The 57,671-nt window shown below is 65.5% G+C and carries 40 protein-coding genes and 2 pseudogenes (2 of these 42 cut by a window edge); 24 read left to right on the top strand and 18 right to left on the bottom strand.

The window, feature by feature from the left end; translation table 11 throughout:
• The 8 genes from ACIA47_RS17565 to ACIA47_RS17530 all read right to left on the bottom strand — a co-directional run.
• A protein-coding gene (locus ACIA47_RS17565; protein WP_396709065.1) for a transposase family protein crosses the window boundary here: on the bottom strand, positions 1-13 show its beginning. 536 nt of this gene lie to the left of the window's left edge; the window shows 13 of its 549 coding nt (coding positions 1-13); its start codon is at positions 11-13; its stop codon lies off the left edge, out of view.
• 138 nt (positions 14-151) lie between these two features.
• Positions 152-931: a transposase family protein gene (locus tag ACIA47_RS17560; RefSeq protein ID WP_396709354.1), complete on the bottom strand. Its 780-nt coding sequence runs from the start codon at positions 929-931 to the stop codon at positions 152-154.
• Positions 932-1,176: 245 nt separating this feature from the next.
• A complete protein-coding gene (leuD, locus tag ACIA47_RS17555) occupies positions 1,177-1,761 on the bottom strand; it encodes a 3-isopropylmalate dehydratase small subunit (protein WP_396709063.1) in 585 nt (194 codons plus the stop codon).
• Between the two features lie 9 nt (positions 1,762-1,770).
• Entirely contained in the window at positions 1,771-3,171 is a 1,401-nt protein-coding gene (gene leuC / locus ACIA47_RS17550) for a 3-isopropylmalate dehydratase large subunit (RefSeq protein ID WP_396709061.1), read from the bottom strand.
• A gap of 187 nt (positions 3,172-3,358) precedes the next feature.
• The gene (locus ACIA47_RS17545; RefSeq protein WP_396709059.1) at positions 3,359-4,366 is read right to left on the bottom strand and encodes a TauD/TfdA family dioxygenase; all 1,008 of its coding nucleotides are present in this window, start codon (positions 4,364-4,366) and stop codon (positions 3,359-3,361) included.
• Positions 4,367-4,417: 51 nt separating this feature from the next.
• The gene (locus tag ACIA47_RS17540; protein WP_396709057.1) at positions 4,418-5,608 is read right to left on the bottom strand and encodes a LeuA family protein; all 1,191 of its coding nucleotides are present in this window, start codon (positions 5,606-5,608) and stop codon (positions 4,418-4,420) included.
• 263 nt (positions 5,609-5,871) lie between these two features.
• Positions 5,872-7,083, bottom strand: a complete 1,212-nt coding sequence (locus tag ACIA47_RS17535) for a cytochrome P450 (protein ID WP_396709352.1) — start codon at positions 7,081-7,083, stop codon at positions 5,872-5,874.
• On the bottom strand, positions 7,083-8,816 hold the full coding sequence (locus ACIA47_RS17530; RefSeq protein ID WP_396709350.1) for a non-ribosomal peptide synthetase: 1,734 nt from the start codon (positions 8,814-8,816) through the stop codon (positions 7,083-7,085). The genes ACIA47_RS17535 and ACIA47_RS17530 overlap by 1 nt, the downstream gene beginning before the upstream one ends.
• 760 nt (positions 8,817-9,576) lie before the next feature.
• Here ACIA47_RS17530 and ACIA47_RS17525 point away from each other — a divergent pair.
• The 5 genes from ACIA47_RS17525 to ACIA47_RS17505 are packed head-to-tail and all read left to right on the top strand — an operon-like array spanning position 9,577 to position 21,668.
• Positions 9,577-14,802, top strand: a complete 5,226-nt coding sequence (locus ACIA47_RS17525; protein WP_396709055.1) for an amino acid adenylation domain-containing protein — start codon at positions 9,577-9,579, stop codon at positions 14,800-14,802.
• On the top strand, positions 14,799-18,887 hold the full coding sequence (locus ACIA47_RS17520; protein WP_396709053.1) for an amino acid adenylation domain-containing protein: 4,089 nt from the start codon (positions 14,799-14,801) through the stop codon (positions 18,885-18,887). Before ACIA47_RS17525 ends, ACIA47_RS17520 begins: the two co-directional genes overlap by 4 nt.
• Entirely contained in the window at positions 18,880-19,266 is a 387-nt protein-coding gene (locus ACIA47_RS17515; RefSeq protein ID WP_396709051.1) for a hypothetical protein, read from the top strand. The genes ACIA47_RS17520 and ACIA47_RS17515 overlap by 8 nt, the downstream gene beginning before the upstream one ends.
• A 44-nt stretch (positions 19,267-19,310) precedes the next feature.
• Entirely contained in the window at positions 19,311-20,132 is an 822-nt protein-coding gene (locus tag ACIA47_RS17510; protein ID WP_396709049.1) for a hypothetical protein, read from the top strand.
• A 3-nt stretch (positions 20,133-20,135) separates the two neighbouring features.
• Complete coding sequence (locus ACIA47_RS17505; protein ID WP_396709047.1) at positions 20,136-21,668, top strand: amino acid adenylation domain-containing protein; 1,533 nt, start codon at positions 20,136-20,138, stop codon at positions 21,666-21,668.
• A 51-nt stretch (positions 21,669-21,719) separates the two neighbouring features.
• Here the strand turns inward: ACIA47_RS17505 and ACIA47_RS17500 are convergent, their stop codons facing one another.
• Positions 21,720-22,877 carry a pyridoxal phosphate-dependent aminotransferase gene (locus tag ACIA47_RS17500; RefSeq protein WP_396709045.1) on the bottom strand — a complete coding sequence of 386 codons (1,158 nt, stop codon included), beginning with the start codon at positions 22,875-22,877 and terminating at the stop codon, positions 21,720-21,722.
• Positions 22,874-23,896: an SAM-dependent methyltransferase gene (locus ACIA47_RS17495; protein ID WP_396709043.1), complete on the bottom strand. Its 1,023-nt coding sequence runs from the start codon at positions 23,894-23,896 to the stop codon at positions 22,874-22,876. Before ACIA47_RS17495 ends, ACIA47_RS17500 begins: the two co-directional genes overlap by 4 nt.
• Positions 23,897-24,673: 777 nt before the next feature.
• Here ACIA47_RS17495 and ACIA47_RS17490 point away from each other — a divergent pair.
• The 11 genes from ACIA47_RS17490 to ilvE all read left to right on the top strand — a co-directional run bounded on the left by ACIA47_RS17490 (position 24,674) and on the right by ilvE (position 37,878).
• The gene (locus ACIA47_RS17490; RefSeq protein ID WP_396709041.1) at positions 24,674-26,041 is read left to right on the top strand and encodes a phosphotransferase; all 1,368 of its coding nucleotides are present in this window, start codon (positions 24,674-24,676) and stop codon (positions 26,039-26,041) included.
• A gap of 180 nt (positions 26,042-26,221) precedes the next feature.
• Positions 26,222-27,937, top strand: coding sequence for an ABC transporter ATP-binding protein (locus ACIA47_RS17485; RefSeq protein WP_396709039.1), 1,716 nt, complete (start codon positions 26,222-26,224; stop codon positions 27,935-27,937).
• A complete protein-coding gene (locus ACIA47_RS17480; RefSeq protein WP_396709037.1) occupies positions 27,934-29,679 on the top strand; it encodes an ATP-binding cassette domain-containing protein in 1,746 nt (581 codons plus the stop codon). The genes ACIA47_RS17485 and ACIA47_RS17480 overlap by 4 nt, the downstream gene beginning before the upstream one ends.
• Positions 29,676-30,686, top strand: a complete 1,011-nt coding sequence (locus ACIA47_RS17475; RefSeq protein WP_396709035.1) for a TauD/TfdA family dioxygenase — start codon at positions 29,676-29,678, stop codon at positions 30,684-30,686. The genes ACIA47_RS17480 and ACIA47_RS17475 overlap by 4 nt, the downstream gene beginning before the upstream one ends.
• Positions 30,687-30,721: 35 nt before the next feature.
• Positions 30,722-31,771: an N-acetylneuraminate synthase family protein gene (locus ACIA47_RS17470; protein ID WP_396709033.1), complete on the top strand. Its 1,050-nt coding sequence runs from the start codon at positions 30,722-30,724 to the stop codon at positions 31,769-31,771.
• A 20-nt stretch (positions 31,772-31,791) separates the two neighbouring features.
• Entirely contained in the window at positions 31,792-32,583 is a 792-nt protein-coding gene (locus ACIA47_RS17465; RefSeq protein ID WP_396709031.1) for an SDR family oxidoreductase, read from the top strand.
• Entirely contained in the window at positions 32,574-34,577 is a 2,004-nt protein-coding gene (locus ACIA47_RS17460) for a transketolase C-terminal domain-containing protein (RefSeq protein ID WP_396709029.1), read from the top strand. Before ACIA47_RS17465 ends, ACIA47_RS17460 begins: the two co-directional genes overlap by 10 nt.
• Before the next feature lie 10 nt (positions 34,578-34,587).
• Positions 34,588-35,262: an RraA family protein gene (locus ACIA47_RS17455; RefSeq protein WP_396709027.1), complete on the top strand. Its 675-nt coding sequence runs from the start codon at positions 34,588-34,590 to the stop codon at positions 35,260-35,262.
• 14 nt (positions 35,263-35,276) lie between these two features.
• On the top strand, positions 35,277-36,194 hold the full coding sequence (rfbD, locus tag ACIA47_RS17450; protein WP_396709026.1) for a dTDP-4-dehydrorhamnose reductase: 918 nt from the start codon (positions 35,277-35,279) through the stop codon (positions 36,192-36,194).
• On the top strand, positions 36,191-36,871 hold the full coding sequence (locus ACIA47_RS17445; RefSeq protein ID WP_396709024.1) for an HAD family hydrolase: 681 nt from the start codon (positions 36,191-36,193) through the stop codon (positions 36,869-36,871). Before rfbD ends, ACIA47_RS17445 begins: the two co-directional genes overlap by 4 nt.
• A 14-nt stretch (positions 36,872-36,885) precedes the next feature.
• Positions 36,886-37,878 carry a branched-chain-amino-acid transaminase gene (gene ilvE / locus ACIA47_RS17440; RefSeq protein WP_396709022.1) on the top strand — a complete coding sequence of 331 codons (993 nt, stop codon included), beginning with the start codon at positions 36,886-36,888 and terminating at the stop codon, positions 37,876-37,878.
• A gap of 67 nt (positions 37,879-37,945) precedes the next feature.
• Here ilvE and rocD read toward each other — a convergent pair whose 3' ends face one another.
• A complete protein-coding gene (gene rocD, locus ACIA47_RS17435; RefSeq protein ID WP_396709020.1) occupies positions 37,946-39,160 on the bottom strand; it encodes an ornithine--oxo-acid transaminase in 1,215 nt (404 codons plus the stop codon).
• A 342-nt stretch (positions 39,161-39,502) separates the two neighbouring features.
• Between rocD and lat the strand changes: the two genes are divergently transcribed.
• Genes lat through ACIA47_RS17420 form a run of 3 tightly spaced genes read left to right on the top strand, consistent with a single transcriptional unit; the run spans position 39,503 to position 42,871 of the window.
• A complete protein-coding gene (gene lat / locus ACIA47_RS17430; RefSeq protein WP_396709018.1) occupies positions 39,503-40,831 on the top strand; it encodes an L-lysine 6-transaminase in 1,329 nt (442 codons plus the stop codon).
• Complete coding sequence (locus tag ACIA47_RS17425) at positions 40,821-41,915, top strand: sulfotransferase family protein (RefSeq protein ID WP_396709016.1); 1,095 nt, start codon at positions 40,821-40,823, stop codon at positions 41,913-41,915. The genes lat and ACIA47_RS17425 overlap by 11 nt, the downstream gene beginning before the upstream one ends.
• A complete protein-coding gene (locus ACIA47_RS17420; protein WP_396709014.1) occupies positions 41,903-42,871 on the top strand; it encodes a quinone oxidoreductase family protein in 969 nt (322 codons plus the stop codon). The genes ACIA47_RS17425 and ACIA47_RS17420 overlap by 13 nt, the downstream gene beginning before the upstream one ends.
• Positions 42,872-42,934: 63 nt before the next feature.
• Here ACIA47_RS17420 and ACIA47_RS17415 read toward each other — a convergent pair whose 3' ends face one another.
• Positions 42,935-43,426 carry an MbtH family protein gene (locus tag ACIA47_RS17415; RefSeq protein WP_396709012.1) on the bottom strand — a complete coding sequence of 164 codons (492 nt, stop codon included), beginning with the start codon at positions 43,424-43,426 and terminating at the stop codon, positions 42,935-42,937.
• A gap of 973 nt (positions 43,427-44,399) precedes the next feature.
• Here ACIA47_RS17415 and ACIA47_RS17410 point away from each other — a divergent pair.
• Positions 44,400-45,871: pseudogene (locus ACIA47_RS17410) on the top strand (NF041680 family putative transposase).
• Positions 45,872-45,874: 3 nt separating this feature from the next.
• Here the strand turns inward: ACIA47_RS17410 and ACIA47_RS17405 are convergent.
• Together ACIA47_RS17405 and ACIA47_RS17400 are read right to left on the bottom strand one after the other, a co-directional pair.
• Positions 45,875-46,081 (bottom strand): annotated as a pseudogene (locus tag ACIA47_RS17405) (transposase domain-containing protein); the annotation flags it as partial.
• Positions 46,082-47,040: 959 nt separating this feature from the next.
• The gene (locus ACIA47_RS17400) at positions 47,041-48,255 is read right to left on the bottom strand and encodes an acetyl-CoA carboxylase biotin carboxylase subunit family protein (protein ID WP_396709010.1); all 1,215 of its coding nucleotides are present in this window, start codon (positions 48,253-48,255) and stop codon (positions 47,041-47,043) included.
• Positions 48,256-48,942: 687 nt separating this feature from the next.
• Here ACIA47_RS17400 and ACIA47_RS17395 point away from each other — a divergent pair.
• Both ACIA47_RS17395 and ACIA47_RS17390 read left to right on the top strand, forming a co-directional pair.
• The gene (locus ACIA47_RS17395; RefSeq protein ID WP_396709348.1) at positions 48,943-49,344 is read left to right on the top strand and encodes a cobalamin B12-binding domain-containing protein; all 402 of its coding nucleotides are present in this window, start codon (positions 48,943-48,945) and stop codon (positions 49,342-49,344) included.
• Between the two features lie 7 nt (positions 49,345-49,351).
• On the top strand, positions 49,352-50,677 hold the full coding sequence (locus tag ACIA47_RS17390) for a methylaspartate mutase (protein WP_396709346.1): 1,326 nt from the start codon (positions 49,352-49,354) through the stop codon (positions 50,675-50,677).
• 1,251 nt (positions 50,678-51,928) lie between these two features.
• Here the strand turns inward: ACIA47_RS17390 and ACIA47_RS17385 are convergent.
• Both ACIA47_RS17385 and ACIA47_RS17380 read right to left on the bottom strand, forming a co-directional pair.
• The gene (locus ACIA47_RS17385) at positions 51,929-52,852 is read right to left on the bottom strand and encodes a hypothetical protein (RefSeq protein WP_396709008.1); all 924 of its coding nucleotides are present in this window, start codon (positions 52,850-52,852) and stop codon (positions 51,929-51,931) included.
• A gap of 515 nt (positions 52,853-53,367) precedes the next feature.
• Positions 53,368-54,810, bottom strand: coding sequence for a hypothetical protein (locus tag ACIA47_RS17380; RefSeq protein WP_396709006.1), 1,443 nt, complete (start codon positions 54,808-54,810; stop codon positions 53,368-53,370).
• Positions 54,811-55,098: 288 nt separating this feature from the next.
• On the opposite strand from ACIA47_RS17380, the gene ACIA47_RS17375 reads away from it, so the two are divergent.
• Positions 55,099-55,512, top strand: a complete 414-nt coding sequence (locus ACIA47_RS17375; RefSeq protein ID WP_319617296.1) for a hypothetical protein — start codon at positions 55,099-55,101, stop codon at positions 55,510-55,512.
• Between the two features lie 141 nt (positions 55,513-55,653).
• On the top strand, positions 55,654-55,815 hold the full coding sequence (locus ACIA47_RS17370; protein ID WP_396709003.1) for a hypothetical protein: 162 nt from the start codon (positions 55,654-55,656) through the stop codon (positions 55,813-55,815).
• A gap of 455 nt (positions 55,816-56,270) precedes the next feature.
• Here the strand turns inward: ACIA47_RS17370 and ACIA47_RS17365 are convergent, their stop codons facing one another.
• Positions 56,271-56,543 (bottom strand): hypothetical protein, encoded by a 273-nt coding sequence (locus tag ACIA47_RS17365; RefSeq protein ID WP_319617294.1) that lies wholly within the window; start codon positions 56,541-56,543, stop codon positions 56,271-56,273.
• Between the two features lie 506 nt (positions 56,544-57,049).
• Positions 57,050-57,671 carry the end of a restriction endonuclease gene (locus ACIA47_RS17360; RefSeq protein ID WP_396709001.1) on the bottom strand. The gene runs 1,736 nt beyond the window's last position, so the window shows 622 of its 2,358 coding nt (coding positions 1,737-2,358); the start codon falls outside the window, past its right edge; it ends in the stop codon at positions 57,050-57,052.

The raw sequence follows: 57,671 nt of genomic DNA, 5'->3' as shown, positions 1-57,671 counted from the left end.
ACAGACCTGTCATCCGAGGATTCATCATGATCGCAGCACCAACCATGATGCCAACAACGATCATCGATGCTCAAGGACTCGCAACCGTGCACGAGGTCGTAAGGGATGTCTCGTAACTGGTTGAAGGCGTTGCCCGGGACCGGGCCGGTGGTCAGCCGGCGAGGATGATGTTGTGGAGGTTGCCGATGCCGGAAGCGGCATCGGCCAATGTGTGGCCGGCGCGGCGGTAGTCGCGCAGGATCTTCCAGTTCTTCATCCTGGCCAGGGCGTGTTCGACCCCTGCTCGAACCGTGCGGTGCTCGACGTTGAGGGTTTGCTTCCAGTCCGGCAGGGAGCTGCCGTCGGAGGGCTTGCGGTACGGCATGATCACCTCCGGGTTGCCCCAGTAGCCGCCGTCGGCCATCACCGGCCGCCCGTCCAACGTCTCGGCGATGCCCGAGGTGCGGTAGACGTTGGTGTCGTTGCGGTTGCCCGGCTGCGGATCGCCGACGGCGATGACCAGGCGGGTGGAGGCGTCAATGGCGACCTGCACGTTCGTCGAGTACCGGTAGTTCTTCCTCCGGGCGGCCAGGCGGTGATCGCGGGTCGGGACCAGCGTCCCGTCGACGATCGCGATCTGCTCGACCGGCCGCTTACGCACCGGCGCCAGGGCCAACAGCGGCGCGAGGGTATCGATGACCCGGTGCGCCGCGGAGTGCGACACCCCGAACAGCGGACCGATCTGGCGCATCGTCAGGTTCGTACGCCAGTACGCGGCGATCAGCAACACCCGATCGGCGAGGTCAAGAGCCCACTGCCGGCCCGGCCGGCCGTCGGCGATGCCGTCACCACCACGCTCAGCGACCAGGCGGACCAGCGTGCGGAACTGAGCCGGCTGCAGCCCGGTGAACGGGAAGATCCACTCCGGGTCAGCTGCCGTAATTACCTGCACCCCCGGCATCCTGCCGGAACGTCCTTAACAGACAGACGTCAGGGTTACGAGACATCCCTTACCAAGCAACCATCACATCAACCTCTTGACTACACCGATCAGACCCTAACTTCACGGTGCCGGGCTTTAGCCTGAGGCATGCTCGAAAGCCGCAGCCGGACGCGCGCTCAACCGCCCCGGGCTCGCTGAAGGCGTCGCCAGGTGACCAATGAGTGGTGGGCCCAGGCTGAATCCAAGTTCGGTCTTTAACCGGTCTTGGGTAGTGTTGGGCGTCGCAGACTCTCATACTTCACGATGTCTTCGACGTGGCGCAGCGTGTCGGCGATCATGTCTACACCGCCTAACATTCGGTGTTTCGCCTGTGGATCGAGGTCGAACGCGACATTGAACCCCCCGTACCGAACTTCACCCTGTTCGATGTCGATTGTTATGCGAAGGTCTGAATCCTGCTCGATGAGTTCCCACAGGGACTCCACTACAGCGGCTGGCAACTCGATCGCGGCAAGGCGCCGCATGAACGCGTTACTGCGGAAGATGTCGCCGAAACTCGGTGCGATGACGGCGATGAACCCGCTCTTCTGTATCGCCCAGACGGCGGATTCACGTGAGGACCCGGTGCCGAACCTCCTGCCGGCGACGAGAATGGTTGCGCCTTGGTACTGGGGGAGGTTGAGAACGAAGTCGGGTTCGGCACGCCAGTCGGCGAAGAGCGCGTTCGTGTGCCCGGTCCAGCTAAAGTAAGGCACGAAGCGGGCTGGGATGATCTGGTCGGTGTCGACGTCGCTGCGGCGCATCGGTACCGCGGTCCCGGTATGAACGGTGAAGGTCATAGGTGCCTACTAGATATCGGTGATAGCGGCCAGCCGGCCGGCCACCGCCGAGGCAGCGGCCACCGCTGGTGAGACAAGGTGAGTTCGTGCTCCTCGCCCTTGACGTCCCTCGAAGTTGCGGTTGCTCGTGGAAGCGGCTCGCTGGCCCGGGCGCAGGCGGTCCTCGTTCAGGGCGGCGCACATGGAGCATCCGGCGGCCGGCCGGAAGTCGACGCCTGCCGATGCAAAGATCTCATCGATCCCTTCTCTGACCGCCTGTTCGCGGACGGCTGCGGAACCGGGGACGACCAACATCTGGACGCCTCCGGCGATCCGGCGTCCTTGGAGAACCTCGGCCGCCGCGCGGAGATCCTCGATGCGGCCGTTTGTGCATGATCCGACAAACACGGTGTCGATGGCGATGTCCTGCATGTGCATGCCTGGCCTGAGACCCATGTAGTTAAGTGCCCGAATAGCCGCCGCCCTTTCGGCGGCGTCGAGCATGTCGTCCGGGTCCGGTACGGCCCCACTCAGCGGGACGCTCTGCGCCGGGTTCGTTCCCCACGACACGTACGGCTCGACCGTGTTCGCGGCGATCGACACTTCCTTGTGGAATCGGGCGTCCGGGTCTGAGTACAGGTTTGCCCAGTAGGCGACCTCCTCCTCCCATGCCGCCCCCTGCGGCATACCGGGTCGGCAGCGCAAGTAGTCGAAGGCGATCTGATCGGGCGCCACCATGCCGGCCCGCGACCCAGCCTCGACGGACATGTTGCAGAGCGTCATCCGCCCCTCCATCGACAACGCGGAGACGGCTTCGCCCCGGTACTCGATGACGTGGCCCTGGCCGCCACCGGTGCCGATCCTGGCGAGCAGGGCCAGCGCTAGGTCCTTCGCTGTGACTCCCTCGGGCAAAGTGCCGTCGATGGTGACCCTCATGTCGAGCGGTCGCGCAAGTCGAAGGGTCTGCGTGGCCAGGACGTGCTCGACCTGCGCGGTGCCGATGCCCATCGCGAGGGTGCCGAACGCACCCAGAGTGGTCGTGTGCGAGTCGCAACAGACGATCATCATACCGGGCCGGACGAGCCCGAGTTCCGGGCCGATCACGTGGACGATGCCCTGTCGAGGATCACCCAGTCGATGCAACGGGATCCCGAAATCCTGGCAGTTCCGGCGGAGAAGCGTCGTTTGACGCCGTCCTGCGGGGTCTCGGATCAGTTTCTCGACGGAGACCGTCGGCGTATTGTGGTCCTCGGTGGCCAGGGTCAGGTCAGGACGACGGACGGCCCGGCCGGCTGCTCGGAGGTCGTCGAACGCCTGCGGGGTGTTGACTTCGTGCAACAGTTGAAGATCGACGTACAGGAGGTCCTCCGCGCCGCCCATCGCCCGCACAACGTGATCCACCCAGATCTTCTCCGCGAGTGTTCTGCCCATCGATTTCGGCACCCCCCTCATCCGGATCTTCCCGGTAACCCATGCCGCTCCGAAGCCCCGCTCGCATCCGGCGCGACTGATACACGGCCGAGTCTGGCATCGCCCCCAGGACCGACTCCGAAAGACGGCTCCGGCCACTGGCCAGCAAACTTCACGGACGATCGTCGGCTGCCGCCCGACATGCCTCTCAGTCGTCCACGAGCCCTTCCACTCCGGTCACCCATCGACTTGAGTGGCACGCCGCGCCGGCCCGGTCGCGGAAGGCGTACGTCTTGAGGAGCCAGCGGCCACGGGCACGCTCGGGGCTCCTGACGTCGATCTTTTCCCGATTATGTAGGCCGTCCTGATTAGCGAAGCTGAAGAGATCGCCGGTGAGGATGCGGTGACGGGTCTTTTCGGCGCGAGCCAGGGCGTTCTTGAACGCGAGCAGTGCGTCTTTGGCTTCCGGCGGGCACTGCGGGGCCACCGTCGTGTGCGTGTCGAGGTAGCGCAGGCTGTATTCGTTCTCGAGAATGGAGTGCGTTTCGGATACGATCAGGCCCTTGTTGTTGTCCTTGGACAACACGTCGAAGGGGGTCACGAACCACGGTTGACGTAGGGCGGTCTGTTCCGCGGCCGAGAGGTGAGCCAGGATCGTTCGGCCGTCGACGAAACCGGTGTAGACGAGGTCCTCATCCGGGCAGACCATGCCGAGCAAAGTGATGAAGTCCGCCCGGACCGAATGCGCCGTCCGGTCGTTGTGGTAGACGAGTTCACCGTCGCTGAAGCCCGTCTGTTTTCCGCTGTACCGGTTGATTGCCACGACGTCCGTATAGAAGTCCCCGTTGAAGCGCCTGGCGTAGGCCAGCAACGGCGTCTTTACCAACTGCGCGAACAGTTCCAGCAGTGCTTCGCCGATGAACGTCTTCTTCCGTGCGCGTTTGTCGCTGACGGGATCGTCGTGGTCGAGCGTGGGCAGGTCAGAGTCGACCGGGCAGTTTCGGATGACGTGGGCGAGGGATTGGCCGGACTCTCGTTCGGCCCGGATCGCAGCGCAGGCCTCACCGAATGCCGTCGGGAGCTGGCCTCCGGCGATGAGGGCTGCCACCGAGCGGGAGAAGGTCGCGCGGTCGCGATAGGGGTCGCCCTTGACCTCACCGAGGGCTGAATGCAGGGCCGCGCTGTCCTCGGCGGAGAGATGGTGCATCGGTTTCATGAAAAATTCTCCTGAAGGGCTGTGGCGATTCGCCGGCGACGAAAGGTGCGGTCAGGCGGGGGTCCTGGTGGTCGTGCCCGAACTCAGCAGCTCGCCTTGGAGCCGCCGCCGTACGGCAGCCAGATCTTCGCTGTCACTGCCGACCCGATCGGCGATGTGCCGCTGGTAGAGCGCGTTGAGCTGCTCCTCATCGACCTCGACACCGATTTCCTGCAGGAGGTGACGCAGGATCGCCCTCCCCGAGTGCCGGCCGACGAGAAGGGACCGCTGCCGGCCGAAGCGTGCGGGCTCGACGAATTCGTAGGTCGCTGGATTGCTCAGCATGCCCTGCTGGTGAATTCCGGCGGCGGTGCCGAACGCGTACCTGCCAAAAATCGGTTTGTTGCGGGGCTCCTCAAGATTGATCATCTTCCGGAGAACCGTGTACGTCTCGTACATCGACGTCAGCTCGATGGTAGTGCGGAGACAGAGGGTTTCACCCTTGTAGGCGAGGAGCGCGGCCAGCTCCTCCAGAGGCGTGTTTCCCGCGCGTTCCCCGATGCCGCCCAGTGTCACCTGTACCTCGTCGGCTCCGGCCAACAAACCAGCGAGGGCGTTGGCCAGGGAAAGGCCGAAGTCGTCGTGGCAGTGCGTGGAGACTCGGACGGGTGGCGGCGCCCAGCGGCGCACCTTGGCCACCAACTCGCCGTACTCGTCCGGTGTCATGCATCCGGTCGTGTCGGCCAAGATGATGCAGTCCGCGCCCGCCTCCAACGCGGACTCGGTGAGTGCATGCAGCAGATCGTCCTCGCCGCGGCTGGCGTCTTCGATGCCCACCGAGATGTGATGGATTCCTAGGGCGGAGGCGTGGGCAACAGTGTCCGTCACCTCTGCGATCGCCTGCTGGCGGCCAATGCCGCGCTTGTGCCGCAGGTGGATGTCGCTGCCCGTGGCCACCATCTGTACCTCGTGGTTGTTCACGCCGCCTGCTTCCACGGCAACGTCCACGTCCTGCCTGCTTGTGCGGGAGAAGGTCGCGAACCGTGCTCGGCTGAGGTTTCGCGAGATGTGGCGGGTGGCTTCGAAGTCGCTTGGCGATGACGCGGGAAATCCCGCCTCGACACAGTCGACGCCCAGCGCCTCCAGCCGCAGGGCCATGTGCAGCTTCTGGTCCGGCGTCATGGCATTGCCGGGGGCCTGTTCACCGTCACGGAGTGTGGTGTCGAAGAACCTGACTCGTCGTACAGTGGTCACTGGCTCCATCTGTTTCCTCCTTGCCATAGCCGGATGCCGCCAGCTGCCGAATTGAAACCGGCAGCTGTGGTCCGGCAGGCGGGCGGCTTGATTTGTCACTCGGTAACCGGGGTTCTCGCCAGTGGCTGGCTCCAGATCCCATTGGCCTTGATCTGACCGTCGGTCAAACCCGGTAGCGCAGGGTGGTCGGTCTCACTTGCTGCGGCCCGTTTCGCTCGACGCGAATCGCCTGTGATGTATCGACCAGTAGCGATGATCCTCGCTCCGATCGACTAGACGATCTTAATCGGCAGGCGCGTGATGCCGAGGATGAAGTTGGACCGGAGCCGGCGTAGCGGACCGGCGAGTTCCAACCGGACTCCCGCGGCCAAGAGCCGCCGGAAGAGGTGTGACATCTCGATTTGCGCCACCGGAGCGCCCATGCAACGGTGGATTCCGACTCCGTAGGTGACGTGCCGGTTTGGGTTCCGGCCCACGTCGAAGAGCTCCGCATCGGGGAACTGGTTCTCGTCCCGGTTGGCCGACACGTTCCAGAGCGTTACGGAGTCTCCGGAGCCGATTACGACGCCGTTGCGTATGACGTCTCGGGTAGCCACACGTTGGACATAGCTGTTGGTCGAACTCCATCGGAGGATCTCGTTCAGCGCACTGTCCAGTAAATCGGCGTTGGCCGCAAGGCGGTCGAACTGGTCGGGGTTCTCGATTAGCGCGACGAGGCCGGAACAGACTGTGTAGGAAGACGTTTCGTTTCCGCCCACCGCGACGTTGAGGCAGTTGTAAAAGACCTCTTCCTCGCTGAGGGGTCTATTGTTGACCTTTCCGCCGAGGAGTAGGCTGACGAGGTCGTCTCCCGGGTTCCGCCGCCGAGCGGCGGCGACGTTGGCGAAGAAGTCGAAGATCTCGGCCTGCAACCAGGCGAGGCGTAGAGAGCCGTCGGTTCCCGTGTCGACGAACTGTTCGTCGCGGTACCCCATCATGCGGCGGGTAAGGGAAATGAGGGCGTGCGCATCGTCGTATCCGATACCAAACACTGCCATGAGCGCCCCGGCGGGCAGCTCGGCGGCGACCTCGGTAGCAAAGTCGCCCCCGCCTTCGGCGAGCAGCTTATCTACCGCCCGGTCGATGAGCAACGACACCTGGACCGAGACACGGTGCAGCGCAGCCGCTGAGAAGGCGGGAAGGATCTGTTGTTTCAACAGACGGTGCCGGGGCAGGTCCGCAGCAACCAGCATGCTCCCTGCAGCCGTGTCGTCCCGGCTGCGGAAGGAACCTCCGACGATGGCGCCACGGGCGGAGCTGAACAGCTCGTGGTTGCGGTAGGCCCAGACCACGTCGTCATACGTGGTCAACGCCCAGAAGTTGTTGCCATCCGCGCCCTCGTTCCAGTAAATCGGGCTCGAGCGGCGCATTTCCGCGAACGTGCGGTGGTGTTCGTTGCGGACGAAGAGTTCGACGTCCGTGAGATCGGGACCGGAGTTGGTCATCACGGCCGGTTCTCTCGCAACCCGTCAACGACGGACGCCAGGCTGGCGAGACGGATGTTGCTGAGCAGGACCGGGAACGGAACCTTGGTGCGCAGGTCTTGCTGAATGCGTCGCTGCATCCGGAACGCCAGCATGGAGTGGCCACCCATCTGGAAGAAGTCGTCGGTGCGGCTGATGTCTTCGACGCCGAGCAGGTCCTCCCACAGCGCCACCAGATAGCGCTCCGTGTCGGTGCGGGCAGGGGCATGCCGATTCCGGCGCTCCCGCTCGACCGCGAGGAGTTCCCGCAGAGCGCCGAGGTCCCGCTTGCCGTGATGGCTGGCCGGGATCTTTCGTACGGTGACGATCTGGCTAGGGACCATGAAGTCCGGTAGTTGGGACTCGATGTCCCTCCGCAGCTGAGCCATGGTTAGTTCGCCGTCGAGCACCACGAAGGCCACGAGACGTCGATCTTGGCTGTCGCCGTCCGGCAGCACCACAGCGTCGTGGACGCCTGGATGACGGCGCAGGGCACGCTCGACTTCGCCCGGCTCGACCCGATAGCCACGGATCTTCACCTGGCTGTCCACTCGGCCAACGAACTCCAGTACTCCGTCGGGTCTGCACCGTGCGAGGTCACCGGTGCGGTATACCCTGGTGGGGGCACCCGCGCCGGGGAGGGTCAACGTCAGGAACCGTTCGGCGGTGAGTTCCGGCTGGTCCTGATATCCCCGTGCCACTCCCGGTCCGGCGAGGAACATCTCTCCTACCTCGCCGACCGGAACCGGCACGAGCTCAGGCGAGAGCACGTGGACGGTCACGCCAACGAGCGGCCGACCGATTGGAACCGAGCCCTCCAGGGTGTCCGCTAGGGACACCGGGTGCACGGTGCACGCCGTAGTGGCCTCAGCGGGACCATACAGGTTGTAGAGTCCGCCTCGGAATTCGCCGTTCAGAACCTCCCGGCAGGTGGAGGGCAGGATGACGTCACCGCCAACCTGTAGGATCCTTAGCTCGGCAAATGCGTCACGGTCCTCGCGTACGACGTGGTTCACCACCATCGTGGGCACGAGCATGGCTGTGATGCCGTAGCGCTTCATCTGCCGCCGGAAGTCGGCAGCCAGCAGTTCGCGCACGGGAGGAAGGATGACGACCTGGGCACCGTGCGCCAGCGCGGTCCAAATCTCAAAATGAAAGGCGTCGAACGAGATGCTGGAGATCTGGCCGACCCGATCCTCTGGCATCAGTGCCGGAATCGCGCTGTTGCAGGCGAAGGACACCAGGTTTCGGTGTTCGAGGACGATCGCCTTCGGGCCGCGGGTCGAGCCGGAGGTGAACAGGACGCACGCTGCCGTGGAGGGGGCGATGCGTGTCGTTGTCGCTTCCCTCTCGGGTGCCGCCCTTGCCAGGTCGCCGAGAGTGACCAGCTCGGTGGGTAGCCCGGCCAGACGCCCGGCCCAGGTGGGCTCGGTGATGATGGTCTTCGCGCGGCTGTCCTGGATCATCAGGTCGCGGCGGGCGTCGGGATACCGTGCGTCGATCGCGACATAGCTGGCCCCGGCCTTGACGACGCCGAGAATGCCTACGAACAGGTCCACGCCGCGTTCCAGGTACACCCCCACCCGATCCTCGAGCTCCACCCCGCGCTGGCGGAGATGACTCGCGACCGCGTCGGAGCGTTTATCGAGCTCCCCATATGTCAGAGTGCGTACGTCGTCGCTGACCGCTGGCCGGTCCGGTTGTCTCCCAACCATTTCTTGAAAGAGTTTGACGAGATTTTTCGGAGTCGAATGCCCGCCGCTATCCAACAGATACGCCCCCGCGCTCGTGGCTGCCACATCGTTTCTATTGAGAACATGAGGTACTGCGACCGGGTGTCAGGGTCGCTACGACGCCGTTGTTCATGGCATCTGCAGAATGATTGTTCGCAAGAACAAGACTTCTATGGACAATCATAGAACCAAATTTGCATGTAAACCGCCGTCGATGACCGGTGCTCCAACTTGGCAGGCACGCTACCACGACTGACGGTAGCGTGCCAGCCCCGTCCCTGTCTCCTGAAGTCACCTCTCCCGCCACTTGTCGGCGACGGCTTCCAAGCCGTCTAATAGGGATGCCTGGATGGCGCCGGTCTTGCAGAGGTCTCGCTCGAGCGCCTAGTATGCGTGACCAAGATTGCGGCCATGGCTAATGCAGCGACGGGGGTTGCGATGACTGGCATTGGCGGTTTAAGATGTAGAAGTTTCTTTCTGGCCATTTATGCCGGACCTAGTCATCGCCGACTGAAGCGAGGAATGATTGGATTCGGATCCCGGCCTCCGTCGGCAATGATTCCGTGCTGAGGCCCCAGGCGTCCGTTCCGATGTCCAGAGTGGTGATTCCCTCGCCATTCATCGGTCGCTCGTTGATGGCTTCCGCTCTCCTGCCCTGGCCCGATGCGTGCGGCCTCGACAAGTTGAGAGCGAGTGGGATCTGCTCGCTTTTGGAGCGCTCAGATGGCACGGAGGGATACGCATGATATCGGATGGCAGGAGTTCGAGCCCGCACTCCCTCTCGCCGGCCCAGTTGCAATTATGGCTGCATGATCGACTACAGCCGGGCAATGCCGTGTACAACGTGCCGATCGCCCTGCGGCTGCGGGGCGCACTCGACGTCACAGCCCTCCGGGCTGCGCTGCGCGAGCTGATCCGGCGGCACGACGTTCTTCGCACCAGCTATCCAGAGCGGGACGGTGTGCCGATCCAGCTCGTCTCACCCGCAGACGACGTAGCTCTCGTGCCTGTCGACCTTGCCCATCTCACGGCCGCCGACCGGGAGACCGAACTCCGACGATGGCTGTACGACGAGGCTAACCATCCCTTCGACCTGCTGACTGGGCCGGTGCTGCGGGTGTCTCTGCTGCGGATGGCCCTGGACGACCACGTCCTTGTCGTCTGCATACACCACATCGCCTTCGACGGGGCGTCCCAGGCGATTCTTCTCGGCGAGATGCAGGCGTTGTACCGCGACTTCCTGGAGCGTCGTCAGCCAAGTCTGCCGCGTCTTCCGCTCCAGTACACCGATTTCGCGCGCGAGCAGCTGAGCGGGACGTGGAAACCGGGGCTTGAGTACTGGCAGGCGCAGCTCGCGGACTTGGGGCACGGCCTGCAACTGCCCACCGACCGGCCCCGCCCCGGTGCACCGACGACGTGCGGCGGTCACGTCCGATTCAGCATCGACGATGCTCTTGTCGACGGGTTGTCCGCCCTGGCCAGGCAGAGTCAGGCCACGCTCTTCGCGGTGATGATGACCGCGTTTCAGGCCCTGCTGTCCCATTACAGCAACCAGCGGGACTTCGTCGTCGGCGTACCCGTGCTGGCTCGTCCGGCTGCGGAGCTGGACCCGTTGATTGGCCTGTTCGTGAACACGCTGTCCATCCGGGCGGACTTGACCGGTGAGCCCACCATCCGCGAGCTGCTCAGCCGGGTGCAGCACACCATGCTGGGTGCCTTCGAACATATGGATGTGCCCTTCCACGAGGTAGTCAAGGCCGTCGCCCCCGAGCGCGAATCCACGTACACGCCGCTGGTGGACGTGACGCTGAGCCTGCTGAGCGAGGACCTGACCGGCGCGATCGATCTCCCCGGGCTCTCTGTGGAGCAGCTCCACGTGGAACGCGATACGACCAAGTTCCCGTTGAGCCTCGACATCGTGCAGACAGCGGGTAGATTCCACGGCGAGTTCGAGTACAGCCTCGACCTGTTCGACGAGGAGACGATCCAGCGTTTCGCGGGGCACTTCGTAAGCGTGCTGACGGCGATGGTTGCCGATCCGGACGTCCCCGTTTCCTCCATCGACGTCCTCACCGACGCCGAGCGGCACCGGGTTCTTGACGAGTGGAATGACACGACGGTGCCCGGCCTCGACCGGCACGTGCTTGTCGACCTGTTTGAGGATCAGGTCCGGCGTACCCCGAACGCGGTCGCGGTGGTCCTGGGTGACGAGCGCGTCACCTTCCACGCGCTGGAGTGCTACAGCAACAAGCTGGCCCACGCGATCCGCCGCCGGCTGACCGGTGCCGACACGCGGGTGGGCATCTGCCTCGAGCGGTCGATCGACTCCGTTGTGGCGCTGCTCGCCGCACTGAAGGCGGGTTCATGTTTCGTGGCGCTCGACCCGCACTACCCGCCGGACCGGCTGGCGTACATGCTTGCCGACTCCGAATGCTCCCTGCTCATCACTCGATCCTTGAGTGTTGGCGCGGTGCCTCCGCACGGCATCGCCCAACTCGTGATTGACACGGACCCGACGATCGAGGAAGAGCCGGACACCCCTCCCGAACGCAGCATCACTCCCGACCACATCGCCTGCATGATCTACACTTCGGGGTCCACCGGCGCGCCGAAGTGCGCCATGCTCACGCACGCCAACTTCGCCAACTACTTCAACCACTTCGACCGGGCCTACGATCTCCGAAACACACTGCGAGCACATCTGCAGATGGCGAGCTTCGCCTTTGACCTTTTTATCGCGGACCTCATGCGTGCCCTCTTCACCGGAGGAACCCTCGTTCTCTGTCCTCGCGAGGTCGCGCTGTCGCCGAGACGCCTGGCCGAGTTGATTGACCGGGAGGGCGTCACGAGCGCGGAGTTCATCCCCCCGCTGCTCAGCGTTTTGCTGGACCATCTCGAGGAAACCGGCGAGTCGCTGTCGTCGATGAATCTTCTGATGGCCGGTGGAGACGCCTGGACGGTACGGGACTACCTCAGGGCGAGGTCGCTGTGTCCGCCGTCGACGCGCCTGGTCGGCACGTACGGCCTCACCGAGGCCGCCATTGACAACTCCAACTTCACCAGCGGAGACGTCGGCGACGACGTCAACGGTGTGGTGCCGATCGGACGTCCCCTCGCCAACACCCGGCTGTACATCTTGAACCCCGCCATGCGGCCCGTCCCGGTCGGAGTGCCCGGCGAGCTGTTCATCGCGGGCCTCGGCGTGGGGCTCGGATACTACGGTAAGCCCGCAATCACCGCGGAACGGTTCGTACCCGACCCCTTCAGCCCCACGCCGGGGACGCGGATGTATCGGACCGGCGATCTGACCTGCTACCGCCCGGACGGTACTATCGAGATCCTCGGGCGTATCGACAACCAGGTGAAGGTCCGCGGCTTCCGGATCGAGCTCGGTGAGGTCGAGTCTGCCCTGCGTGGCCACGCGGACGTCGATGACGCGGTGGTCGTGGCGACGGGCGCCCAAGGCGGCGAGAGGCAGTTGGCCGCGTACGTCTCCATGCATGGGGAATCGGTGGACGCCGTCCGGCTGGTCGCCGAACTGCGGGCGCACCTCGCGGCCCGCCTCCCTAGGTTCATGGTGCCCGCCAGCGTGGCCGTGCTCGACTCGATGCCGCTCAACGCCAACGGCAAGGTGGACCGTGCCCGGCTCCCCGCCCCAGCGCCCGTCGCGGAGGTCATGCCCGCTCTGTCCGGGGCCACTCCGGTCGAGGAAATCATCTCCGGCATCTGGGCCAACCTGCTGCACCGCTCCGACATCGGGCTGCACGACGACTTCTTCCAGGTGGGTGGCCACTCTCTGCTGGCAACCCGAGTGTCCATGCGGATCCAGTCGGCCCTCCACGTCGAGGTCCCCGTCCGGAGCGTATACGACCACCAGACCGTCGCCGCGCTGGCCAAATATGTCGAGGCGATCGTGCGCGAGCAAACCGGGCACGCGTCGACGCCGATCGACGCGGTGCCCCGGGACGGAACGCCGCTGCCGCTCTCGTTCGCTCAGGAGCGTCTCTGGTTCCTGCAGCAGGTAGATCCTGAGAGCGCGGTGTACAACGTCCTCGACGTGCTGCACCTGGCGGGTGCCCTGCACGTGGAGGCACTCGAGCGAAGCTTCCTTGCCCTCATCGCGCGGCACGAGGTTCTCCGAACCGCCTTGGTGTCGATGGACGGAGAGCCTCGGCAGGTGGTGCAGCCAGCGCCAACGAGGTGGACCATCCAGGTGCGCGACCTCTCCGCACTACCGCCCGAAAGGCGTTCAGCCGAGGTGACCAGGTGCATCGGATCGGCAGAGCGGACTCCGTTCGACCTAGCCACCGGCCCGATGCTGCGAGCCACCCTGCTTCGGCTGGCCGCCCGCGAGCACGTCCTTTTGCTCGCGCAGCACCACATCGTCACCGACGCTTGGTCCGAGGCGATCCTCGCCGACGAATTATGGCACTGTTACCGGGCCTACCTGCGACATGCCGAACCGGATCTTCCAGCGTTGACCGTGCAGTACGCCGACTACGCACAATGGCAGCGCCAGGTGCTGCGGGGTGGGCTCCTGGAACGGCAGTCGGCATACTGGCGTACGCAACTCGCCGACCTGCCATTCGAACCCGATGTCCCGCTCGACCGTCCCCGGCGACGGGGCCGGGAGGCCGAGGGAAGGACGGTTTCGTTCGCAGTACCTTCCGAGTTGGTACAGCAGTTGAAATCGTTGGCGGGGGCGGAAAGCTCAACATTGTTCATGACGCTGCTCGCGGCGTTCCAGGTCCTGCTGTCGCGGGTCTCCGGCCGCGACGACGTTGTGGTCGGCACACCCGTCAACAACCGCAGCCATCCGGACACCGAGCGTCTCCTCGGCTTCTTCGTTAACACCCTCGTCATCCGAACCCGCGTCAATGACGACCCCGCCTTCCGCGCTGTCCTCCGCCAGGTACGTGACACGACACTGAAGGCGTACGACAACCAGGAGCTGCCGTTCGAGAAAGTGGTGGAGCTGGTCCGACCGGACCGTCAGGGAGCGGCCGCGCAGCTGTTCCAGAGTCTGTTCGTGCTGGAGCGGCGTGCAGAGGAGCAGGCCGACGCGCCGGGTCTGAGGGTGAAGCGCCTGCCGTTCGATAGCACCACCTCCAAGTTTGACCTGAGCCTCGTGGTCGCCGAACGGGAGACAGGTTTCGAGGCGACTATGTGGTACCGGAGCGAGTTCTTCCTGCCGACAACAGCCGAGCGCCTGCTCCGGCAGTGGCTGACCCTTCTGAAGGAGATCGTGTCGCAACCGGACGTGCCGGTCGCGGCGCTCCCGCTATATCACCCGGAGGAAACGAGGGGTTCTTCCCTGGTGGCGACAATGCTGCCTGTCGAGCAGTTCGCTGTGTACGTGGACCGGTTACTCCCAGGGCTGAGGAAGGACCATGCTCTGCCTTCCGTTCTCCCAACGTACGTCCTCGACAGGGCGCTGCGGCCGGTGCCGGTTGGCGTGGCGGGGGAGCTCTATTTGGGCGGTCTTGTGCTCGGCGTCGACCACGCGTCGGCGGACGCCTTGACACCGGATCCGTTCGCGGACGATCCCCGAGCACTGCTGCTCCGCACTGGGCGGATGGCTCGACGGACGGAGACCGGCCTCAACATCCAGGGGATCCACGACCTCGAGCCGGGATCGGCGCCTGGCGGGTCCGCCCCGGAGGACGAGCCCGCCGATCTCACTGCCGTTGCGGAGGTGCTTGCTGCGATCTGGTGCGACGTGCTGGAGTTGACCGAGGTGGGCCCGGACGACGATTTCTTCGAACTCGGTGGTTTCTCCCTGCTGACCATGCGGGTCAGATCGCGGATCGAAGCGCTGCTGGGCGTACGCCTGCCGGTCACGGTCCTGTTGGAAGCCGCCACCCTGACGCAATTGTCGAAAGAGGTCGAGCAGCTCATGACGGATGCGGACCGGGACCGGCTGCGGCAGGTGCTCGCGAGCCTCGAACAAGAGCTTCCGGTCGCATGACGGCCGTGAACCGACGGACGGCGGCCCAGCGTCGGCGACTACTCCTCAACCGGCTCCAGGCAGTCGACAACAGTGGGGGTGCGGCTACCGGTGCGGGTGAAATCTACCGGACTGCCTATCCGTTGACCTGTGGCCAGCAGGGGCTGTGGTTCATCGAGCGACTTCAGCCCGGCAGCCCGCTGTACCTGATCTGCGTTGCGTACCGACTCTGCGGCCAGCTGGACGTTCCCGCGTTACGGCGTGCGCTGACCATCCTGATCGAACGCCATGAGGCGTTCCGAACGACCTTCCACGAGAGTGAAGGCGGGCCCGTGCAGCGCGTGGCGCCGGGGGCTCGGGTAGTGATGGAGGTTGAGGACCTCAGCGCGCTCACCGAGCAGGCCCGGGCCGAGACGGTGGACCGCCGCCTGCGCGAGGAGACCGGCCGCGGCATCGACCTGGCCCGCGGTCCGATGCTGGCGACCCACCTGTTCAAACTGGGTGGGACCGAGCACGTGATCCTCCTGAAGACCCATCACATCGTGATCGACGGCTGGTCTGTCGACCTACTCCTGCGCGAACTGTCGCTGGTCTACAGCGCCGAGCTGGCCGGCCAGCCGGCGGTGCTGCCGGCGCTGCGGTTGCAGTACGGCGACCACGCCGTCCGGCAGCAGCGCTGGTTGACGAGCGACGAGTATCGACGCCAACTCGACTACTGGCGACGCCATCTCGACGGCGTACCTGAGGTGCTCAACCTCCCGATCGCCCGTCCCCGGCGAGCCACGACGAGCCATCGGGGCAAACACGTCACGTTGTCCTGGCCTGCTTCCCTCATGGCAGATGTACATCGGGTCAGCCGCCAGGAACGAGTCACCCCCTTTATGTTCATCCTGGCCGCCTTTCAGTCCCTGATCTCTCGGTACAGCGGGCAGGACGACATCGTCGTGGGTACCGTTGTCGCCGGCCGTTCAAGCCTGGACACGGAGGGGCTCATCGGGTACTTCGTGAACACCCTCGTGATGAGGGTCGACACCGGGGGAAACCCATCTTTCCGGGAGATGCTCGGCAGAGTCCGCTCGGTGGCACTGGGAGCGCTTGAGCACCAAGATGTGCCCTTCGAACGTGTAGTTGACATGGTGCGCCCCGAGCGCGCAGCACACCACAACCCGATATTCCAGGTCGGGTTCAGCATGGCGGTCAACGCCCAGGAATACCTACGGTTGCCCGGCATCGACGTCACGGAGATCCCGCTGCGGGACACAACCGAAAAGTTTGATCTGGGTCTCACCGTCGCCGACTATCCGACCGGCCTGCAGGTGGAACTGGGGTATCGCACCGACCTGTTCGACGCGGACAGCATCGAACGCATGGGGGGCCATCTGACCCGGCTGTTGCGGGCTGCCGTGGATCGGCCGGAGCTGCGGATCAAGGAGCTGCCGTTGTTGGGGCCGGATGAGCGAACGGAACTGGTGACCCAGCGCAACGGTCCTGAACGACCTGTGGTCCGCAAGTGCCTGCACGAGTTGTTCGTGGACCAGGCCTGCCGTACCCCCGAAATCACCGCGATCCAATGGGGGGAGCGGCGGTTCACCTACGCCGAGCTGAACTCGCGATCGGACCTGCTGGCCCGCCACCTGTGGGCACTTGGTGTGCGGAGGGGCGATCGAGTGGGTATCTACCTTGATCGGTCGGCGGAACTTGTGGTGTCGATCCTGGCGGTCATGAAGGCGGGCGCGGCGTACGTGCCCATCGACACCATGCATCCGCAGGACCGCATCCGGGTCATCGTCGAACATGCGGGGCTCTCGGTTGTGCTGACACAGCGTCGGCTGGCTGCACTGCTTCCTGACGGGGTACGCCAGATTGATGTCAAGGACCGTGCAACCTGGTCGCCGGCCGGGGACAGCAGGGACCTGCCCTGTATTGATTCGCGAGAGTGCGCATACGTTATCTACACCTCGGGCTCGACCGGGCGCCCGAAAGGGGTCCTCGGTACGCACCGGGGCACGGTCAGCCTGATGATGGACGTCCAACGACGCGCCCCGGTGGGGGTGGGAACAACCGGCAGTCTCTGGAGCAGCATCGGCTTCGACGCGTCGGTCTACGAGACTTTCTCCCTACTGCTTTTCGGTGGCACGCTGCACTTGGTTCCCGAGGAGACGCGGACGGACGGCGAGGCCTTCGTGAGCTGGCTCCAACAGGAGCGGATTAAGGTGACGATCGTCCCGGTCTTTATCCTTTCGGTGCTAGCGGACCGGCTGCGAGCAGGCGAGCCCCTGGAACTGGAGCGGATTTCGGTAGGGGGTGAGGCGGCACCGGCGCGTCTCCTGCACGAGGTCAGGAACCATCTGAAGGACCTCTCGCTGCTCTACGTGTACGGGCCGACGGAAACGGCGATCTTTTCGACCGTGTACCTCATTCCTCCAGAGCCGAGGGAGGACGGACACGCGCCTATCGGTCGGCCGGTCGACAACAACACCCTGTATCTCCTGGACGGCAACCTCGAGCCGGTGCCGGACGGGGTCGTGGGTGAGGTCTTCATCGGCGGCATCGGCATCGCCCACGGATACCTCCACGCCCCGCGCCTCACCGCCGAACGTTTCCTGCCGGACCCCTTTAGCGAGACGCCGGGAAATCGGATGTTCCGCACCGGTGACATGGCGAGATATCTGCCGGACGGCAACCTGCTCTTCGCCGGCCGGCGCGACAACCAAGTCAAGATTCGTGGCGTGCGTGTCGAGCTGGAAGAGGTAGAGGTGGCGCTGCGGCGCCACCCATCTGTGCGCGAGGCCAGTGTCGCGGCGGAGGGCGAGGGCCGGGAGCGACACCTGGCCGCGTACGTCGTCGCCGACGAGCGAACACCGGTAACCGGGCAGCAGTTGCGCATGTTCCTGCGCGGCGTGCTGCCGCACTACCTGGTGCCGTCGACGTTTGCATTCCTCGCCGCGCTTCCGCTGTCGCCGCACGGCAAGGTGAGCCGGCGTGACCTGGCTTCGACTCCCCGTCTGGACGTCGCAGTGGACCAGGTGGCGGTGACGCCACGCGACCCGCTGGAGCTGAGGTTGGCCGCAATGTTCGAGGGGCTGTTGGACGTTCCGACAGTCAGCGTCTGGGACGACTTCTTCGCCCTCGGCGGGGGAAGTTTGCTCGCGGTGCAACTCCTCGCGCAGATCGACAGGGAACTGGAGGTCCGGCTGCCCCTGGCGACTCTCTTCGAGAGTGCCACAGTGGAGAGCCTCGCCCGCTGCGTCCGCGAGCAGTCCGTACAGACTCCGTGGTCGCCGCTGGTGACGTTGCGGCAGGGCAGCTCCGCTGGACCGCCGCTCTTTCTCGTGCATCCGGTCGGTGGGCATCTGCTCGGCTACGTCGAACTCCTCCGTTATCTGCCTGCCGAACAGGCCGTCTATGGCCTGCAGGCGCAGGGGACCGCTGCTGGCCAGACACCACTCGCCTCCATCGAGGAGATGGCCGGGCGGTACGTCGAGGCTGTGCTGGCGGTGTGCGGCGGCGAGCCCTTGGTGCTCGGCGGGTGGTCGATGGGCGGGGTGGTCGCCGTGGAGATGGCACGACGCATGCGGCTCCTCGGACACCGGGTCGACGGCCTGGTTCTGGTCGACGCAGACGCATCAGACTTCGACGCGCCTGCAACGGTCCTCGAGAGCCTTCAAGGCTGGTTCTACGACCTCACCCAGCAGGAGCTTGCAGTTGACGGACTGGTCGATCTCGATCCGGCAGAACAGTTGCGCGCCGTCTTCGCCAGTGTGCACCGGCAGCTCGAGATCATGAGCGGGGCTCAGGACGAGTTCGAGCGAATGTTCCGGGTCTACGACAGCAATATGAAGGCCGGCTCGTCCTACGACGGCAAGCCATACCCGGGCAGCGCCGTGCTCCTGCTCGGCGACCAGCACGACAGCGGGCAGACGGCGCGGATGGGCAGCTCCATCTCCTCGCTGGTCCACGGGCCGCTTCGGATCGAATCGGTGCCGGGTGACCACTATTCGGTGCTACGAGAACCCGGTGTATGTCATGTAGCGGCCGTCCTTCGGGACGCGCTGGACGCGGGCCGAGCCGGACACCGTCAAGCCCCAGGAGAAGATCATGGATGACCTCGTGACCCGCCTCTCCAACGGAGAGCACCAGGTTCGCATCGGCGGGCCCGATCCGGCGCTTTCCGAGCTACGCCGTCGGATCGACGAGGTGGGCTTGGTCTTCATCGCCTTTTCCGGGCCGCATGGTGCGACCGAACTTGGCGTCGTCGTCGACCGTGAAGCCACGGACGTCAGCGACGCGGACTGGGGCTGCGGCACCGGCCAGGTGCACATCGAAGGAAATCTGACTCTGAACCGGGTGCCGATCCGATGCGTCGCCGACATCGATCTGTCGCTGCTCACCGGCGTCGGCAGGGTCGTCCCTCGCCGGGTTGGCGCTGATGGGCCAGGGCCCGTGACGAGCGCCTGCGCGGCATCTCTCCTCGAGCGAAGGTAGGCCATTGCATGTTGTCCACAGACACCCCTGTCCCGCTCGGTCCCGTGACGGGATGGCAGGGACCGAGCGACTACTTCCGTTTTGTGGAGAGAGAAGCATTTGACCCGAGCGTGGTAGAGGACGTGCTCCGCGGACGCCGCCTCGGCGTCGTCTTCCGTGACGTGGTCCCGGCCGAGGCGCTCAACCGCCTCGTGGAGCGGTTCTGGGCCAGCCCATTGAACAAACGTCGCGAGCATGTCGAAGCACCCGGCAACTATCTGGGCACGTACCACTTCCACAAGACCACGGAACAGTACCTCGCCGATTCGGCCGAGGTTGCACCCGAGATGCACGCGACGCTCGACTTCCCCGGCAGCCCGTGGCGATGGTTCCAGGATGATCTGCGTTCGTACTTTGCGCGGCAGGGCGTGCGGTTCCGCCTCGCCGAAAAGGATGGGCGGGTCGCCTGCCCCGCGACCATCCGGTCGTGGGACGCGGTCGGGGACTTCGCACTGCTGCCGCACGAGGACTACGCGCAATGCCGGGAGCCGGGCCAGGCCGACTTCGAGATCCAGCAGGTGCTCCAGTACCGGCCCTGCGGCGTCAACTTTTGCCTTGAGAACGGCGATGGCGGGCGGCTGGTCGTCTGGAACATCCAACCCGACGACGAGACCCGGACACGCCACGGCTCGTACTACGCCGGGGCCCCTTACCCACCCGCAACGATGGTGGACATACAGTCCGTCCGGCTCGATCTATCGCCCGGTGACCTCTACGTCTTCAATGCGGCGCATGTGCACGCAGTGGAGCGGAACAGGGGCAACCGTACGACTTTGTCCTGCCTCATGGGTTTGGTGGACGACGCGAACGTCGTGGTCTGGACCTGAACGATGGCCCTGGCTAGCGATTCACTCCGCAGGGCAAGTTCCCTGGCGGATCTGGTCAGCGCCGTGTCCGGCCGACGGCCGGCGGCAGACGCCGTCACTCAGGGCACGTGCTGGCTCACCTACGCTGAGTTGGATGCCGCCTCCGACCGTCTGGCTGCTCGCCTGATGGCAAAGGGCGTGGGCCGCGGACAATACGTCGGCCTGCTGGCCGAGCGGGACGTCGCCACGCCGCTCGGCATTCTAGGCATACTCAAGACCGGTGCTGCCTACGTCCCACTGGACCCGTCCTACCCGTCGGCACGGCTACGCTTCATCGCGGACGATGTCGGCATGACCGTCCTCGTAGGGGACGCCGACCGGGCCAAGGGCCTCGGCCTCGGTGATCTTGAGGTGGTGGCGCCCTGGCAGGGCAGGGAAGGTGGCCTCGCGGATCGGCCGGAGGTGGCCGCCGACGACCCCGCGTACGTCATCTACACCTCGGGGTCCACCGGCCCGCCGAAGGGTTGCGTCGTCAGCCACGGGAGTGTCCTGGAACTGCTGGGGCACGCGCTGCCGCTGTTCGACGTGGGGCCGACGGATCGCTGGGCGCTGTTCCACTCGGCTAGCTTCGACGTCTCGGTCTGGGAGTTGTGGAGTGCCTTCGCGACCGGCGCCACGGCGGTGGTGGTGCCGAGTGTCACCGCCCAATCCCCGGAGGAACTGGTCGAGTTCCTGGTCCGCGAGCGGATCACCATCCTCAACCAGGTGCCGACTGTGTTCCGCTATCTCGCGTTCGCGCACACGGATGCGGGTCGTCCAGCGTTACGGCTGCGATACTTGGTTTTCGCTGGTGAGAGCGTGGACCTGGAGGTGATCCGGCAATTCGTCTCGGCGCTGGAGTCCCCGCCGACGGTGGTCAACATGTACGGCATCACTGAGGCGACCGTGCACTCCACGTTCAAGGTGCTCGGGACCGCCGTGCTGGCCGGACAGGTGTGCCAGCCCATCGGACGTCCGCTGCCGCACACCGTGATCGAACTACGCGACGTCGCGGGTGACCTCGTACCGGCTGGTGAAGTCGGGGAGATCTTCGTGTCCGGCACCGGACTGGCGCTGGGCTACCTCAACCGTCCGGGTCTCACCGCGGAAAGGTTCGTCCGCTGCGAGACCCCCACAGGGGCACTCCGCTGTTACCGCTCCGGCGATCTGGCGCGTCTTCTGCCCGACGGCGAGCTCGAGTACCTGGGCCGCACCGACCGTCAGGTGAAGCTCCGTGGCTTCCGGATCGAACTGGGGGAGGTCGAGGCCGTATTTCGCAGCAACGACCGGGTCCGCGACGTCGCCGTGGACGTCGTGACGGGCAAGGCGGGCGACCGCTTCCTGATGGCCTGGGTCGTACCCGTCGCGGACGCGCCGCCCAGTTTGGTGCCCGAACTCAGGTCGTATGCCGGGAGACTGGTGCCGTCGCATCTCGTGCCGGCCCGGTTCCGAATCGTGCCTAAACTTCCGACCACCGCGTCTGGCAAGCTCGACCGTGCGGCGCTACCGAGCTGGTGATGCGGGTGTCGACGCCACGGCGTCGACACCCGCATCCCGCGGCTTGACCCGTCACCCGAGCAGTTTGCGCATCCGCTCCAGTGCCTCCACCGTCAGCTCGTGGTCGCGCACGAACGTCGTGCGGATCCACCTGCGGCCTTCCGCCCGTTCGGCAAAGAAGGCCGTCCCCGGCGCCACCAGGACGCCTGCCGACGTGACAAGCCGGGCGGCCAGCTCGTCGGAGGGGACGCCGAGCCCTTCGGTGCCGGCCAGAATGAACCAGCCGCCCTCGGGAACGGATACCTCGAAACCCATCTGGTCCAGGCTGTTGGCCATCTCGTCGCGCCTGTGTTGGAACTGCTTCACCTCGTCCACATCGTTCCACCAGGACGCTGTGGAGGCCGCTGCGCCGTGCTGCAGAGGTGTGCTGGCACCGATGGTGGTCCGTTGGTGTACCTTGCGCAGCGCCGCAGTGACCTCGGGATCCGCGAGGCAGTACCCGATTCGCCAACCTGACATGCTGAGCGTCTTCGAGAGGCTGCCCAGGACGATCGAGTGCGCACTCGCCCCGGGCAGGGTCAATGGGGATACGTGTGGCCGGCCGTCGTAGATGAACCTCTCGTACACTTCGTCCGTGATGCACGTCAGCCCGTACTCGCAGCAGAGCCCGATGATCGCGTTGAGCTCCGTCGCGTCGAAGGAGCGCCCGGTCGGGTTGTGTGGCGTGTTAACCACGATGGCCCGCGTACGCGGGGAGATCGCGGCGCGCAGTGCCGCGATGTCCAGACGCCAACCCGGGTTGCGCAGTGCCACCCGCCGGGCGACCGCGCCGCACAGCTCGACGGTGCCGAAGTAGGTCTCGAAGGCGGGATCCAGGAGGATGACCTCATCGCCGGGGTCGGTGACCGCGAGAAGTGCCATCATTGTGCCTTCGGTCGCCCCGCAGGTGATGGTGATCTCGCTCTCCGGATCGACCTGGGCACCTCGGGTCGCGAGCAGGTCCGCGGCAACCTGCTCCCGCAGAGCGAGCAGACCGGCGGGATCGGAGTACTGGTGATGTCCGGACCGGAGCGCCTCGACAGCGCCGGCGACGGCCGCCGACGGGGGTGTACCGGGCGGTATGCCCAGCGCGATGTCGATCGCACCGACCGCTTGCGCGGTCCGCAGCAGCTGAGCCAGCTCCAGTGCCGACAGCCCCGACACGCGCCTGGACAGGGGTGGGCGGGTCATCCCGCCAGCTCCGCAGTTAGCTCGTAGAAAGTGAAACGGAAGGTGGTTTCCTCGTCTTGGACGACCCTCGCACAGTGCAGCCCAGCGGCCGCGATCACGTCGAGCCACACGGCCTTGGCCTGCGGAAAGCCCTGTCGGGTCAGCGCATGGGTCAGGTAGTAGTCGGCGTCGGAGGCATCGATGTGCAGGTCCGGCTCCGCTAGAAGCAGAGCGCGACCAGGCTTCGCCGCGAGCACTGTCCGGTACCGCCGGAGCAACCGCACGACGGCGTCGCGGCCGTTGCGGAACTCCTCGTGTACGGCGCCTACGGCGAGGATGTAGTCGCATTCCTCAGCGATCGCCGGCCATGTGTCGGGGTCGAATGCGTCGCCAGAGATGAACGTCAGTCGATCCGACAATCCGGCCTCCTTCACCCGTTCCGTGGCCAGCTCGACGGCAGTCGGTGCGATGTCCAGGCCGACGGCATGGAACTCGGGATCGGTCTCGGCGAGGTGAACGAGGAGGCCCCCCGTCCCGCAGCCGAGGTCGAGTAGCCAGGTGGTGCCGCGGTCCCTCATCTGCTTCCGCACTAGGTCGGCGGCGAAACTGATGGTCATCGGCTCGCAGCTGCGCCCCAGCGCCCGGTGATCCCGCACCACATCGGTGCCGTACTGAAGTTGTCCCCTGAGGAGGCCATCCATCTGGCGCAGCACGGGCCCGTAGGCGTCCGCGTAGAACCGGAGAAGTCCCTGTCCGATCCTGCCCAGCAACACGGCTCCATACGGGGTGAGCCGCCAGCGCTCGGCGGAAGCCGTGTCCGGTAGCGCTGTCGACCCCTCCCACGTCACCCCGGTTGATTGGACGACGCCCCGGATTTCGAGGTAGCGGAGTAGGTTTCGCAGCACCACCGGATCACCGTCCGGGTCGACCAAGTCGGGAAGCTGTCGCCAGTTCTCCGCTGCGAGCTCTCGGCCCGCCCTCGTCTTGGCGACGCCGGCGATGGCGGTCACCAGCACGTGCGCGGACACCAGCTCGGGCACGCCGACCTCGCGGACCGACTGCCAGCCGTCGGGGCCGTCGGAAACTTCGATTGGTCTAGAGGTCATCGTTCGGTCTCGCTTTCTTTGACGACTTTTGGCCGCAGGGTGCCGGACAAGCGGACGCGAGGCAGGATGCCGATTTGGCCGTGCTTCCGCGGTGAGAAGGCCGCACGATCTCCGGACACGTGTCTGGTGGGGTGTGGAGGTCATGTCGCTGCGACAGTTCGGCGAGTCGTTCCAAGACCGAGACATGGTCCCCAGCAGAATGGTCGAGGTGCGCAGCAAACCAGAGGAAGTCCGCCGATCACCCCTGTGTCAACCCTGGACTTGCCTGGCCAGACGTTCGCCTCCGTACGTGCATCCCGCGCAAGGGATATTCTCCGCGTTCAGTTGACTGCCGGATCGACGTGCCGCACTCCGTGCGCTGTTCAAGCGCGGCGTGAAGTGTGATGCTAGCGCGGCGGCTAACCTGACACCAGTGCGATTACACACTGCAATCGACTTGCCGGTTCGAGGACGTGAAGGGCACCCACCATCGACCAATGGTAACGCATGGTGACATCTCGCAGGGGGCGGCATGCATTGCTGGTTGATGATACAGTCGGATCCCTGGCCCGAGCTGACGGTGTCATGGCAACTCCTTGGTGGGCGGACCGGATAATGGATTGTTGCGCGCTAGGGGCGGGGTCTTGCACATTGTCAATCTTCAATGGCATTGGTGGCGATCCGGATGGGTCGTGAATGTGGCATGCCGACGTGGCAAGGGAATCAAGGGTAATGGCAGATTCGGACGTGCCGGAAAGCTTCAGCATAATTCCGGAAGGAGGAACGCCTGATGCCCGAGTTCTTATGACTCGTACCCCGGCCGGATTCTCCCTGCCTTCCCACCGGTGTCGCGACATCCCGTCGCTGAACGAATTCATCGCCAAGATGTTCGGGCTGGAGGTCGTCACCACCGAATGTGTTAGGGATTTATCCGCCGGGCCGGCCGATCCGGGCCCGAAAGTCTTCGCCCACGAGGTGCTCGGGTGCGGGCGTGTGGCTGACCACAACGCGGCGTGGGTGTCGGTGCAGGACCTGCCTGGACTGGCGCTCGTGGCCCCCGAGCACCGGGAGGTCGTCGAGGTGTGGTTGCGGGAGCGGCGAGTAGATGCAGCTCCTGCCCGCGGCGTGCCCTGGGCGTGTGCCGGATGGTTCGAGACTGCCGCCAGTTGGATGAGCGAGCGGCTGGAAGCCCTGGGAAGAGAGCCAGCGGGGCGCGTGGAGCAGGTTGACGTCCGCTTGTGGTCCACTCTGTTGCGCGTACCGGTCACCGGGGGCGGGTTCGCATACTTCAAGGCAGTGCCGCCGGTGTCTGCTCATGAGCCGCTGCTCACGCGTGTGTTGGCGGACCGCTTCCCAGGTCGCGTACCTACCGTGCTCGCGGCGGACGAGGCCCGGGGCTGGATGTTGATGGAGGACTTCGGTCCTGTTATCGAGTCCGAGGACCCAGCCGAGATCGTGGATGCCTACCTGGCGACGATGCCGGCCCTGGCGCGGATACAGGTGGAACTCGCTGGTGACGTTACGACGCTCGACGGCCTCGGTTGCCCGAACAGGCGTACCCGAGAGTTGCCTGAGTTCTTCGCGGCGCTGCTCGACGACATGGACGCGCTGCGCATTGGCGACGGCCTCGGGCTCACCGTCGAGGAGTGCAAGCGGTTGAGGTCGTGGACCGAGGAGTTCGCCGAGATCTGCGACCGACTTGCGCAAGGCGGCGTCCCGGACAGCCTGGTGCACAGCGACGCGTGGCGGGGGAACTTCACGCGATCCGGTTCCGGGCCGCTTATCTTCGACTGGGCGGAAAGTGCGGTCGGTCACCCGTTTCTCTCGTTGGCGGTCGTCAGGCAGGACATTCGCGATGTGCTGCCTGACGGTAGCGCAGATGCGGCGATATCGCGTGTGACAGAGGAATATCTCCGGGAGTGGTGCGTATACGCAAACCCCGAAGATCTGGCCGAAATCGCGCGTTATTCCGTGGCTCCGGGTCTGGTGAACCGAGCGTTGGAGTGGCACCGTAGCATCGCGTCACTCGACGTGACTCGAACTGGTTTCTACCGGTATGCCGTGCCGGTTAATCTGCGTAGACTCTTAGCTTTTACGTAACTCTTACCAAGTAGTTTCGAAGAAGAAGCGGGGCATGGTTCAACTCGTGCGAAGAAGTGATCCTCAGTTGTTTGTCGTGGATGTCGAGGAGCAATGCGCGCTCCGGTGGGATGCCTTACTCCGGTGCCCGTCGAAGACGCAATGTGATGGTTCCCGAAAAGCGCCCGGGCGGTCGATATCTTGAGGGCGCAAATCACTCTGCTACGCGCCTACCTCGGACCGCAGTGGCTCAAGGTTGGGTTCCTGGTAGTTCTCCTGGCTACGACAATCGCGCTCGAGTTGCTGGTGCCGCTCTGGCTTGCGCGCTTCATCGACCAGGCAGTCGCCGGCCAGGGGCTGGCGGTGCTGCAGGCCACCGCGATCATCTTCCTGGCAATGGCGCTCGGTCGGCAGGTCGTCGTTGGGGCGGCGGGCTATCTGAGTGAGGATGTCAGTTGGACGGCCACTAACCGTCTCCGCGAGGACCTCACGGCTCACTGCCTCGAACTCGATATGGCCTTCCACAAGGCTTACCGGCCTGGTGAGCTGATCGAACGGGTGGATGGTGATGTCACGACATTGGCGACCTTTTTCTCGAGCTTTGTGTTCGATGTCCTGGGACGCGCGCTTCTCATCGTCGGCATCGTGGCACTGACTATCGCCTTGGACTACCGGCTCGGGTTCACCCTCGTGGTGTTTGCCGTGCTGGCGGTTCTCGTGCTGCGCCGGATCCAGGGAGTGGCTGTACCGCATTTTGCCGCGCTGCGGGCGATCAGGAGCGACCTTGCGGGCTTCTTTGAGGAGCGGCTGAATAGCACGGAGGACCTGGCCGCGAACGGCGCGCGTCGGTACACGATCGGGCAACTGGACGGCCTGCTGGACCGCTTCCGGCGAGTGAACCGGAAAGCCTCCGTCACCGCGCGTTACTCGTCGAGCGTGTTGGAGGTCGCGGTCTCGGTTGCGGCTGCCGTGGTGATCGCGGTAGGTGGCTACCTCATGGGCAAGGGCTCGATGACAATCGGCGCCGTCTACCTCGCCTACACGTACACCAGCCTGCTGTCCATGACCCTGTTCCGGATCACCCGTCAGCTCAACCAGTTCCAAGCCGCCGCAGCAGGCCTTGAGCGGATCGCGGAACTATACGCCGCCCGTAGCACCGTGCAGGACGGCTCCGGCGGAGTCCTGCCCTCCAGTGCCCTGGAGGTCGAGTTCTCCGGGGTGTCGTTCCAGTATGAGACCGGCCGCCCGATCTTGCGTGACCTTTCCTTCACGGTCCCGGCAGGCGGGACTTTGGGCCTGGTTGGCCGTACCGGTAGTGGAAAGACGACCATTGGAAGATTGATCTTCCGTGGCTATGACGCGAGCGCGGGCTCGGTGCGGCTTGGCGGGGTCGACGTGCGCCGTCTGGAGTTGGCGGCGTTGCGTTCGCGGATCGGAGTGGTTACCCAGGACGTACAGCTCTTCCAGGCCACGGTTCGGGAAAATGTCACGTTGTTCAACGACCAGATCTCGGACGGCGCAATCCTGGCAGCGATTGGCAGCCTCGGACTGACGAGCTGGTACAGCTCTCTTTCCGACGGTCTCGATTCCGTCATCGACAACGACCGCGCTATGTCCGGTGGAGAGGCGCAACTGCTGGCATTCACCCGCGTCCTACTGCGTGAGCCGGACGTCGTCATCCTCGACGAGCCCTCCTCGCGTCTCGATCCAGCTACCGAGCGGCTGGTCGACGGGGCAGTAGCCCGCCTCCTCAAGGGTCGTACGGCGATCGTGATCGCGCACCGTCTCTCGACGGTGCAGCGGCTGGACAACGTTCTTGTCCTCGATCAGGGCGACATACTCGCGTTTGGTCGGCCGCAAGACGTGCTGCATGGGGGTACCTCCGCGGCGGCGCTACGGGCGGGGGAACTGGCATGAAACCCTGGCGGGTGTTCTGGGCTCTCGTCCGAGTCGCTCCCGGGCTGTATGTGCGTGACGCGCTGCTGCAACTGCTCCGCAGCACCATTCCCCTGCTGCCCGCCCTCGTCGTCCGTGAGGTGCTGGACCGTTATACCCACCACGCTGCCCTAACCGCAGGGGTGTGGATGCTTCTGGCCCTGCTCGCCGGAATCGCCCTGGCGCGGGTCGTGGTTTTACTCATGAGTGTGGCAACGGACGCTGACGTCGAGTCCGTGGCCGGCTCGCTGCTCATGCGCAACGCCTTCGCGCGAGCCCTGGCTCGGCCGGGCGCCATGCCGGCGCAGCGGGCGGTCGGCGACGTGATCAACCGCTTGAGCGGCGACACGACGACGATCGCGAAGATGCTCGTCTACACCCTCATGGTGGTCGGCGCAGGAGTCCAGGCGCTGCTCGCCGTCGCGGTCATGTTTACCATCGACCCGCTGGTCACCATGGTGGTCTTCGTCCCACTCGGCGCCGCCGGCGTTCTGATCAACATGGCCAGTACCCGGATCAAGACCCTGCACCGGGAGAGCCGCGAGGCGGCCGGGGAGGTCAGCGCATTCCTCGGGGACGCGTTCGCGGGTGTGCAGGCCATCCAGCTGGTCGGGGCCAACCGCGCCGTCGTGGCGCGGTTCCGGAACCTTAATGAGCGGCGACGCCGACGGACGCTGCAGAGCCGCTTGTTCACCGAGACCTTCATGATTTCGGTCTGGAACAACACTGCCAACCTCGGCGCGGGAGTCGTTCTGATCCTGGTCGCCAACCGGATGGCCGACGGCAGCTTCACCGTCGGTGATCTTGTGCTGTTCGTTGCCTATCTGGGTTGGATCTCCGACTTCACAGCACTGTTCAGCCAAAACCTCGCACTGTACAAGCAGTCCGTTGCGTCGCTGCACCGGCTGGTCGAGACACTGCCCGAGGGCAGTAGGAGCGAGGACCTTGTGAGCCGGCACGACGCGGTAACGGCCCGGGAGGATGCCTGGACGTCGGCCGAACCCTTGACCGCCCTACAGATCCGCGGGCTGACCTACCTGCACAAGAGCAGCGGCCGCGGCGTTCGGGAGGTTGACCTCGTCGTCGAAAGAGGCACCGTCGTCGTGATCACCGGCCGTGTGGGATCGGGCAAGACTACGCTGCTTCGTTCCCTGCTTGGGCTGCTGCCGCCCCAGGCAGGCGAGGTCCGGTGGAATGGGCACCTGGTGACCGATCCGGGGAACTTCTTCGTGCCGCCCCGGAGCGCGTACACCCCCCAGGTACCACGTCTCTGCAGCGGAACCTTGCAAGACAACATCCTGCTCGGTCTGCCGCTCGACGACGAGCGGCTCGCTGCAGCCGTGCGGGCAGCAGTGTTGGAGCCTGATGTTCAGCTGATGGAGGACGGCCTCGCCACGTTGGTGGGTCCTCGGGGAACCAAGCTTTCCGGAGGGCAGCTACAGCGGACCGCAGCCGCCCGGATGTTCGTCCGTCAGCCCGAGCTGCTGGTCTTCGACGACCTCTCGAGCGCCCTCGACGGCCGGACGGAACGCCGCATGTGGGAGCGGCTTGGGGAAAGCGGCGAGAGGACCTGCCTCGTGGTCTCTCATCGCCGCGCGGCGTTCGAATACGCCGACTGGATCGTGGTCCTCAAGGACGGGCGCATCGAGACGCAGGGTGAGCCGCAGCACGTCCTCTCTACCAGCTCTGAAATCAGGCATCTGTGGCAGGAGGAGAACGCATGACACCAGCGGTCACCGACAAACTCAGTGTCGACCTCGGTCCCGAATTGCTATTGGACCTGGCAACTCGTTGTCCCGAACGGCCCTACTCTCCGTACCGGTCGGACATGGAATTCGAACTCCTGTGGGGGCACGCAAGGACCTGCGCGGAGGGCTTTTCCGACGACCTGCGGGCCATGCTCGGCCGCTTCCGCCGCCGACGCACCAATCGAGGAACCCTGCTCCTGCGTGGCCTGCCGGTCAACGACGCGGCCTTGGGACCCACCCCCGCGCGATGGGACGTTGGCGCGTTGGCCAAGCGGAGCTGGAAGACGGAAACTGTGCTGCTGGCCGTCGCCTCGTTGCTCGGCGAGGTGTTTTCCTTTGAGCGGCAGCATGACGGCAATCTCGTACAAAACGTGGTTCCGGTTCGGGACGACGCGTATACCCAGATGGGCACCGGTAGCAGGGTCTTCCTCGAGTGGCACACCGAGGACGCTTACGACCAGTTGCGAGCCGACTTCATCGCCCTGCTCTGCGTACGGTCTGATCCATCGGCTCGGACCGTCGTTGTGGATGCGGCCGACGTCCCCGTTTCGCCGCAGGCCCGCGCGATTCTCCTGGAACCGCGCTTCCACATCGGGGTCGACCCCGCGAGCGGCGGCTCCGGGAAGCCCGAGGACGGCCCCGTGTTAGCCATCCTCGAGGAAGATGCGAGCCTCGGCCTCACAGTGCGGCTCGACACCGATCAGGTCTGCGCCGTCCGCGGCGACGAGGCTGCGGCGGCAGCGCTCGAGGAGTTCCGCTACGCCATCCCGCGAGCGGCGCGCTACGTGACGCTGCAAGCGGGCGACATGCTGCTCATGGATAACCGTCGCACCCTGCATGCCCGTACCGCCTACACGCCCCGCTTCGACGGTACCGACCGCTGGCTGCAACGGGTCAGTATCACCACAGACCTGCAGAAATCTGCGGTCGTACGGACCCGGCGGCGCCGGGTGGTGGACAGGGAAGCAGCCCTGTTCGGCTGACCAGAACATTTCCGGCAGAAACTAGCGAGGAGCCCATGTTCTCCCGAGAAATCGTAATAAACGGAATCAGCGTCTCGGACGAGACCGACGCCTATGTCATTGCAGAAATCGGACACAACCACGAGGGTGATATTGGCAAAGCAGAGAAACTGTTCCGTGCCGCCGCCGATGCCGGTGCGCAGGCGGTCAAGCTCCAGAAGCGTGACAACCGGACCCTCTTCACCAGGGCGATGTACGAGGAACCGTACGTCGGCCCGCACAGCTACGGCCGGACGTACGGCGAGCACCGCGAAGCTCTCGAATTTGGCCGCGCGGACTACCAGCACCTTGCCGCGCTGGCGAATGAACTTGGCGTCGATTTCATGTCGACCGCGTTCGACCTGCCGAGCGTCGATTTCCTCGCCGACATCGGCGTGGCGGCCATCAAGGTGGCCTCCGGAGACGTCACCAACACTCCTCTGTTGGCCCATGCCGCGGCTGTCGGAGTGCCGCTGATCGTCAGCACCGGAGGCGCCGACCAGGACGACGTGCGGCGGGCTGCCGACACCATTCTGCCTGTCAACCCGCAGCTGGCCCTGCTGCAGTGCTCCGCGATCTACCCGGCGCAGGTCGACGATCTGAACCTGTCGGTCATCAGTACCCTCCGTGCCGATTTCCCTTGTGTCATCGGCTTTTCCGGGCACGATGACACGCCCGACCTGAGCTGGATAGCGTATGCGCTCGGTGCCCGTGTCATCGAGAAGCACGTGACCCTGGACCGGGGTGCCGCGGGCAGTGACCACCACTTCTCGCTCCTGCCGGCGGACCTGGCCGAGCTCGTTGAGGGCCTCCGGCGGGTCCGCCGGGCGATGGGCAGCCCGGTGAAGCGGGCAATGCCGGCCGAGGCGCCAGCGCTCCGGAAGATGGCCAAGAAGCTTGTCGCGTCGCGCGACTTGCCTGCCGGTCATCGACTGGAGCCCTGCGACGTCGCCGTCAAGTCGCCCGGTGACGGCATGCGTCCGTACCAGCTGCCTGAGGTGCTGGGTCGAACGTTGACCCGAGCGTTGGCCGCGGACGCCCACATCGATCCAAGTGTGCTGCGGTGAGCGGCCCCGGGTCGACTGCCATGCCGGGCCGGGTCGCCGTCGTCACGGGTGCCTCCGGACGGCTCGGGAGCGTGTGGACGTCGGCGTTGCTCGACGGGGGAGCCGGTGTGCTGGCGATTGATCTGATGGAGCAGCCGTCCCCGTCCCTGAAGGAGGTGGTGGCGCTGCACCCCGCCGACCGATTTCACTTTGTGCAGGCGGACGTGACCGAGCGCGGGAGCCTGCTGGAGGCGTGGGACGCATGTCTGAATCACTTCGATGTGCCGGACGTCCTGGTCAACAACGCCGGGATCGATCAGCCACCGTCGGCCACGGCCGTCAGTTGGCCGTTCGGGGACATCCCGGCCGAACTCTCGCAGTCGGTGCTGGACGTCAACGCGCTGGGGGCGCTGTTGATGTGTCAGGTGTTCGGGCCAGCGATGGCCGAGCGCGGGCGAGGGTCGGTTATCAACATCGGCTCGCTGTACGGCGGACTTGCACCCGACCCCCGTCTCTACGAACATCTGCCAGCGGATCCTCCGTTCCTGAAGCCTCCCGCCTACGCCATGTCCAAGGCCGGGGTCGGCGCGCTGACCCGGTACCTGGCCGCGCTGTGGGGCCCGGCAGGGGTACGAGTAAACACCCTCGTCCCCGGCGGTGTTCTCGCTGACCAGGACGCCGAGTTCCGGGCGAAGTTTACGGCGCGTGTCCCGCTCCGCCGGATGGCGGAGGCGGAGGATCTGACAGGGCCGTTCCTCTTCCTGGCCTCGGACCTTAGCCGGTACGTGACCGGGACCGAAGTCATCGCCGACGGTGGATACGGGTGCTGGTGAAGGATGCGTGGGGCGAGGAGGATGTCGTGAACGACGGCGGCACGTGGATGTGGGCGCCACGCAGCGAGTTCCACCGGATTCTCCACGCGGTCGTCGATCGGTACGACCGTGCCCGTGCTTTTGCCGCCCTGACCCGCATCAACGCTCTTTACATGGTCGCCCGAGCGGGATCCGGGCACATCGGCTCAAGCTTCAGCGCGGCAGACATCGTCACCTGGCTCCTGCTGGAGGAGATGTATGCCCCCGGCGCGGCCGACGGGGACGTGTACTTCTCCTCGAAGGGCCACGACGTACCGGGTCTGTACGCGGCCCTCGTCGGGCTCGGGCAGCTCGACGAGGACCTGCTGCACCAGCTTCGACTGCTCGGTGGACTGCCGGGCCACCCGGATGTGGGCACGCCGCACATGCCCTTTAACACCGGTTCACTCGGCATGGGTATCTCGAAGGCGAAGGGCCTGGTGCTCGCCAACCGTCTCCGAGGCATGCGGCGGCGGGTCTTCGTATTGACGGGCGATGGTGAGTTGCAGGAGGGTCAGATTTGGGAATCTCTACCCTCGGCCGTCCGCTACCGGATGCACGAGCTGACAGTCATCGTCGACCACAATAAGCTCCAGTCGGACACCTGGGTGCGGGACGTCAGCGACCTGGGGGACCTCGAGGCCCGGTTCACGGCCTGCGGGTGGGGTGTGCTGCGCTGCGACGGCAACGACGTGACGCAGCTCGAGGCCGGGTTCCGGCGACGCACGTCCGACTATCCGGAATCGCCCGTGGCCATCATCGCTGACACCGTGAAGGGGGCTGGGGCCGCCCGGTTCGAAGCCAGCCGGATGGCGGAGTCGGAGTGGCGGTACCGGTTTCACAGCGGGGCACCCGACCAGGTCGACCACGACGCTGCATTCGCGGAACTCCGGGCGCGGGTGGACGGCATACTTCGCGCTCGTGGCGTGGCCGAGCTGGCTTGCCGGTCTGTCCCGGCTGCGCGACGGCCAGCCGCTACCGGGCCGCGGCTGCCCGAGGTCTACGGCCGGGTCCTCACGGACCGGGCCGCGCACGATCCACGGATCATCGCGTTGGACGCGGACCTCGTCCTCGACACCGGATTGATCCCATTCCGGGACACCCACCCGGATCGCTTTGTCGAGTGCGGCATCGCGGAACAGGACATGGTCTCCACCGCCGGAGGCCTGGCCGCCGGTGGGTTTCTGCCCTTCGTGCACAGCTTCTCGTCGTTTCTGCATGCCCGGCCGAACGAGCAGATCTACAACAACGCGACCGAGAACCGTCAGGTGGTCTACGTCGGCTCGCTCGCCGGCCTGCTTCCCGCAGCCCCGGGCCACTCGCATCAGGCAGTCCGGGATGTCAGTGCCGTCGGTGCGGTCCCGGGGCTGCTTGTCCTGGCACCGGCTTCGCCGGCCGAGACGGAGCTAGCCGTCGATTTCTGCCGGCACAGTTCGCAGAGCGTCTACCTCCGGCTGTCCAGTGCGTCGTGTCCTCCGGAGGTGGCAGACCTGCCGAGCGCGTCCCTGGAACCCGGGCGCGGGCACCAGGTGCGCGCAGGAGACAGCGACGTGGTCGTGGTCGGTGCGGGCCCCGTTGTGCTGACCCAACTGCTGCGAGCTGTAGAGAACCTGCACCGGGACGGTATCCACCCGGCCATCGTCAACCTGCCCTGGCTGAATCGCGTCGACCCCGACTGGCTACGGCCGCTCGCCGAGCGGGCGGAGCTGATGTTCGTCGTCGAGGATCACTACACCTGGGGCGGCCAGGCGGACGTCATCGCTCGGGCCCTCGCCGAACTGCGTCTCGCCGCGCCACCTCGCTTCCACGGCATCGGACTCACCCAAGTCCCGGTGTGCGGTGACCAGGACGAGGTGCTGGCCTTCCACAAGCTGCGACACGACGAGCTGGCGCAGACCATCCGAACCGCCGTACGTGACGCCTTGCCGGTGGCCGCGACCGCAGCGACCACCGTGTCTTCCGTCCATTCCGAGTGAGGGGCATTCTGTGCAGACCATCCGAAACACGATGCAGCGGCCGCCATCCGAGGTCGTCAAGGGCTTCATCGACGTGCTTGCCGAGTACAGCCCCAGTTGCCTGGTGACGGACGCTCGGAGCCGAGTCGGCGCCATCGGTGGCTTGCTGCCGGTCGTCGCTTCTCACCGGATCGCAGGCCCCGCCCTCACCGTGAACCTCTCCATCGACGACCTCGTCGACTGTATGCCCGTCCTCGCCCTGGCCGAGCCGGGGGACGTTATCGTCCTGGCCTGCCACGAGGTCCGGCGGACCGCCATGTGGGGCGGCCTGATGTCGACGCTGTCGCAAAAGGTCGGCATCGCCGGCGGCATCGTTGACGGGGCGATCCGTGACGTGGACGAGATCCGGGATCTCAACTTTCCGGTCTGGTACCGCAGCACCGTGCCGCGGCCCTCGCCCACCGCGGTCCACGACCGCATCGAGCCGGTCCAGGTCAACGTGCCGGTGGTGGTCGACGGCCAGGTAATCAATCCGGGTGACATCGTCGTCGCCGACGAGAACGGCATCGCAGTGGTGCCGGCGGACGAGGCGGAGGAGGTGCTACGGGGCACGCACGGCCAGATCGAGAAGGAACGCCTCGTCCGTGACCGCATCAGCTCCGGGGCCACAGTCACCGAGCTGCTCATCGAGTTCGGCCACCTCTGAGCCGAAAGACGATCATGCGTATCTACCTCACCGGCGCTGACGGCATGCTTGGCACCGCATTACGAGTGACCCTGGCTGCTCGGGCTGACACCACAATGGTGCGCGGGGTCTCACGGCACGATTTCGACATCGCCGACGCGCGTGCCACGCACGACTCGATACGGTCGTTCGAGCCGGACATTGTGGTGCACACAGCCGCGCACGCAATCGTCGACGAGTGCGAGGCGAATCCCGGACTCGCGTTGCGAACGAATACGCAAGGGACGCGGAATGTCGTCTCGGCGTGCGCCGCCGTCGGCAGCAGCCTGCTCTACATCTCCAGCGACTATGTCTTCGACGGCGAGAACCGCCCGGCGGAGGGCTACCGGGAGGACTCGCTACCCAACCCCCGCAACGTCTACGGCCTGACGAAGCTCGCGGGTGAGCAGCTCGCCGGCACGGTGCCGGACCACTTGTGCGTGCGCACGTCGTGGCTGTTTGGCGGAGCCGACGCGCGGATCGACGCGGTCCTGGCTATGACGAAGGCGATGCTCGCGGGACGGATTCCGCGGCTCATCCACGACCAGTTCAGTTCTCCCACCTACGTGCTCGACCTCGCCGAGGCCCTGGTCCGGACGATCCTGTCGCCCACTCGGCCGACCGGTGTCATCCACGTCGCGAACAGCGGCAGCGCCAGCTGGCACGAGGTGGGCCTGGTGGTAGCGGGCCACCTCCGGCGCGCCGGCCGCCGGGCGGGCGATCCGGCCGCCGTGTCGATGAACGATGGCGGTTTTGCGGCGGCGCGTCCCCGCGACTCCACGCTGGCCACTGAACGCTTCCGTGCCCTGGAGGCTGCACTGCCGCACTGGTCCGACGCCGTGCGACGGTTCTGCGACGTGTTGCTGGACCGGAAGTCCAGGGCCGTCGCCCCACCTGCCGGAGCCGAACGGTGAACGCGGGTTACCCGCTCCGCCCCAGCGCGCTCTTCCTGGACTTCGATGGCGTGACGTGTGACACAGAGCGCGCGGCCCGGCGCAGCTGGGAGGAGCTCTTCCAGGAATCGGAGCTCACTTTCCCGGCCGATCTGTGGCTCCGAATGGTGGGGAATTCCGCTGGGGCGGCGTTGGCGGCAGACGAGTTGGCGCGGCGCCGCGGAGTGCAGCTGTCCCACGAGGAACTGGCACGACGACTACGCCGCAAGGCAGAGCTGGCGGATGCCGAACCGGCCTGTCCGGGTGTGGTCGCGCTGCTCGCCCGGGCGGTCGACCTCGACCTGCCGGTCGCGGTCGTGTCGAGCAGCCCAAGCACCTGGGTACGGCATCACCTGAGTCGGCTGGGACTGCTGAAGTCGCTGTCCTTCGTGGTGACCGGTGACGACACGTCGGCGCACAAACCGGCGCCCGACCTGTATCTGTTGGCGCTGCGGTGGGCGGGGGTGGCAGCGCAGACAGCCGTGGCGGTCGAGGACTCGATGCCCGGCGTATTGGCCGCCAAGGCCGCCGGACTGCACTGTCTGGCCGTGCCCAACGGGAGTGGTATGCCGGTACCAGGAGACAGCGCCGATGCAGTGCTGAACGACCTAGAAGACCTGGCACTGGCTCCGGCCAGCGGCGCCGGAGCGCTGAGGTGACGAGGAGCATGTCGGTGAGCGATGACACGATTGAGCCGAGAGAACCGGTCGACGGGGCGATCCGTGGGCTTGCCGCGTCCGACGTCGCCACCGCCCGCTGGCTCTGGCGTAACGGGCAGCTCGTGCCGTGGGATGAGGCCACCGTGCACATCACCGCCGTCGGTCACTCCTCCGTCGCCGCCGTTTTCGAGGGCATCAAGGCGTATCGCGCGGCCGGCGGGCAACGCCTGCTCGTCTTCCGCCTCGACGAGCATGTCGACCGGCTCTTCGCATCCGCGCGGATCTGTCGCACCCGCATCCCGTACTCCGCTGGCGAACTCCGGGACGCCGTGCTTGACGTGCTACGGGCGAACGAGTACCGGGACGACACGTACATCCGGCCGTGGGCATTCCCGTCGGGTCTGATCCGGGAGCAGATGGTTCCTGCGGCAGCGGTGTGCGAGGTGGTTATCGACACTTGGTCGTTCGCCAGTCAGCTCTTTACGGCGAAGGCATGTCGGGCGGCGGTGAGCAGCTGGGTCCGAGTCGGTGACTCCGCGATGCCGCCTCGTGCTAAGGCCTTCTCCAACTACCACAACGGACGTCTCGCGGTCATCGAGGCGAAAGCCAACGGGCACGACTGGCCGATCCTGTTAAACGATCGCCATCAGGTCAGCGAGGGCGCCGGCGCGTGCATCGCGCTCGTCCGTCGCGGGACAGTCGTCACGCCACCGCTGACCGCCGGGGTGTTGGAGAGCGTGACACGGGCGACGGCTTTGACCCTGCTCGCCGACGCTGGTGTACCGGTGGAGGAGCGGACGGTCGACCGAACGGAGCTCTACCTGGCCGATGAGATCTTCTTCCTCGGTACGGCCTGGGAAGTGTTGCCCGTGGGTGTGGTGGACGGGCTGCCGGTGGGCGACGGAGAACCTGGGCCGGTCACCCGGCTCCTGCAACACGCCTACCACGACGTCGTCCGCGGAGTGCGTCTCGACCATCCCGACTGGATCACGGAGGTGCCTCGATGAACGCGGTAATCCGATGCCGGGAGGCCCTGGCCGCAGACGAGGCGGACGCAGCCAGGGCTTCCCGGCGTCAGGCCTCGGAAAGGACCTTGGCGATCGCGTCGAGTGCCAGATCCAACTCAACCTCTGTGATCACCAGTGGTGGTGCGATGCGCAGCGTGTCGCGCGAGATCTCCTTGTGCAGCACACCATGGTTCAGGAGCCGCTCGGAGACGGTGCGCGCGGAGGGACCGTCGGGAGCCAGTCGCAGCGCCGCCCAAAGTCCGATCCCAGTGGTCTGCACAATGCCCTGCCCGACTAGGCTGCGCGCACGCTCCTGCAAATGCGCCCCGAACTTTTCGGCGCGGGCCTGGAACTCCCCGGTCCTGAGCAGCCGAACCACAGCCCGTCCGACCGCGCACGCCAGGGGATTGCCACCGAAGGTTGACCCGTGATCACCCGGCCGGAGTACGCCGAGAACGTCGCGTCGCCCGATGACAGCAGAGAGGGGCAGAATTCCGCCGCCCAGCGCCTTCCCGAGCGCGTAGAGGTCGGCCTTTACCCCCCAGTGGTCACAGGCGAGCAGCCTGCCGGTACGGGCGAGGCCGGACTGCACTTCGTCGGCGATGAGCAAAACGTTGTTCTCGTCGCAGATGCGGCGCACCGTGGCGAGATAACCGTCCGGCGGCAGGATGACGCCCGCCTCGCCCTGGATCGGCTCGAGGAGAATGGCTGCGGTATTGGCGTTGACGGCGGACGCCAGCTTTTCCCCGTCGCCGAACGGGACGGTTTTGAAGCCCGGCGTGAAAGGCCCGAACCCCTGGCGGGCGGCATCGTCGGTAGAGAAGGATACGATCGTGGTCGTGCGCCCGTGGAAATTCCCACCGGCTACCACGATCTCTGCCGAACCCTCCGGTATGCCCTTGATTTCGTACGCCCATTTCCGTCCTACCTTGATGGCGCTCTCAACTGCCTCGGCGCCGGAATTCATTGGCAGGACCATCTCCGTGCCCGTCAGTTCGGCGAGCTCCTTGCAAAAAGCGCCGAACTGATCGTGGTGGAATGCGCGCGCCGTGAGGGTCACACGTTCGAGCTGGCGTATCGCGGCAGACACCAGCTCGGGGTGGCGATGGCCGAAGTTGAGGGCCGAATATCCGGCGAGGATGTCGATGTAGTGCTTTCCGGTGATATCCACCACGCGCGAGCCTTGGGCGCGGGAGATCACAATGGGCAGCGGGTGATAGTTGTGTGCCCCCCATTGCTCGTCAAGGGAAACGTAGTCGTCGACCATTTTGTCATTCACCATCTGGTCCAATCCCCGTTTTCATCCGACGCTCCGGTGGCCGAACTCTGGCGCACCGGTGGGACTATTCTGCCCGACGGGTCGTCGATAGTCAATCTGTCCCGCAGGTCGTCCCGCGCGTGGTGAGTTGACATTGGTAGGGTGATGAGTGAGGATATCGGACGGCTGGTACTTGCTCATCGGCGAGATCCAACTGGCGTATTCAATTCGTGTAGAAAAGAGTGTCGCCGAGGGTCCGCCGTCGGCGGAAAACAATTGTGCTCGGCATCTTCCGGGGCGAGCTCGCCTGGTTCTGCCCTGTCAATTCCGGCCGCAGGTCGGCCTCGTCCCGAAGGGAGCGCCGAGATGACGCCCGAGGGCACCTTGGACGCCCTCCGCCGGCACATGCTGGTGGACGGGTTCGACATCGTGATCGACCTTCGACGGAGCCGCGGTTCGGTCCTCGTCGACGCCCGGAGCGGAGTCGAGTATCTCGACCTGCTCACCTTCTTCGGCTCCCTACCGCTGGGCATGAACCATCCCCGCATGGCCGATGACGAGCGGTTCATGGCGGAACTCGCCAGAGCCGCGCTGCACAAGGTCGCAAACGCCGACCTGTACACCGCGGAGTGTGCCAGGTTCGTCGAGGTCTTCGCCCGGGTCCTCGGGGACCCGGCACTGCCCCACCTGTTCTTCATTGACGGGGGTGCGCTGGCTGTCGAGAACGCGCTCAAGGTGGCCTTTGACTGGAAGGCGCGGCGCATCGGTGCCACCACCGGAGACGGATTGAGCGTCCTGCACTTGGTCGGCGCGTTCCACGGCAGGAGTGGCTACACCCTCAGCCTCACCAACGCAGGCGACAGCGCCGTGACGGAACTCTTTCCCGCCTGGGATTGGCCCCGGGTCCCAGCTCCCTCCGATGGAATGGTTGCCGCCGCGCCGTGGCCGACGGAGCCGGCGGTGGCCACCACGGAGGTGCTGCGTCTCGCCGAGCACATCTTCGAGCGCGACGGTGCACGGATCGCCTGTTTCATCGCCGAGCCGGTGCAGGGTGCCGGTGGAGACGTGCACCTCGGAGCCCGGTTCCTTCAGGGGATGCAGCAGCTCTGCGTACGGAACGATGCCCTCTTCATCCTCGACGAGGTGCAGACCGGCTGCGGGTTGTCCGGAACGCCATGGGTGTACCAGCAACTGGGCCTTGCACCCGACGTCGTCGCCTTCGGCAAAAAGACCCAGGTCTGCGGGGTGATGGCGGGCCGCCGGGTGGATCTGGTCCCCGACAACGCCCTCGCCGTTTCTTCCCGGATCGGTTCCACCTGGGCAGGCAACTTGGTGGACATGGTACGGGCCACGCGTGTGCTCGAAATCATTGATGAGGAGGAGCTGATCCCGGCGGCTGCCGCGAAGGGAGCCTGGCTCATCGACGCGCTTTGCGTTCTCGCCCGGCGGCATCCCGACATGGTGGGCAACGTCCGAGGGCGAGGGCTGATCTGCGCGCTTGACCTGCCGGACGGGCCTACCAGACAGAAGGTGCTTCGGCGGCTGCGTGAGCGGGAGCATGTGTTGCTGTTGCCGGGCGGCGAGCGGAGCATCCGCTTCCGCCCCTCACTGGCGGTTTCGGTCGATGATCTCCGACGCGCAGTCGGTGCGCTCGGACGGGTCCTGGACACACTAGGGAGCGACGATGCTAACTAATCCGATCTTCGTCATTGGACATCCGCGATCGGGTACCAGTCTCGTCCGGAGCCTCCTCGAGCGGGCCGATGACGTCTGGACGATCGGACGGGAAGGAAAGCCGATCTGGGAGCACAACCGCTTGGTGGAGCTACATCCCCGCACCCGTGGTTGGCAGTCCAACGCGCTGGATGCCGAGGATGCCACGGACGAGCTGCGCGCCTCGCTCACCTCCTCACTGCTCGATGCGGCCCGGCGGCCCGGCCAGGAGTGGTCCATCGATGACAAGGTGAGCTTTCTGAGGTTCATGGCCGCCCAGGGCGTCAATCCCTATTACTACGACCTGCCGGTGCGCGCGTTGCTGGAGGCGTTCGGTGAGATGCCACCGGAAGGGCCGCCGACGACGGCCGACGGGGAGGAGTTGGACGAGATCACGCCGTTCTGCTTCCCGCCTCGTGGCGCTCGGCCGACCCAGGCAGAGCTGACCCAGGGCATCCGGCTGATTGAGAAGAGCATCCAGTCGTGCTTCCGGGTACCGTTCCTGCGGGCAATGTTCTCGGACGCCAAATATGTCTTCGTGGTCCGCGATCCGAAGGCCAGCATCGCGTCCCTCATGGACGCCTGGCTGCACCCGCGCATGTTCTTCTCGTACAAGGTCCCGTGTCAGCTTCGGATCCGCGGATACTCGGACGTTTTTCCATGGGGTCGACAGTGGTGGAATCTCAGCCTGCCGCCGGGTTGGCGAGACCTGACCGACCTTCGGCTGGAAGAACTCTGTGCCGAGAACTGGAGGATCCACAACGAGGCGGTGCTTGCGGCGTTTCGACAGCTAGAGCCCACCGGGAACGCGGTGCTGGTGCGATACGAAGATGTCAGCGCCGAGCCAGCCCGGGTAATGGAGCAGGTCGCCGCGACAACCGAACTTCCGTTCGCTGCGGCGTGGCGTGAAAGGTCTCTTCCGGTTGTCATGACCCAGACGCCACCCAATCCGGACAAATGGCGTCGCCATGAGCGCGAGATCCATGGGGTGCTCCCGGGTGTCTCGTCGCTCGCCGGGGAGTTCGGATACGAGACGGAAGTCGTGAGGTCGACATGCGTGCCGTGACCGTCAGAGTAGCCGGAGGACCCGAAGCGCTGCAGGTCGAGACGGTGCCGAGCCGACCTCCCGGCCCAGGACAGGTAGCCGTGGACGTCGCTGCCTGTGGGGTGAACTTTATCGACGTGTATCACCGCTCAGGGCAGTATCTTGTTCCGCTACCCTTCGTGCCCGGATTGGAGGGCGCGGGCGTTGTGGCCGAGGTTGGGGCGGGGGCGGAGCACGTGCGGGTGGGAGACCGGGTCGCGTGGGCTGACGCCGCGGGTAGCTACGCGGACCAGGCGATCGTGGCGGCGGACCGGCTGATTCCCGTGCCGGACGAGGTCCCCTTGCCCGATGCTGCTGCCCTGACTCTGCAGGGCCTGACGGCCCACTATCTCGCCCACGATTCGTACCGGATCCGAGCGGGCGACACTGTGCTGGTCCATGCTGCCGCCGGTGGAGTCGGCCTGCTGCTGGTGCAGGTCGCCACATCGATAGGAGCCAGGGTCATCGGCGCTGTGTCGACAGCCGAGAAGGCGCGGGCCGCCCGTGACGCTGGTGCCTCGGAGGTCGTGCTGTACGGCCGTCATGACCTCGTCGAGCAGGTGCGCTCCCTTAGCCACGGCGAAGGCGTGGCTGCTGTGTACGACGGCATTGGCCGGGAAACGTTCGACGCCAGCCTAAGCGTCCTACGTCCGCGTGGAACCTTGGTGCTGTTCGGGCAGTCCAGCGGCACTGTTCCGGCTGTGGACCCTCAGCGATTGAACAGTGCCGGATCGGTCTTCCTGACACGGCCGAACCTCGTCCACCACATCGCCACTCGGCGCGAGCTGCTCAACCGGGCAGGGGATCTGTTCGCCTGGCTCATCGCGGGACAGGTCGCTCCCCATGTTCACCGCACCTTCGCTTTGGAGGCCGCGTCTTCGGCGCATCAAGCACTCGAGCGGCGGGAGACGATCGGCAAGCTGTTGCTGCTGCCGTGAAGAGTGCGGAGCAGCGTTGGCGGCCGCCACGGTGCCTGGCGGGCGGCCGCCTTCCTGCGACGGTCAGCGCCCCCCCGTGACTTCTGGCTGGCGAACCAGTGAGAGCGGTCGGATATCCTTCCAGTGCTCCTCGACGTACTGCAAACAGCCGGTACGAGTGTCCTCCCCGTGTACGCAACGCCATCCGGCTGGGACGGCGAGCGATGCAGGCCACAAGGCATGCTGGCCTTCGTCGTTGACGACGACCAGGTAGGAAATGTCCTCGTTCTCCCGCTGGTCCGGCATGGTGAACACCTCACAAACGAAGTTAGTTGCGACGCGGACGATGGGCCGGTCCGCCATGGATACTATGGCGCTCGGCGTGTGGGTGGAAGCAATCTGCACGGGCTGAAACTCGCTCAACGCCCTCACGTGTCCACTTGGTGCGGCCGGAGAGGGTGACCGGGAGTCGCGCTTGCAGATCGTGGCTCCGGCCAGGTCGACGGCGGTGAGCGCGCTGGTTTTCAGGTTGCGGCAGCTCGGGCTGCGGCCGGCATAGCGGGTCACGTAGATCACCGCCGTCCGAGTACAGCGCCTCGCCTGACTGTGAGCATGGCGGGGTCGTTTCATCAGTGGTGAGCTGATGGTCGGCCGTAGCCCGGGTTACCCTTCGCCTGGCTGGTTTCGTGCCTTCGGCCGGACTTGTCCGTCTGCTGCTGCCGGCGCCGGCTCGGCGGGAGACGTTTGGCCTGATCAGGAGCTTGACCGCCACTTAGCGGCTGGCGTGTCTCATCACAGTCCTGCCATCTCCGCACCGGACCGGACCATCGCGTCCCCCACGGTGAGGAGAGAACGCATGTCCATGCTGGCAGATCTGGTCGAGGTCGCCACCGGCGTCGACACGCACAGAGACACCCAACTCGGCCGGGCTCGATGCACGACCTCACCCAGGCGCGGACCGCCAGTCTTGTCGATCTCCTGCTCCACGCGCACCTCAGAGGCAGGTCCTCGCCGACGCCCGTGAGGCAGTCGCGATCAACAATGACCGAGGTCGCCACCACCGGCGACGACGTCCCTTTGGCATGACGCCTGAGAAGGGGCCGACCGGTGGAGCTGCTAAGGCTCGATGTCGCAGCCGAGTCGCCGAGGGCCGCTCCCGCTGGACCACCACCAGTACTGGGGTCCATCGGGTTCAAGGAGCAGCCAGAGGCCATGCTTGTAGGGGACACATGCTGGCGGGAAGGCTGACGTGGCCCCGGAAGTTCTGGTCACTCGGGACTGGGTCGCTCGGCAGCAAGCGCAGGCACTTGTCGTAGGCGACCGCCTCGGCGACGTGCGCCCGGTGAGAACCGAGAGCTTGGCGAAGTCGTGGAGCCTCCCGGCCTCGCGGTTGTGGGTCTTGACTTCAATCGCGAGCAGGTTGCCTGCGGGGCCTAACTTGAGCTTTAACCTGCTGGGCGCCGGCATCGACCCCGGCTGATCATGGGACAGCCCTTGATCGATCATTCCTCTTGTCTAGGGAAGAAGATCGCATACCAAGGGCTGTCTGGTGATCAGTGTGCACGATGTCGGGACGAACGGTGAGGTCGGGCGGCTGGCCGCGTTCCGGCGTGAGTTCCACGCCTGTCTGACCGCTCGCCGGGATGCGTTGTTCGAGCTGGCAGACGCGCTGTTGTGCGCGGACGCGCCGGTACGGTCTCTGGTGGAGTTGTCGTTGGTGGGTGAGCACCGCCGTGGTCACGGCTCGTTGTATGCGGCGTTGAATCGCGGCCGGATCGACGTTGAGCGGTTGCGGAGCGCGGTGGCGGCGGTGCCGCTGCCGCGGGCCGCGGACGGGCGGATCGTCCTGGCGGTGGACGTGACCTGCTGGCTGCGGCCGGAGGCGCACACCTGCCCGCAGCGGGTGCTGTGTCACACCTACGGGCGCGGCAAGGACACCCACATCGGGGTGCCGGGCTGGCCGTACTCGTTCGTCACCGCCTTGGAGGCCGGGCGCACCTCGTGGACCGCGCCGTTGGACGCCCGCCGGCTGGTGCCCGGCGATGACGCTGCCACGGTCACCGCCGGCCAGTTGCGCGACGTGGTGCGACGGCTGATCACCGCCGGGCAGTGGCAGCCTGGTGATCCGGACATGTGGATCGTCGCGGACGCCGGCTACGACGGGCCCCGGCTGGCGTTCCTGCTGGCCGATCTACCCGTTCAGGTTCTGGTGCGGATGCGTTCCGACCGGGTGCTTCGCCGACCCACGTCACCCCGGCGCCAGGTACCACCGGCCGCCCACGACGCCATGGCGGCGAGTTCATCTTCGGCGACCCGGCCAGCTGGGGCGACCCGGACGCCGCCACGAGCACCGATACCCGCCTTTACGGCACCGCGACCGCGCGGGCCTGGCACCGGCTGCACCCCAGGCTGACCCACCGCACCGCCTGGACCGCCGAACACGGCCCGCTGCCGATCATCGAAGGCACCGTGATCCGGCTGACCGTCGACCGGCTGCCCTCCGGCGCCACCGCGAAACCCGTCTGGCTCTGGTGCTCCCAGCCCGCCGCCACCACCGCCGAGATCGACCTGCTCTGGCAGGCGTTCCTACGCCGCTTCGACATCGAGCACACCTTCCGCATGCTCAAACAAACCCTCGGCTGGACCAGCCCGAAACTGCGCGACCCACACGCCGCCGACCGCTGGACCTAGCTCGTGCTGGCCGCCTACACCCAGCTACGCCTCGCCCGAGGCGCCGTCGGCGACCTCCGCCGGCCCTGGGAACGCCCCGCACCACCCGAACGACTCACGCCCGCCCGCGTCCGCCGAGGCTTTCGACACCTACGCACCAAAGCCGGCAACCCCGCCCGCGCACCGAAACCCTCCCGGCCAGGACCCGGCCGACCACCCGGACTACGCAACCGCCACCCGGCAGCCCGCCACGACGTCCACATCGTCACCGCCACCACCAGCACAAAACCGAAAGATGGCACGAAGAAAACGAAGACTTCGAATAACCCGAGGCCACGCCGCACAGGTTAAAGATCAAGTTAGGTGCGTCGGTCGACGCGCAGGCTTTTGTAGGCGTATCGGGACAGGGGTCGTTTGACGGCGCGGGGGTTTGACGCGGAGCCGGCGTTGGGGGCATGAGCTGGTCGAGGACGCCTCGAACAGCGCGGGCACGAGCAGCAGGTAGACGACGACCCGAGCGGGCAGCTTACGTAGCCGTTGCTGGACCGCGCCGAACTCAGCGAGGACCGCGTCTGTCGACCATCACGAACGGCACGATCTGCGTCAGCTCGCCCCGATAGCCCGGAGCGAAGACCCCTTCGGCTACAGCGATTTCCCGGATGATGGCACACTGAGCAGACAGCGGAGCTCCCACAACAGCGGTTGTCTTGGCGGACAAGCCGTCTCTACCAGAGCTCCGCTTCCCGCATATCAGGGGCCGTGTCAAGGCACTTGCCTACCAGCCCGCAAGCCTGACTTCACGGCGTTGGGCTAAAGCCCGCAGGGTTGATCCAAACCGTCGCCTTGCCGCTGGCCAGGCCGGTCCGTCTAATCGAGAGCAAGAGCTGCACTCTCGGCGTCCATGGGAAACGTTGCTTGCCGCAGTACCGACGGCGCATTGACGCCGCAGCAGGAGTCGGAGTTCGGGCGGGCGATGCTGGCTCATCAGGTGGGGAGATCCGGACCGGGTGAGGCCGGTCCTGGATCTCGCTGCGGTCGGTGTGGTCAACAACGCGTGGAGCAACACCCGAGTCGAGGACTGGCACGCCGGGGACGGGCTGCACAACGACGGCGACGGCTCTGGGCGGCCGGCAGGCGAAGCCTCCTCACGGGCACCCACGACGTGCTCCCTATCAATAGCGGGGGCGATGAGCGGCGCGACGTGCACGACGTCGATGCGCAGAGCGAGGCCGGATGTCCAGCCCTGGGCGCGCAGCAGACGGGCGTCACACGACCGGCCGGATCGGGGCGGACGACGTCGAACAGCGCGCCGCCGGAGGCCTAGCCATCTGGCGTCGGCAGGGTACGCACGTCATTCGCGAGCCTTTCCAGCCCGTGAACCCGGGACTTCCAATTCAAGCGCCCGGCTCTGCCACGGGTAAAGGCCTGTCTACCTCAACAGGCCCGACCCTACGAGCGGCGGCGGTCCGACCGGGATGCGCCGCGCATCGATCCTGGCCGAACCTGGGTCGCCCGCCTCGTCATCGGTATGTCGGATCGAGCAGACCCTCCATGCGCTGCAGGAACTCCGCCAACGCGTCGTGGTCCGCGACGCTGCCGCGACAGGTGTAGACGCGTTCGTGGAATCCGCGCCGCCAATCGAGCGGGGATCCAGGGCGTACGATGACATCGAAGCGCTCCACCTCCGGCATCTTGCGCACGTCGTCGAGACCGGCGGCACGGCTGAACGTGCATGCGTCCACCGGAGCGAGGCCGAAATAATGGAACACGACTTTTTCCACCGACTGGCTCGCCACCTCTGGCTCCTGACCGAGCGAGAGCCGTACCGCCAGGTCGACCAGGCTGATGCCGTGACCTCGCCGGAACAGGTCCACGATGTTGCCGCCCGCGCGTCCGTTCACCTCGATGATCTGAGGTCCGTCCTCGGCCAACATGATCTCGGTGTGGCATACGGAATCCCCCACGCCGAGCGCGGTGAGCGCCCGAGTAGTCAGATCGTAGACCGCCTCCTCATCGACGCTCCTGGGCAGCGGCGGGACGAACCCGCCTCGCTCACGGAACGGAGGACTGAGGGAGAACTTGCCGGTTATGCCAAGATGCTGCACCCGCCCTCCGCTGACCATCGACTCCACGGAGACGTACCCGCCCCAAGGCTCCTCGACGGGTGCAGGTACCAGACGTGTCTCAAGAACGTACCCATCATCGAGATTGCTGGTCCGGTCGCCGAGCAGGTCGTCAACCAGGCACCGCAGCTCCTTGGCCGACTCAATCAGGTATGTATTCGTGCCGCCAACGCCGCAGTTAGGTTTGAGTACGCACGGCAACGGCACCTTCTCGAGAGCCTGCGCGGCGGAGAGCCGATTCGTGATCAGGGCGGTGGCAGCGTGCCCGACACCACATGTGTTTAGCGCCGTACGCTGCAGGAATTTGCGGGTGATGGTGGCGGCGGCCAGCGGCGTATGGAATTGCAGCCCGAGTTCTTGGGCCAGCCGCGCGGTTGTGTCCATCTGGAAGTCGCTGAATGTGGTAATGCCGTCCGGCCGGCGGGCCGCCACGTCGTCGACGTCGCACACTTCTGCGATGTCGGTCAGCATTTCGGCGACCTTGCGACCGTAGTCGGTTCTGGGAAGCACGAAGATCGGCTCAGCCACACCTTCGAGGTCCGTCAGAATGTCAAGGGGGACCGCCGCGCCGAGGTCGTAAACCACGGCCACCCGTGGCAGACGGCTACTCATGTCCAGTCCCTGTGTGCGTACCTCACCGCAGTCATCCCCGCGATCCTCCACATTAAATCGATTGACTCAATCGTCGTCGATCACCCCAAACACCGCGACTCACCGCGAACAAGCCCTGCCACAGCTCCTCAGCTCCGCGCTCCACTCAGGAAACCCAACCCTGGCAGGCGTACAGCCGCGTGTCAACGACATCCATCAAGCTTGACGTCCCCGAACATCCATGTAAAGTCGAAGTTCCTGGAGTTGACACCACGCCACATGAGCGCCTCAGGGCTGACACCGGCGCAATGCAAGCATTCTCGGGGGAGAGCCGCACTATGAATTGCCTTACGCGCGCTAATCGACTAGGCCCTCTTGTGATCTGGACAGCCGTCACAGGTGTCGAAAGCAACGATGTCGGGATGCAATGAGGTAATCGCCATGCACCGGCCAGGTTACGATCGCAAATGGCATGGCTCGTCCTAGCCGACCACGGTAGAGCAGGGGGTACCCAGCCGATGAAAGGGGTAGCCTTCTTCGTTGCGGGCAAGACCGCCCGGGGTCGCACGGCCCTCGGGCTTCACGCCCAGACGGGCGGTGCCGGGATATCAGTGGAGTTGGGGATAAATGCAGATCTTGGCTGAACGCCGCTCCGTACGGGTTACCGGTCCCCCGGGTTCCGATGGAGCGCATCGATGTCCCCGTACCATTTTGTCTGGCGTGAAGTCCGACTCGCACACGTGGAACCTGGTCTATCTGGAACTACTCCTCCGCGAGCGCGGCCACGACGTGTTGAATCTGGGCCCCTGCGTGCCGGTGTCGCTACTGGTTGACGAAGCTGTGGCGGTGCGGCCGGATCTGGTTGTGTTCAGCACGGTCAACGGCCACGGTCTGCGCGACGGGATAGAGGCCATCCAGGCGTTGCGTGCCAGGCCGATACTGGCGGAGGTTCCGGTCGCTATTGGCGGCAAGTTAGACGTTGCCGGTACAACCGGCTCCGCGCTCAGCGATCCACTGCTAGCGGCGGGATTCACCGCAGTCTTCAACGATGACCAGATGCTGGACGCTTTTCATGCGTTCCTCGATACCGTATGCGTGAAACGTGACTGAGGCTTCGATACTACGAAACTCTGATTACCACGACGGTGATCGATCAGCAGCGGGATCCTTTGGAGCATTCGTTGCCAATGCCCGAGACGCGGGCCAACTGGTCGTGCAACCTCGAATGGGTTTCCAGGATCCACGGCGCATGAGACGGGGGCTACTCGCCACCAAAGCGGCTCGTTGCGTCAGCGTAGGCACCATAACAATCGACAGCTACACACGCGTCGGTGATCTAGCAGCAGCTCGAGAGGCAGTCCAATTCAACCACGACTTGAACGGCTATCCTATCGTTGCGCATCCCGCACGCACCACGTGTGCAGTGTTGGACGGCGTGTCTGATGAGACGTTTCCAGTGCAGGTGCGTCATGGTTCAGCAGAGCCGCAAGAAATCGTGGCCGCCATGTTGCGTTGCCAGCTGACCGCAACAGAAGGCGGCCCCGTGTCGTACTGCCTGCCTTACAGTAGGCTCTCGATTCGTCAGTCCGTGCGCAACTGGTCGAGGGCATGTCGGATGCTCTCCGAGGCGGCAGAGGAAACCGATATTGCCCACAACGCACGGCCACATCTGGAGACATTCGGTGGATGCATGCTCGGCCAACTGTGTCCGCCCGACCTATTGCTGGCGATAAGCGTACTGGAGGGAATGTTCTTTCGACAGCATGGCCTGCAGAGCATCTCGCTCAGCTATGCGCAGCAGACCCACCCCGATCAGGACGACGAGGCGGTGCGGGCACTGCGCCGGCTGGCTGCGGAACTACTCCCGGCAGTGGACTGGCACATCGTCGTATATGCCTATATGGGCTTGTTTCCTCGCACCTCGGTCGGGGCCGGCAAGTTGCTAGACAGTGCCGCCCGCCTCGCGGTGCGCACAGGTTCCGAACGGCTCATTGTCAAAACCCGCTCAGAAGCGCATCGTATCCCAACCGCCGAAGAGAATGTTGATGCGCTAGAGCGAGCGGCGGCAGTGGCCGCCATCGAAGCGTGCGGCGGCCGACCAAAAGCGGTTCGGGGAGGCACGGCGCGCATTGCGACAAAGGCCGAGACCGGCATCTACGACTGCGCCCGCGGACTGATCGAAGCCGTACGCGGACTCGACGACGACCTCGGGCAAGCTCTCGTACGCGCGTTCCAACTCGGCATCCTCGATGTACCTTTCTGCCTGCACCCGGACAACGCCCGCCGCAGTCGCAGCTACCTTGACGCCGACGGGCGCCTGCAGTGGAGCAACGTCGGTGCCATGCCGATCCCGACCGACCGGCAGGCCCGTGCCGAATACGACCTCTCCTCCTCCGATCTGCTGGCCGCCCTCTCGTACGTCCAACGCACCTTCGATCGATGACCTGACAATGAGGGGCAGCCTCGACGGGTGACGCAATATGGGTGGCTACCGCCCCGTCGCCGACTAACTAACTAACCGCCGAACGACGACGGCGAACCCTAGTCGAGTCGCCGTATCACCTCAACGAGGTCTGGCAAAATGCCGATCAAAAAGTCGACCGGTCGACGATCGACGTGCGCCGGATTCCGCGTCCCACTGCAGCAACACAGCGTTCGGCGGGCTCGGTCAAGGGGCGATGCCGAGCAGTAATACTCCGTAGTCAAGCAGGCGCTGGGCCGGTCAGTCGCTCGTCTCCTGACCTCCACCAGCCGAGCCGATGATCTGTGTCGGTCGGTGAGCCTGGTCGTGCTGGTGATGCTAGTGACGAGGTAGGCCCCAGCGTAGTGTCGATCCGACACGTGGTGACGGGCCGCTGCGCCACCTCAGCTTCCGGGTTGCCCAGTAGCCTGTAGGCTTTGGGCCACGCGCGCAACCTGGCGAAGTGCCCAGGATCCCGACTCCCTGTTCAGCCTCCTGCAGGTATCGCCTAGCGCAAGTGCGGAGTAGCTCCCCGGACAGGGTTTCGAAGGAACGAGGAGACTTGAACCCAAAAGAACCTCTTGTCGAGCCTCGTTCAGGGCTTGTCATTGCTTGTCATTGCTTGTCATTGCTTGTCAAAACCCCTTGTTACCGACCGTAACCAAATCGAGCTTGTCGTTGATTGTCGAAAATTGACGTTGAGCTGCACAGACACGATCAAACACTGGTCGCTTCTTGTTACTTGTTGTCATCGGCAGATGGGGGTTTTCGGGGGGTAAACGGGGGGCGGCCGACGTGGCAGCGCTGGTTCCCACCAGGCCCCACTCCCCCACCATGGGTGACGTGTGTCGTCACCAGGGAACAGCGTGCGCCCGCCCGTCACGACTCACCTACCGTCCGCAAGGGGTTCGTGTCGGTGGGGCGACATCGACAACAAGTCCATGATCGCGCGCATTCGAGCCGGCGCTGAAAGCCCGAGCCCGCGGCGATCTGGCCTCGTTCCTCATTCACGGGTTCTTCGCGCCGTCCGGCGGCGGAATTCGCCTGCAGGCCGGCCCGGCGTGGCTACCGCAGGTACTCCGGGCGGCCGGGGAGGCTGGCGTGCCGGGCACCTGCGAGTCCTGTGTGGCCAGGACCGTTGGCAGGCTCTCACCCGCCTGGGCGAGCTGCAGCGCTGTGCTCGTCGAGGGCTTCCACGCGTCGACGGGACTACAACCGCCCCCAGTAGGCGGGTCAAACTAGGCGACTACGGATGGCATGCAAGCGGCGTCCGACGTTGTGCTCCCAGAGCTGATTCGCCACCTCAAGCGGGCTGCTGCCCATCCCGCCGCGGCACAGCCGATCCTGCAACTGCCCGAATGCGGCCGCCGCGAGCTCGACGTTGCCGAGCAACTGCCGTGGCGTGATGGTCATGACGGGTTGCATGCCGCTGGCCGGCGGATCGAGGCGGCGGCTCATGATGCCGGTCATCTCCCCGTGCGCGACACCGGAGTACACCGAGTAGACGATCTTGTGTCCGCCTCGTACCTTGTCGGCCAGGACGGCTGTAACCCGGGCGGTCTTGCTCGGCAACTGCTCGCCGCCGATGGTCGTCTTGCCGTTGTTCTTGCCGTGTCCCAGCCCCAGTCCGTCCACCCGTCTGAGGATCGAAGCGAGGTGCGCCTGCGCGCCCGTGATGTCCTGGGTGGAGCCGACCACGTTGGCGTTCTTGACTGCCGTGGCGGCGGCCTCCCAGAAGTGGAGATACGTGCGAGCGACCCGCTGGCGCACGGTGATCTGTGGGTCCATCAGCCAGAACGCGAACCCAGCACTCTCCAGCACCGACCGGGCGAGGACCTCCTGGCCGTACATGGGTAGCGGTGGGAAGGGCGGCGCCAGGAGCTTGTCTATGCTGGTCAGGGAGTCGTCGATCAAGAGGATGCTCAGGCGGGCCATCTCGAAGGCCATCGTTGGCTCGTCCGGTCCCCACGGCTGGCCGTGCACGTCGACCTCTGTGTTGCTCAGGTCGGCGCCGAATGGCGAGTCCGGGCGAGGAGTCCAGAACGACGGCTCATATCGGCGCCGAGCCGCCCGGCCCGTGAGATCAAGAACCTCGCGCAGCACCTTTAGCATCCGCTCGCCCGCCGCACCGGCCTTCTGTCCTGACGAAGTGCTCATCACTTCCAATGTAGAGGTCAGTCGACCTGGTGTGCAGGAGGGGTGCCGCAGGAAACGGCTCGCACCGCGCTCATCGAGGCGTTTCATGCCACGGAGGCGCCTGCGGGGTTGGATTCCATCTGCCCTGCCGCTTCTGGCCAACTCGTCTCCGGACGAGGCAACTTAACGGCAGTTTGCAACCGCCGCGACTACGACACTGCAGAACCTGCCCGGCGAACGGCAGCGCGCCCAACATTTGCGGCAGTACCTCGCCCGCACGTACACCTGGAAGGGTGCCGCCGCCGGCCTGCTATCCGCCTACGACGAGCACCGGCATGCCGCCTCTCAAAACCGCCGGCTCCGGTCGGCCTTTCCCTCTCGACCAACACCAAGCCTCGCCGTACAGCGTAAGGCCGTCAGCCCACATCGCCGGCGGAGCCGCGCCGTGCGCCTCGGAGCAGCCGATAGCCGACGTAGCATCGGGCGATCCGGGATGCGGGCAGTACTACCAGGTGGGCGCCGACGGCCTTGGGATTCTAGTTCGGGAATCGCTGGAGCTGGAGCTTGATTCCAGCGTCCTTGGCCAGCTGATACGGCTCGCCGGCGAAGGCCTGAACGGCATCAAACAGCTCGCGCTCGTTCCGGCCGGTGAGCTTGTGCCCGATGATCTGAAGGAGCTGGGCCCACTTCTGCCGGGAGAGCGGCCGGTGCAGCTTGGCGACGACGTCAGGGTCGGTGAACGACCTCAGCGCCACTGACGCCTGCTCGGGAGTGAACTTCTCGATCAGTTCCTGATAGATCGGGTCGGCGCTGACCGCAACGCCGCTGCCGTTGGTCAGGAAGACCTCGACGAGGCCGAGGACGTATTTCCGATTCAGACTGGCCGGAATGGCGCTGTTCTGGCCAACGACCTCGCGGAGCCGACGGGCGACCGGCGGCTCGTTGTAGAAGTTGCTCCAGGCGAAGTGCACGTCGCGAAGCTCATCGAGGGTGCTGTCGATCTCCCAGGACCGTTCCTCGACCGTCAGATAGGCGGCGCCGTCGACGAGGTCGATCAGCTGCCGGGCGAGGGTCGCCTCGGCCTGGTCACCGTTGGCGCGAAACCGGCCGAGCCGGAACCCGAAGTTGTAGCGGATCTCGTCGGAGGTCCGGTTCCAAAGCGCGGGCCAGAGCCGCAGAATGTTGTCCAGGGTGTCCTGTGTGGTGGTCCGATCGGTGTATCGGCCGAAAAGCCCGGACGCAAGTGGGTCGGCCTGGGCCGCCGGAAGGTTCACGAAGAAAGCGGTGATCTCCCTGATCGTGGTGTCGTCCAGCCGCTGCTCCTTCACCTTGACCAGAAGCCGTTTCACCTCAGCGGTGATGTGGTCGTAGGGCAGCGTGATGACGTTCCGGATACAGACGCTTAGCCAGTTGGCCAACTGGAGGCCGTTCAACTCGGCCTGGTTGGGGTGGGCGGCGCTGGCCCAGTTCCGCATGTAGCGGATGAGCTCCAACTCCTGGAAGCCGATTTCGCTGACCAGACCGATCTCACGGCAACCAGTGAGAAGCTTTTGGTCGTCGAGCTTGGGCAGGTCATCCTCGGTCTTGAGCTCCTGGCGCCTCTTGTCAGACTTCTCGGCGACCTCGTAGAAGTACTGCAAGTCGAAGTTCACGACACGCTTGCGAAGCTCCAGGACGGTCTCGTCCCAGAGGTAGTTCAGCGCCGCGTCGAACAGGCCCACTGACCCAGCAATGATCATTTTCGAGATGTAGCTGGACTGCTTCAGCTTCTCGGGGGTCAGGTCGGTGAGCGCGAACGGGGCGGTCCGCATCAACACGTCCCGCTGGCCGAGATCGACCAGGATGCCTTCGGTCGGAAGGCCGGCCGCGGCGAGACGGTCGAGGATCATGACCTCGAAGGACTGCAGCCCGGCAATGGCAGTCTCGGGCGCTCCGGTCGCGACAGTGCCGGCCGGGCGGGCCTCCAGTGATCCGCTCATGACGGCGAGGGTAGCCCGCTCAACCGGCCACGGGCGAAGTTGGCCCCGGAGGTCGTGGTGGGTCGGGTCCCGTCCCCCCGGTCACCGCCGGTCCGGGCGCCGGGCCACCATCTGCGCCGGCCCAGGCTTGGCGCCCGTCTCGTGGGTAGCTCGGAAACCGGGCTGAGCGGTAGACCGCGCTAGCCCTCGGCGGATTCACCGTGCCGCCCGGCGGTGCTCCGTCCGGGCAGGACGCGCGGACCTGAACCACCCTCGTACCCGACGACGGCCCCTACTATCGTCATAGGGATGACGCGACGTCCCGACCTGGTTCTGCTCGGCGATCGGATCTGGTATATCCCGGACGGGGTGCTCGACCTGCAGTGCATTGCCCGCACCCGCCGGGGACCCCGCTGCCGACGAACTGTGGAGACGGGCCAGATCACCGGCTGGACAGAGCTGCGCTCAATTCACGGCCTCATCACCGTCTACGACCTCGGTGGATTCGAAGCGGCGACGTTGCGACGGTGGCGGGAGCAGCATTGCGAGTTGCACGACACCCCTGACGTGGTCGACTTCTCGGCACCGGAGTGGGAGCCGTTCGACCCGGTGCGCCACGCCACGATGGTGACCACCCTGGACGAGCAGATCGCGAAGTTCACCCGCCAGCTGCGCGAGGGCGTGACCGAAGAGTGGCAGCCCTGGTATCCGGCTCCGATCTAAGTACCTGCCCCCTCGTGGCGACATCCGCCGCTGTCCGGACCGGCGGGTCGCCCGGCACCGGACGACCGCTACCCGACGCGGCCATTAGGCTGCCGACCGCCGGAAGCACCCGGTGCGGAGACGAATCTTTGCGAGGTAGCCGTGAGCGTCAGCCATGGGTGGCACGTGATCGGGGTTGTCGACATTCGCGAGCCCGGCTCGCACGAGATCCTCTTCCAGAACGCGGCGTCGGTGGCGGCATCCGACGGGTTGGTTCTGCAGCCGGCGACCCGGAACCGATGGTCCTGGACGCCGAAGGTGTAGCGCACCACTGCACGCCATGCGCCTGCTGTGGTGAGTGCGGCTGTAGCCACCCCTTCGGCGGGCGGGCCATGTGCGGAGCCTGCGCTCAGTACAGCCGGTGGGCTGCCGAGACACGGCCGCTACTCGACGGCTACCTGGCGGCAGTCAGCTCCAAGGATGCCTTCGTCGAGACCAACGGCCGCACCCACTCCGTCGGCTGCCCCTCGCTCAAGAGGAACATCAACGACGCCTCCGACGCATTGACCACGGGATGCACTCACCGGCAGGAGTGGTACGCCCGTGTGCCGGAGGTTCTCGGCCCGGAGGCACCGCGACGCAAACGGTGCGCCGTCTGCTGCCCCGACGTCATCGTGCCGACTAGCGCGGAGCCAGTGCGTGGCATGAAGGGGAGGTTCGCGGCACAGCAGGCACCATCGGCCGGGTGAATCGCGACTGGTTGCGGCGTCGCCACCGCACTACCGCTCCCCCACGTCGGGCCGCCACATCTCGATCTCCCCGTCCAGCCGCCCCCTGCGAATGTCGCTCAGGGCGGCCAAATAGCCGACCTCACTGGCGTTGACCAGCAACTGCAGCACCTCGAAGGGCGCGTCCTGAAAGCCGTAGGCGGACCATACGAGGGCCATCGCCTCGTACGCCCGGCGAATGTCGCCCGGATCATGGGCGGTACTGGCATGCAGGTTTGCCACCGCCTCGGCCCAGCTGCCGACGTCGTGCTCCGAAGAGGACATCACCAAAGTATGCGGTCGGTGGGCGACGTGCGGCCATCCCTCGGGCGGGAGACGGTGGCGCTCGCCTCGCCCCCGTCACCCGAGGAGAGGCGGGCGCACCCTTCTCGGCCTAGCTATGTACTGATACAACGACCCGAGCGGCGTACTCCGGCGGCGACATCAACGGGCAGAGTCACTGCCGCTGCTCGGTGGCTTCGGCGCTGGCGAGCTGGGCGCGCACCTGGTTGAACCAGGCCTCGACGTTCGCAGGCGGGTAGAACATGCCGTCGGTGACCCGGCGGCCAACGTGGGATGTGCCTTATCGGCGCTATTCCGCTCGGCGGAAGATCAGCCTACCTTGGACAGGTCCCGAGCCAGGCGTTTCGGGTCCCGTCTTTGCGCGCGAGCCCCTCAGCCGGACGCGCCTCCACGACCCGACGTGTTGCGCGCTATTGGCCGATGCGAGTTCACGATCATGGCTAAATGCGCTCGGGAAATAGCGACCAGAACGTTAACGACACTCATAATTAGAGATGATCGAACATGTCCTCTAGGCTGGTTGGTTCTCCACCCGGTGACAGCGGGAAGTCGAATAGAGCCCGCTGTCCTGGAATCACCCTCGCCGCACCGGACCGATCCACCTTTTGCAGGAGTTCCCGCATCTCTCCGGTGTCTATCTCGACCATGAGACCGTCCGCGATTGCTTCCAAGGCCTCCAGCTCGTCTTCATCGAAGTCCTCGGGATTTTCGTCCAGAATTTCTCGCATCTCGTCGAGTTTTTCAGCCGAGTAGAGCTCGAAGGCCGCCGTGGTCTCGGCGCTGAATTCCGCAGCCGGCTCGATGAAGGTCAGGACCTCCGCGAGGTCCTTCCATGAACCAAGGTCTCCCGGCTCGGCAAATCTGAGCAGCGTCCGGTGTTCGAGCTCCGTCTTCAGTGGTCGCCACTCCGGCGGGCAGAGCGGCGATTTCAAGAACTGTAATGTCTCCTCGATATCGCCGAGCGAAATCTTCTCGTGCTCTCGAATGATCGCCTCGATGACACCTCTGAGGGCAACCGATGTCTGGTTCCCCGCCAACCGCATGAGGTCCAAGACCAACGAGAGGTTCGTTCCTACCGAGACATGCCACGGGTCGCTGTCGGTGAGGAAG

Origin of the sequence: Micromonospora sp. NPDC051227 (assembly GCF_044455385.1) — a bacterium.
Lineage (GTDB): Bacteria > Actinomycetota > Actinomycetes > Mycobacteriales > Micromonosporaceae > Micromonospora.
Note: the sequence above shows the minus strand (reverse complement) of the source record. Positions and strands in the feature narration are given on the sequence as shown.

Excerpts from the sequence above, each read along its gene's own strand:
- leuD (WP_396709063.1), bottom strand. The coding sequence starts at position 1,761 with ATGACCTTCACCGTTCATACCGGGACCGCGGTACCGATGCGCCGCAGC.
- leuC (WP_396709061.1), bottom strand. The coding sequence starts at position 3,171 with ATGGGCAGAACACTCGCGGAGAAGATCTGGGTGGATCACGTTGTGCGG.
- ACIA47_RS17545 (WP_396709059.1), bottom strand. The coding sequence starts at position 4,366 with ATGAAACCGATGCACCATCTCTCCGCCGAGGACAGCGCGGCCCTGCAT.
- ACIA47_RS17540 (WP_396709057.1), bottom strand. The coding sequence starts at position 5,608 with ATGGAGCCAGTGACCACTGTACGACGAGTCAGGTTCTTCGACACCACA.
- ACIA47_RS17535 (WP_396709352.1), bottom strand. The coding sequence starts at position 7,083 with ATGACCAACTCCGGTCCCGATCTCACGGACGTCGAACTCTTCGTCCGC.
- ACIA47_RS17530 (WP_396709350.1), bottom strand. The coding sequence starts at position 8,816 with ATGGTTGGGAGACAACCGGACCGGCCAGCGGTCAGCGACGACGTACGC.
- ACIA47_RS17525 (WP_396709055.1), top strand. The coding sequence starts at position 9,577 with ATGATATCGGATGGCAGGAGTTCGAGCCCGCACTCCCTCTCGCCGGCC.
- ACIA47_RS17520 (WP_396709053.1), top strand. The coding sequence starts at position 14,799 with ATGACGGCCGTGAACCGACGGACGGCGGCCCAGCGTCGGCGACTACTC.
- ACIA47_RS17515 (WP_396709051.1), top strand. The coding sequence starts at position 18,880 with ATGGATGACCTCGTGACCCGCCTCTCCAACGGAGAGCACCAGGTTCGC.
- ACIA47_RS17505 (WP_396709047.1), top strand. The coding sequence starts at position 20,136 with ATGGCCCTGGCTAGCGATTCACTCCGCAGGGCAAGTTCCCTGGCGGAT.
- ACIA47_RS17500 (WP_396709045.1), bottom strand. The coding sequence starts at position 22,877 with ATGACCCGCCCACCCCTGTCCAGGCGCGTGTCGGGGCTGTCGGCACTG.
- ACIA47_RS17490 (WP_396709041.1), top strand. The coding sequence starts at position 24,674 with ATGGCAGATTCGGACGTGCCGGAAAGCTTCAGCATAATTCCGGAAGGA.
- ACIA47_RS17480 (WP_396709037.1), top strand. The coding sequence starts at position 27,934 with ATGAAACCCTGGCGGGTGTTCTGGGCTCTCGTCCGAGTCGCTCCCGGG.
- ACIA47_RS17475 (WP_396709035.1), top strand. The coding sequence starts at position 29,676 with ATGACACCAGCGGTCACCGACAAACTCAGTGTCGACCTCGGTCCCGAA.
- ACIA47_RS17470 (WP_396709033.1), top strand. The coding sequence starts at position 30,722 with ATGTTCTCCCGAGAAATCGTAATAAACGGAATCAGCGTCTCGGACGAG.
- ACIA47_RS17465 (WP_396709031.1), top strand. The coding sequence starts at position 31,792 with ATGCCGGGCCGGGTCGCCGTCGTCACGGGTGCCTCCGGACGGCTCGGG.
- rfbD (WP_396709026.1), top strand. The coding sequence starts at position 35,277 with ATGCGTATCTACCTCACCGGCGCTGACGGCATGCTTGGCACCGCATTA.
- rocD (WP_396709020.1), bottom strand. The coding sequence starts at position 39,160 with ATGGTGAATGACAAAATGGTCGACGACTACGTTTCCCTTGACGAGCAA.
- lat (WP_396709018.1), top strand. The coding sequence starts at position 39,503 with ATGACGCCCGAGGGCACCTTGGACGCCCTCCGCCGGCACATGCTGGTG.
- ACIA47_RS17425 (WP_396709016.1), top strand. The coding sequence starts at position 40,821 with ATGCTAACTAATCCGATCTTCGTCATTGGACATCCGCGATCGGGTACC.
- ACIA47_RS17420 (WP_396709014.1), top strand. The coding sequence starts at position 41,903 with ATGCGTGCCGTGACCGTCAGAGTAGCCGGAGGACCCGAAGCGCTGCAG.
- ACIA47_RS17400 (WP_396709010.1), bottom strand. The coding sequence starts at position 48,255 with ATGAGTAGCCGTCTGCCACGGGTGGCCGTGGTTTACGACCTCGGCGCG.
- ACIA47_RS17385 (WP_396709008.1), bottom strand. The coding sequence starts at position 52,852 with ATGAGCACTTCGTCAGGACAGAAGGCCGGTGCGGCGGGCGAGCGGATG.
- ACIA47_RS17380 (WP_396709006.1), bottom strand. The coding sequence starts at position 54,810 with ATGAGCGGATCACTGGAGGCCCGCCCGGCCGGCACTGTCGCGACCGGA.
- ACIA47_RS17375 (WP_319617296.1), top strand. The coding sequence starts at position 55,099 with ATGACGCGACGTCCCGACCTGGTTCTGCTCGGCGATCGGATCTGGTAT.
- ACIA47_RS17365 (WP_319617294.1), bottom strand. The coding sequence starts at position 56,543 with ATGTCCTCTTCGGAGCACGACGTCGGCAGCTGGGCCGAGGCGGTGGCA.